The 55750-nt window shown below is 66.3% G+C and carries 59 protein-coding genes and 1 pseudogene (1 of these 60 cut by a window edge); 34 read left to right on the top strand and 26 right to left on the bottom strand.

Annotated elements, in window-relative coordinates:
- The 4 genes from NN4_RS27980 to NN4_RS27965 all read right to left on the bottom strand — a co-directional run.
- Window positions 1-107, bottom strand: the start of a protein-coding gene (locus NN4_RS27980) for a TauD/TfdA dioxygenase family protein (protein ID WP_147137633.1). Its footprint begins 823 nt before the window's first position; only the first 107 of its 930 coding nucleotides appear in the window; the start codon lies at window positions 105-107; its stop codon lies off the left edge, out of view.
- 123 nt (window positions 108-230) lie between these two features.
- Window positions 231-1106: an alpha/beta fold hydrolase gene (locus NN4_RS27975; RefSeq protein ID WP_222595188.1), complete on the bottom strand. Its 876-nt coding sequence runs from the start codon at window positions 1104-1106 to the stop codon at window positions 231-233.
- 113 nt (window positions 1107-1219) lie between these two features.
- Window positions 1220-1462: a hypothetical protein gene (locus NN4_RS27970; protein ID WP_147137630.1), complete on the bottom strand. Its 243-nt coding sequence runs from the start codon at window positions 1460-1462 to the stop codon at window positions 1220-1222.
- A 206-nt stretch (window positions 1463-1668) separates the two neighbouring features.
- Complete coding sequence (locus NN4_RS27965) at window positions 1669-2079, bottom strand: hypothetical protein (protein WP_147137627.1); 411 nt, start codon at window positions 2077-2079, stop codon at window positions 1669-1671.
- 887 nt (window positions 2080-2966) lie between these two features.
- Here NN4_RS27965 and NN4_RS27960 point away from each other — a divergent pair.
- Window positions 2967-4145, top strand: coding sequence for a serine hydrolase domain-containing protein (locus NN4_RS27960; protein ID WP_246181126.1), 1179 nt, complete (start codon window positions 2967-2969; stop codon window positions 4143-4145).
- An 8-nt stretch (window positions 4146-4153) separates the two neighbouring features.
- Here the strand turns inward: NN4_RS27960 and NN4_RS46660 are convergent, their stop codons facing one another.
- Both NN4_RS46660 and NN4_RS27955 read right to left on the bottom strand, forming a co-directional pair.
- Window positions 4154-4285 carry a hypothetical protein gene (locus tag NN4_RS46660; protein WP_281289415.1) on the bottom strand — a complete coding sequence of 44 codons (132 nt, stop codon included), beginning with the start codon at window positions 4283-4285 and terminating at the stop codon, window positions 4154-4156.
- Between the two features lie 616 nt (window positions 4286-4901).
- Window positions 4902-5381 carry an RrF2 family transcriptional regulator gene (locus tag NN4_RS27955; RefSeq protein ID WP_147137624.1) on the bottom strand — a complete coding sequence of 160 codons (480 nt, stop codon included), beginning with the start codon at window positions 5379-5381 and terminating at the stop codon, window positions 4902-4904.
- 88 nt (window positions 5382-5469) lie between these two features.
- Between NN4_RS27955 and NN4_RS27950 the strand changes: the two genes are divergently transcribed.
- Entirely contained in the window at window positions 5470-6696 is a 1227-nt protein-coding gene (locus NN4_RS27950) for an MFS transporter (protein ID WP_246181125.1), read from the top strand.
- 138 nt (window positions 6697-6834) lie between these two features.
- Here the strand turns inward: NN4_RS27950 and NN4_RS27945 are convergent, their stop codons facing one another.
- Complete coding sequence (locus tag NN4_RS27945; RefSeq protein WP_147137621.1) at window positions 6835-7137, bottom strand: hypothetical protein; 303 nt, start codon at window positions 7135-7137, stop codon at window positions 6835-6837.
- A gap of 218 nt (window positions 7138-7355) precedes the next feature.
- Window positions 7356-7580: a hypothetical protein gene (locus NN4_RS27940; protein ID WP_147137618.1), complete on the bottom strand. Its 225-nt coding sequence runs from the start codon at window positions 7578-7580 to the stop codon at window positions 7356-7358.
- A 165-nt stretch (window positions 7581-7745) separates the two neighbouring features.
- On the opposite strand from NN4_RS27940, the gene NN4_RS27935 reads away from it, so the two are divergent.
- The 3 genes from NN4_RS27935 to NN4_RS27925 are packed head-to-tail and all read left to right on the top strand — an operon-like array spanning window position 7746 to window position 9675.
- A complete protein-coding gene (locus NN4_RS27935) occupies window positions 7746-8654 on the top strand; it encodes a helix-turn-helix domain-containing protein (protein ID WP_147137602.1) in 909 nt (302 codons plus the stop codon).
- Entirely contained in the window at window positions 8651-8851 is a 201-nt protein-coding gene (locus NN4_RS27930; protein WP_147137599.1) for a hypothetical protein, read from the top strand. The genes NN4_RS27935 and NN4_RS27930 overlap by 4 nt, the downstream gene beginning before the upstream one ends.
- Before the next feature lie 29 nt (window positions 8852-8880).
- Window positions 8881-9675 (top strand): hypothetical protein, encoded by a 795-nt coding sequence (locus NN4_RS27925; RefSeq protein WP_147137596.1) that lies wholly within the window; start codon window positions 8881-8883, stop codon window positions 9673-9675.
- A 46-nt stretch (window positions 9676-9721) separates the two neighbouring features.
- Here NN4_RS27925 and NN4_RS27920 read toward each other — a convergent pair whose 3' ends face one another.
- Together NN4_RS27920 and NN4_RS27915 are read right to left on the bottom strand one after the other, a co-directional pair.
- Window positions 9722-10759: a heavy-metal-associated domain-containing protein gene (locus tag NN4_RS27920; RefSeq protein WP_147137593.1), complete on the bottom strand. Its 1038-nt coding sequence runs from the start codon at window positions 10757-10759 to the stop codon at window positions 9722-9724.
- Between the two features lie 35 nt (window positions 10760-10794).
- Entirely contained in the window at window positions 10795-11241 is a 447-nt protein-coding gene (locus NN4_RS27915; protein ID WP_147137590.1) for a MarR family winged helix-turn-helix transcriptional regulator, read from the bottom strand.
- Window positions 11242-11331: 90 nt separating this feature from the next.
- Between NN4_RS27915 and NN4_RS27910 the strand changes: the two genes are divergently transcribed.
- Both NN4_RS27910 and NN4_RS27905 read left to right on the top strand, forming a co-directional pair.
- Window positions 11332-11730: a nuclear transport factor 2 family protein gene (locus NN4_RS27910; RefSeq protein ID WP_147137587.1), complete on the top strand. Its 399-nt coding sequence runs from the start codon at window positions 11332-11334 to the stop codon at window positions 11728-11730.
- Between the two features lie 175 nt (window positions 11731-11905).
- A complete protein-coding gene (locus NN4_RS27905) occupies window positions 11906-12616 on the top strand; it encodes a hypothetical protein (RefSeq protein WP_147137585.1) in 711 nt (236 codons plus the stop codon).
- 22 nt (window positions 12617-12638) lie between these two features.
- Here the strand turns inward: NN4_RS27905 and NN4_RS45225 are convergent, their stop codons facing one another.
- Entirely contained in the window at window positions 12639-12788 is a 150-nt protein-coding gene (locus NN4_RS45225) for a hypothetical protein (protein WP_186818669.1), read from the bottom strand.
- Between the two features lie 295 nt (window positions 12789-13083).
- Between NN4_RS45225 and NN4_RS27895 the strand changes: the two genes are divergently transcribed.
- Window positions 13084-13908 carry a DUF1206 domain-containing protein gene (locus NN4_RS27895; RefSeq protein WP_147137582.1) on the top strand — a complete coding sequence of 275 codons (825 nt, stop codon included), beginning with the start codon at window positions 13084-13086 and terminating at the stop codon, window positions 13906-13908.
- A gap of 150 nt (window positions 13909-14058) precedes the next feature.
- On the opposite strand, the gene NN4_RS27890 is transcribed toward NN4_RS27895, so the two are convergent.
- Together NN4_RS27890 and NN4_RS27885 are read right to left on the bottom strand one after the other, a co-directional pair.
- Entirely contained in the window at window positions 14059-14418 is a 360-nt protein-coding gene (locus NN4_RS27890) for a hypothetical protein (protein ID WP_147137580.1), read from the bottom strand.
- Window positions 14419-14697: 279 nt separating this feature from the next.
- A complete protein-coding gene (locus NN4_RS27885; protein WP_147137577.1) occupies window positions 14698-15306 on the bottom strand; it encodes a TetR/AcrR family transcriptional regulator in 609 nt (202 codons plus the stop codon).
- Between the two features lie 90 nt (window positions 15307-15396).
- On the opposite strand from NN4_RS27885, the gene NN4_RS27880 reads away from it, so the two are divergent.
- Window positions 15397-16806, top strand: coding sequence for a KasA/KasB family beta-ketoacyl-ACP synthase (locus NN4_RS27880; RefSeq protein WP_147137574.1), 1410 nt, complete (start codon window positions 15397-15399; stop codon window positions 16804-16806).
- A 583-nt stretch (window positions 16807-17389) separates the two neighbouring features.
- Here NN4_RS27880 and NN4_RS27870 read toward each other — a convergent pair.
- Together NN4_RS27870 and NN4_RS27865 are read right to left on the bottom strand one after the other, a co-directional pair.
- Complete coding sequence (locus NN4_RS27870; RefSeq protein ID WP_246181124.1) at window positions 17390-18133, bottom strand: DUF2071 domain-containing protein; 744 nt, start codon at window positions 18131-18133, stop codon at window positions 17390-17392.
- An 11-nt stretch (window positions 18134-18144) separates the two neighbouring features.
- Window positions 18145-18483, bottom strand: coding sequence for a metalloregulator ArsR/SmtB family transcription factor (locus NN4_RS27865; protein ID WP_147137568.1), 339 nt, complete (start codon window positions 18481-18483; stop codon window positions 18145-18147).
- Between the two features lie 388 nt (window positions 18484-18871).
- On the opposite strand from NN4_RS27865, the gene NN4_RS27860 reads away from it, so the two are divergent.
- Window positions 18872-19432, top strand: a complete 561-nt coding sequence (locus NN4_RS27860) for a GNAT family N-acetyltransferase (protein WP_222595187.1) — start codon at window positions 18872-18874, stop codon at window positions 19430-19432.
- 597 nt (window positions 19433-20029) lie between these two features.
- Here NN4_RS27860 and NN4_RS27855 read toward each other — a convergent pair.
- Window positions 20030-20437 (bottom strand): DUF4189 domain-containing protein, encoded by a 408-nt coding sequence (locus NN4_RS27855; RefSeq protein ID WP_147137563.1) that lies wholly within the window; start codon window positions 20435-20437, stop codon window positions 20030-20032.
- Window positions 20438-20981: 544 nt separating this feature from the next.
- Window positions 20982-21368, bottom strand: coding sequence for a hypothetical protein (locus NN4_RS27850; RefSeq protein WP_147137560.1), 387 nt, complete (start codon window positions 21366-21368; stop codon window positions 20982-20984).
- Window positions 21369-21882: 514 nt separating this feature from the next.
- Between NN4_RS27850 and NN4_RS46980 the strand changes: the two are divergent.
- Window positions 21883-22326 (top strand): annotated as a pseudogene (locus NN4_RS46980) (FAD-dependent oxidoreductase); the annotation flags it as partial.
- A 115-nt stretch (window positions 22327-22441) separates the two neighbouring features.
- Window positions 22442-23203 carry an SDR family NAD(P)-dependent oxidoreductase gene (locus NN4_RS27840; RefSeq protein ID WP_147137557.1) on the top strand — a complete coding sequence of 254 codons (762 nt, stop codon included), beginning with the start codon at window positions 22442-22444 and terminating at the stop codon, window positions 23201-23203.
- A 53-nt stretch (window positions 23204-23256) separates the two neighbouring features.
- Here NN4_RS27840 and NN4_RS27835 read toward each other — a convergent pair whose 3' ends face one another.
- Window positions 23257-25620 carry a hypothetical protein gene (locus tag NN4_RS27835; RefSeq protein ID WP_147137554.1) on the bottom strand — a complete coding sequence of 788 codons (2364 nt, stop codon included), beginning with the start codon at window positions 25618-25620 and terminating at the stop codon, window positions 23257-23259.
- A gap of 173 nt (window positions 25621-25793) precedes the next feature.
- Here NN4_RS27835 and NN4_RS27830 point away from each other — a divergent pair, with 173 nt between their 5' ends.
- The 4 genes from NN4_RS27830 to NN4_RS27815 all read left to right on the top strand — a co-directional run bounded on the left by NN4_RS27830 (window position 25794) and on the right by NN4_RS27815 (window position 29322).
- A complete protein-coding gene (locus NN4_RS27830; protein WP_147137550.1) occupies window positions 25794-26702 on the top strand; it encodes a hypothetical protein in 909 nt (302 codons plus the stop codon).
- Window positions 26703-26914: 212 nt separating this feature from the next.
- On the top strand, window positions 26915-27295 hold the full coding sequence (locus NN4_RS27825; protein WP_147137547.1) for a PLD nuclease N-terminal domain-containing protein: 381 nt from the start codon (window positions 26915-26917) through the stop codon (window positions 27293-27295).
- 195 nt (window positions 27296-27490) lie between these two features.
- Complete coding sequence (locus NN4_RS27820) at window positions 27491-27994, top strand: hypothetical protein (protein ID WP_107655771.1); 504 nt, start codon at window positions 27491-27493, stop codon at window positions 27992-27994.
- Between the two features lie 401 nt (window positions 27995-28395).
- Window positions 28396-29322: a Sco1979 family transcriptional regulator gene (locus tag NN4_RS27815; protein ID WP_147137543.1), complete on the top strand. Its 927-nt coding sequence runs from the start codon at window positions 28396-28398 to the stop codon at window positions 29320-29322.
- 100 nt (window positions 29323-29422) lie between these two features.
- On the opposite strand, the gene NN4_RS27810 is transcribed toward NN4_RS27815, so the two are convergent.
- Both NN4_RS27810 and NN4_RS27805 read right to left on the bottom strand, forming a co-directional pair.
- Entirely contained in the window at window positions 29423-30607 is a 1185-nt protein-coding gene (locus NN4_RS27810; RefSeq protein ID WP_222595186.1) for a serine hydrolase domain-containing protein, read from the bottom strand.
- Window positions 30608-30763: 156 nt separating this feature from the next.
- Window positions 30764-31003, bottom strand: coding sequence for a hypothetical protein (locus NN4_RS27805; protein ID WP_246181123.1), 240 nt, complete (start codon window positions 31001-31003; stop codon window positions 30764-30766).
- A 275-nt stretch (window positions 31004-31278) separates the two neighbouring features.
- Here NN4_RS27805 and NN4_RS27800 point away from each other — a divergent pair, with 275 nt between their 5' ends.
- The 6 genes from NN4_RS27800 to NN4_RS45220 all read left to right on the top strand — a co-directional run bounded on the left by NN4_RS27800 (window position 31279) and on the right by NN4_RS45220 (window position 35861).
- Window positions 31279-32265, top strand: coding sequence for an ABC transporter ATP-binding protein (locus NN4_RS27800; RefSeq protein WP_186818668.1), 987 nt, complete (start codon window positions 31279-31281; stop codon window positions 32263-32265).
- A complete protein-coding gene (locus tag NN4_RS27795) occupies window positions 32262-33071 on the top strand; it encodes an ABC transporter permease (protein ID WP_147137536.1) in 810 nt (269 codons plus the stop codon). Before NN4_RS27800 ends, NN4_RS27795 begins: the two co-directional genes overlap by 4 nt.
- The gene (locus NN4_RS27790) at window positions 33068-34213 is read left to right on the top strand and encodes a sensor histidine kinase (RefSeq protein WP_246181122.1); all 1146 of its coding nucleotides are present in this window, start codon (window positions 33068-33070) and stop codon (window positions 34211-34213) included. Before NN4_RS27795 ends, NN4_RS27790 begins: the two co-directional genes overlap by 4 nt.
- Window positions 34210-34824 (top strand): response regulator transcription factor, encoded by a 615-nt coding sequence (locus tag NN4_RS27785; RefSeq protein WP_147137533.1) that lies wholly within the window; start codon window positions 34210-34212, stop codon window positions 34822-34824. Before NN4_RS27790 ends, NN4_RS27785 begins: the two co-directional genes overlap by 4 nt.
- 285 nt (window positions 34825-35109) lie before the next feature.
- Window positions 35110-35718, top strand: a complete 609-nt coding sequence (locus NN4_RS27780; RefSeq protein ID WP_147137531.1) for a hypothetical protein — start codon at window positions 35110-35112, stop codon at window positions 35716-35718.
- A complete protein-coding gene (locus NN4_RS45220) occupies window positions 35715-35861 on the top strand; it encodes a hypothetical protein (RefSeq protein WP_186818667.1) in 147 nt (48 codons plus the stop codon). The genes NN4_RS27780 and NN4_RS45220 overlap by 4 nt, the downstream gene beginning before the upstream one ends.
- Before the next feature lie 61 nt (window positions 35862-35922).
- Here the strand turns inward: NN4_RS45220 and NN4_RS27775 are convergent, their stop codons facing one another.
- From NN4_RS27775 to NN4_RS27765, 3 genes are read right to left on the bottom strand one after another with little or no spacing between them, the layout of a single operon-like run.
- Window positions 35923-38016, bottom strand: coding sequence for a xanthine dehydrogenase family protein molybdopterin-binding subunit (locus NN4_RS27775; protein ID WP_147137528.1), 2094 nt, complete (start codon window positions 38014-38016; stop codon window positions 35923-35925).
- Complete coding sequence (locus NN4_RS27770; protein ID WP_147137525.1) at window positions 38013-39023, bottom strand: FAD binding domain-containing protein; 1011 nt, start codon at window positions 39021-39023, stop codon at window positions 38013-38015. The genes NN4_RS27775 and NN4_RS27770 overlap by 4 nt, the downstream gene beginning before the upstream one ends.
- Window positions 39020-39541 carry a 2Fe-2S iron-sulfur cluster-binding protein gene (locus NN4_RS27765; protein WP_147137522.1) on the bottom strand — a complete coding sequence of 174 codons (522 nt, stop codon included), beginning with the start codon at window positions 39539-39541 and terminating at the stop codon, window positions 39020-39022. The genes NN4_RS27770 and NN4_RS27765 overlap by 4 nt, the downstream gene beginning before the upstream one ends.
- 216 nt (window positions 39542-39757) lie before the next feature.
- Between NN4_RS27765 and NN4_RS27760 the strand changes: the two genes are divergently transcribed.
- The 3 genes from NN4_RS27760 (at window position 39758) to NN4_RS27750 (ending at window position 42618) form a co-directional block, all read left to right on the top strand.
- A complete protein-coding gene (locus NN4_RS27760; protein WP_147137519.1) occupies window positions 39758-40717 on the top strand; it encodes a helix-turn-helix transcriptional regulator in 960 nt (319 codons plus the stop codon).
- Between the two features lie 109 nt (window positions 40718-40826).
- Window positions 40827-41639, top strand: a complete 813-nt coding sequence (locus tag NN4_RS27755; protein ID WP_147137516.1) for a VOC family protein — start codon at window positions 40827-40829, stop codon at window positions 41637-41639.
- Between the two features lie 16 nt (window positions 41640-41655).
- Window positions 41656-42618 carry a Gfo/Idh/MocA family protein gene (locus NN4_RS27750; protein WP_147137513.1) on the top strand — a complete coding sequence of 321 codons (963 nt, stop codon included), beginning with the start codon at window positions 41656-41658 and terminating at the stop codon, window positions 42616-42618.
- Between the two features lie 27 nt (window positions 42619-42645).
- Here the strand turns inward: NN4_RS27750 and NN4_RS27745 are convergent, their stop codons facing one another.
- From NN4_RS27745 to NN4_RS27735, 3 genes are all read right to left on the bottom strand, one after another.
- Entirely contained in the window at window positions 42646-43545 is a 900-nt protein-coding gene (locus tag NN4_RS27745) for an SAM-dependent methyltransferase (RefSeq protein ID WP_147137510.1), read from the bottom strand.
- Between the two features lie 52 nt (window positions 43546-43597).
- A complete protein-coding gene (locus tag NN4_RS27740; RefSeq protein ID WP_147137672.1) occupies window positions 43598-44977 on the bottom strand; it encodes an MFS transporter in 1380 nt (459 codons plus the stop codon).
- A 146-nt stretch (window positions 44978-45123) separates the two neighbouring features.
- A complete protein-coding gene (locus tag NN4_RS27735; RefSeq protein WP_147137507.1) occupies window positions 45124-45999 on the bottom strand; it encodes a DUF8832 domain-containing protein in 876 nt (291 codons plus the stop codon).
- Between the two features lie 527 nt (window positions 46000-46526).
- Between NN4_RS27735 and NN4_RS27730 the strand changes: the two genes are divergently transcribed.
- From NN4_RS27730 to NN4_RS27690, 9 genes are all read left to right on the top strand, one after another.
- Entirely contained in the window at window positions 46527-48233 is a 1707-nt protein-coding gene (locus tag NN4_RS27730) for a hypothetical protein (RefSeq protein ID WP_246181121.1), read from the top strand.
- A 128-nt stretch (window positions 48234-48361) separates the two neighbouring features.
- Window positions 48362-48814 carry a hypothetical protein gene (locus NN4_RS27725; RefSeq protein ID WP_222595185.1) on the top strand — a complete coding sequence of 151 codons (453 nt, stop codon included), beginning with the start codon at window positions 48362-48364 and terminating at the stop codon, window positions 48812-48814.
- Window positions 48815-48947: 133 nt separating this feature from the next.
- On the top strand, window positions 48948-49808 hold the full coding sequence (locus NN4_RS27720; RefSeq protein WP_246181120.1) for a MerR family transcriptional regulator: 861 nt from the start codon (window positions 48948-48950) through the stop codon (window positions 49806-49808).
- Window positions 49809-50059: 251 nt separating this feature from the next.
- Window positions 50060-51367 carry a glycosyltransferase gene (locus NN4_RS27715; protein ID WP_147137504.1) on the top strand — a complete coding sequence of 436 codons (1308 nt, stop codon included), beginning with the start codon at window positions 50060-50062 and terminating at the stop codon, window positions 51365-51367.
- Complete coding sequence (locus NN4_RS27710; RefSeq protein WP_147137501.1) at window positions 51358-52461, top strand: polyprenyl synthetase family protein; 1104 nt, start codon at window positions 51358-51360, stop codon at window positions 52459-52461. Before NN4_RS27715 ends, NN4_RS27710 begins: the two co-directional genes overlap by 10 nt.
- Window positions 52462-52474: 13 nt before the next feature.
- Window positions 52475-53998 carry a phytoene desaturase family protein gene (crtI, locus tag NN4_RS27705; RefSeq protein WP_147137498.1) on the top strand — a complete coding sequence of 508 codons (1524 nt, stop codon included), beginning with the start codon at window positions 52475-52477 and terminating at the stop codon, window positions 53996-53998.
- The gene (locus tag NN4_RS27700; RefSeq protein WP_147137495.1) at window positions 53995-54984 is read left to right on the top strand and encodes a phytoene/squalene synthase family protein; all 990 of its coding nucleotides are present in this window, start codon (window positions 53995-53997) and stop codon (window positions 54982-54984) included. Before crtI ends, NN4_RS27700 begins: the two co-directional genes overlap by 4 nt.
- Before the next feature lie 9 nt (window positions 54985-54993).
- Window positions 54994-55365, top strand: a complete 372-nt coding sequence (locus NN4_RS27695; protein WP_147137492.1) for a lycopene cyclase domain-containing protein — start codon at window positions 54994-54996, stop codon at window positions 55363-55365.
- A complete protein-coding gene (locus tag NN4_RS27690; RefSeq protein ID WP_147137489.1) occupies window positions 55362-55694 on the top strand; it encodes a lycopene cyclase domain-containing protein in 333 nt (110 codons plus the stop codon). Before NN4_RS27695 ends, NN4_RS27690 begins: the two co-directional genes overlap by 4 nt.
- The last annotated feature ends 56 nt before the right edge of the window (window positions 55695-55750 follow it).

The following is a 55750-nucleotide window of genomic DNA, read 5'->3' as shown; positions in this document are numbered from 1 at the left end:
GTCGCCGCGTCCAGGTCACCGCCCAGCCTGATCCCGGTGATCTGTGCGCCGATGTGGGCACCGAGCTTGACCACGGAGGTTTCGCTCGCGGGGTAATCGACAGACATACCGGGACCTTTCGCTCCAACCTGACGGCTGGTTCAGACGAAACCATTCCGCGGTTGGTGCGACAAGCATTACGGTCACGCCGATTCGAAAGCTGCCGCATGGTGTTTCGGCAAGGCACGGTCCTACGCCCTCGGCATCATCCGCTCGATTTCGGCGACGATCAGCTCCGGTTCGGTGGCCACCACGTAATGACTGGATTGCTCGGCGATGACATGGCGGCCGTGCGGGGATTGCGCGGCCCGAAAGGCATGCGAGGCATTGGCTTCGGCGCGCATCGCGGCGCTCATCCCGTCACCGGCGCGTCCGCCGGAGATGGCGGTCACCGGAATCGACCCGAGCTCCGGCGGATTGCCTCGCCAAGTAGCGAGCTCGTCGAGATAGGTGGCGGCCTGTTGCCGCTGAGTACGCAGCACGCCGGTCGTGAACGCCTCGCGCTCTATATCGCGTCGAACATCGTCCGGAACGACGCGCAATTGCCAGGCATACACCTTCTCCAGCAACCGAAGCCGGGCAAGCACCGTGCCGACGGCGAGCGCGGTCCGCTCGAACCAGCGAAACTTACGGCTGAACAGCACTTCGGCGGCCTCATCGGTGGGATCGACAAGCACCAGACCCGCCACCCGATCCGGTCGCCGAGCGGCGGCGAGCCGCACGATCGGAGCACCGGCACTGTGCCCGACCAGAATGAACGGGCCCGCCTCGAAATGATCGAGCACCTCGTTCAAATCATCGGCCATGCGCTCCAGGGTCCGTCCCGCCGGATCGAAAGCGCTACGCCCGAGCCCTGATCGGTCATAAACGATCGCACGCGCAAACCGCGCGACCCCCGGCTGCACTTTCGCCCAGGAGAACCGCGCTGTGCCCGACCCGGCCTCGAATACGACAGTCGCCGTGCCGATGTCGGCCTTCTCGGCCAACACCATCGCGTACAGCCGCCGCCCATCCCGCGTCTCGACCCACTCCGGCGTTCCCTGAGTGTGCTGCTCGATATCCGTCACTATTCCCCCAATTCCCCGCTACGCCACGAACATCGCGACATCCGTCGACCAGATCATTCCGAACCCGACCCCACCAAGCAAACCGCACGCCCTGGTTGCCTTGCGGGGCGGGCTCAGCAGGGAAAGTGATCTTTCATGCGGGCGGGGACGCCATCGCCTGCGGCCTTGGCCCAGCACACGTCGTGCGGGAATCGGGCGTAGGTGGTCCAGCCGTTGGCGGCGCGGCGGATGAGGCGGGCGTTGTCGCCGGGGGAGTCCCAGGCGACGAACGCCCACTGGCCGTCGCAGTCGCGGACCGTCGGGTTCGCGCCGAGGAGGTGGTCGTCGAGCTTGTCGCGGTCGTGCAGTTCGAGCACGACCGTTTGGGCCGAGCACGGTTTCAGCGCTGGACGATTCGGCTCCGCTTATAGACGTTCACTCCGCCACCGGAGATGAACACCGTAGGTACAGGACAGGGCGATTCACGGCCAGCGTTCGAGGAAAGTGGCCGTCGGCGCCGAGGTTCGAGCGGGCCACCGACATCCGGCGGATGGTACGCACAGACTTTTGACGATGCCTCGATTCATGAACTCGCGCGCCGCATATTCGTGAAATACACCGCCGGTTCCCGCGTGATCAGCCCGTACCCGCCGTCCGGAGTCGCCGCGAACGGAGCGGGCAAATACAGCACCGGCAGCACCTCACCGATCAACGGCCGCTGCTCCCGCGCGATCCGATAACCGATCTCGACCACCTCGGGCACATCATCATCCACAACCGCACCGCCCTCGCGCCGGACGCACCGATGCGGTTCGAGCCGCACCGTCCGAATCGCCGTACGCGCCCATCGAAACAGCACGCACTCACTCGCCCCCGGCCGCGCGTACTCCACCAACCCCACACCATCACCCCAGAAGACGAACTGCTCATCCTCCATCGAGCTGTGATACCCGGCCTCCACACTCCACTGACCGATGATCTCGTCACCACGCATCGAGCGATTCAACCACCACGCCACCCCGCCCAACGAGCACGTCCACAAATGCCGATGAGCGCTAGATCCAGACGGCCTCGAGGAATGGAAGTTTGCTCGGACGGCGGGCGCATGTACCGCGGGCCAGGGACGCAAGGGCACTACACACGTCGGGGCTGGACAGGATCGGCCGCTCGGGCGCTTGATGGGCCTGGATGACTTTCAGAAAGGGGCCTGATGGCTGATGTAGCAGATGTTCTGCTTGAGCAGATGGAGTCGGAGCGAGCTCGAGCGATGCACTCCGGGTAGTGGCCGGGCCTCGGCAGGGCTCCTGATCTCGCTGCCGTAGACGTGCACCCCGCAGGGACCACCCTCAAATGCCACGGTGCGCGCGTTGGGCGTTCGTCCAGATCGCTTGGTCGACAGTACTTCCCGACGCACGTACATGCCGATTTCAGTGCAACCCGGGGTGTCCATGATCCGCGCCGCCAGCATCTTCTGTCGGGCTCGCCAGCGGGCACCGACATCGCCGCTCGCGGGTCCATCGCGCGGTGAAGCACGCCGAAGCCACCGGGCCCGGCTCCCTCCAGCGCTCGTCATCGGCGGAGGCATAACCGCACGTAGGACCTGCAGCGGTCGAGACTCACAACCAGGCTTTCCCGTCGGTGGTGGGAACAGGGACGGCAGGATTCGACCGCGATGTAGCTGGGAGGCGGGCGGGTACCGGTGGTGGACTGTGTCGTCGCAAGCTGGGCGTGGAGCCGTCGGATTGTTCTGCGAGGTCGCTGGATAGCGAGCGCTCAGCCGCTTCGACGCAGTCGCGCAACGATCGCATCGAGTAGCTGAATCGCGCTGTACCGGAACGACGGCGAGGACCGGCGGTAGCGTCTGTGCTACCCGATATTCGGGTGCTGGCGGCATCGATCGCCCCGCTCGCCGGCAATAGCGTTTCCGGCGTGAACCCTCGATTGTTGTTCGGACTCGCCATGGCCGCAGCTCTGCTCACGACCACAGTGGCGTGCGGTCGTTCCGACGAGCCCGCGCCTGTCCTGTCGGTCGAGTTCACGCAGGCAGTGGATCGCCTTCTGCAGCAACATATTCCAGGCGTTCAGGTGGTCGTTACTGCGGACGGCAAGGACGCATTCCACTCCGTTGGGGCCGGGAACGTCGCGACCGGCACACCGATCCCCGATGACGCGCGCATCCGTATCGCGAGCAATACCAAGAGCTTTGTCGCCACGGTGGTGCTGCAACTCGTCGCGGAGGGCAGAGTCGGGCTCGACGTTCCAGTCGAGCGATATCTGCCAGGAGTGGTTGCGGGTAACGGGTACGACGGCAATCGGATCACCGTACGAAACCTGTTGCAGCACACCGGTGGACTGCCGAACTATCTAGACCCGGATAAGATGGCGAACAGTATCGGCAACCGTCATCGCCAGCCGTTCGACACCGAACAGGTCGTCCGGGAGACGCTGCGGGAAAAAGCTCCCCTGCCCGGCGCGCAGCCGGTGTACTCGAACACGGGCTATCTGCTGGCGGGACTGGTCGTCGAGCGGGTCACCGGCCGCTCGATCGGGACCGAGATCAGCAAGCGGATCATCGAACCTTTGGGCCTGTCCTCGACCTATTACCCAGAGCCCGGTGAGTCGACGCTTCGGGCACCGCACATCCACGGCTACGACATGATCGACGGAAAGCTCACGGACGTAACGGAACTGGATGACTACGGCATCGGCGGCGCCGACAGCGCACTGGTCTCCACCGGAGCGGATCTCAATCGATTCTTCATCGCACTGCTGGGCGGACGGTTGCTCGCACCGCAGCTTCTCGCGGAAATGAAAAGCACTGTCCCGGCCGATCTGCCCCTGCCCGGCCTGCGGGGCGTGGGCCTCGGGCTGTTCCGCTACGAATCCTCGTGCGGAACGGAGTTCTGGGGACATGGCGGCGGCGCACCTGGTTTCGGGACACTGGGTGGCGTCACACCGGACGGCCGCGCGGTGACCCTTACCGTGAACTTCATGCCGTCCTCGGAGCAGGCGATGACAGCCATCAGCGCCGCCCGCGACACCGCGCTCTGCGGGAGGTAGCCGCGACGTCAGGCGTCCGAGTAGGCCGGGACCGTCTGCACCCGGCGGTGCCCGCGATCCTCGCCGGTCAGGTCGGGCTTGGCGAAGATGGCGCGCGGGCCGGCTTGGGCTCGTCGCGCGGCGATGCGCTCGAACAGCAACCAGAACCGGAAACTGCCCGTACGGCTCGGCTGCGCGGGGTCCGCCCTGTGCGGCCGCGACCCATCTACCTCAGTCCCGTCCCAGTCGTGCGTGGTGGACGCTGATCTGGAGCTGCACCGGTGCGAGGCTAGACGGACCGGTTCGCTCGGGGCCAGAGGTTTTCCGGTGATGGTGACGGTCGAGCGGTTGTGGACTGCCCTTGCATCAGAGCACGAACGTCACGTCCATGTCCTGTGCGAGCTGCTCGACACTTCCATGCCGGGCCTGTCAGAACCCCGCTATGAACGTCCGCAGAGGCCGCATGGCGCGTGTTGGCCCTTCGTCCGAATTGGTTGGCTGGCAGCACTTCTGAATGCGCGCTGCTGCCGATTGCAGCGCGGCACGTCGGTTGTCGATGGCGGGGCATCGGGTCGCAGGGCTTACTCATCGTCGTCATCATCTTCATCGAGCTCTGCTCGCGTGAGGTAGTGCCAGGGGCGACTGTCGGTTCTCACCGAGTTCGCCACTGACTGCGACCGTCGCCAGCGCTCCGGCCGTGATCAACAACGACCACCTAGGCACCTCCTTGCTGGTGCCACCGGGCAAAGAATGAGTTGTGCCGCCGGGCCGGCGGATTCAGCGCTTGATGGTCAGCCATTCGCGGACATCGGCTATGGCTGTGCCACCGCTGTCGGCATCGATATCAGCGGCGAGGTCGGCGATGGAGACGTGGGCGAGCGCGTGTGCCCATGCGGCTTCAGCGGCAGCCATCGCACGGGCGATCGCGCACGGTCGTGCACATTGCCCGGCGGGGATACCCAACGGTCCGCGCTGCCTGATCTCGGCACATCGGTAGGCGGGTTCGTCGCCATCGATAGCCCGCACCACCTGTAAGGCGCTGATCTCCGAGGCGGGTTTGGTGAGGGTGTAGCCACCGGCTTGGCCCATGGCGGAGCGCACGATGCCGGCCCGCGACAAAGCCTGGAGGTGCTTGGCCGTATACGCCGGCGGGGTGCCGTGCAGTTCCGCCAGCCGCGCCACCGGCACCGGATCATGGCTCTGACCGAGCGTGACACAACTGTGCAGGGCCCATTCCACGCCGCTCGACATCCTCATGCCCCCACCCTAACCCATCTCGGACACCAACTATCCGAGATGTGATATAACTCGGACACTTATTGTCCGAGATAGATTGTGGAGTGCGATGACGCTCAAAGAAATGCCATCCAGCCCGGCGCCCTCCGGCCGTACGTCCCTGGGCGTGGCGGCCCTGGCCCTCTTCGTCGCGGCCGCGAACCTGCGGCCTGCGATCGCGGCGGTGTCGCCGTTGGTCGGCCAGATCCGCGCCGACCTTGATCTGTCGGCGACCGGGGTGTCGTTGCTGACCACCATTCCAACGCTGGCAATGGGAGTATGTGCCCCGCTCGGCGCTTACGTGGGCCGGCGCTACGGGCTGCAGGCTGGCGTGCTCGCCGGACTCGTGATCATCGCTGTGGCCACTGGTGCGCGAGTGTTCGGCGCTTCCGCCTGGCTGCAGTTGAGCAGCGCGGCGATCGTAGGCGCGGGAATTGCCATCGCACAGACGCTGCTGCCCGCCGTGGTCAAGTCACGCTTCGCCGCCCGAGCCGGGTTGGTCACCGGCATCTACACCGCCGGACTCGGCTTGGGAGGCGCGGTGGCGGCCGGGGCGACCGCGCCGTTGGCCGAGGCTCTGCACTCCTGGCCTGGCGCGTTGGCGTCCTGGGCGGTGCTCGCGCTGGGAGGGATCGCACTGTGGTCCGCCGCTGGGAAGGCTCTGCACCTGGACAATGTCGCGGCCCCCGCCGGGCCCGCGACCAAAGGAATGCCCTGGCGCAGCGGTGTGGCCTGGAGTCTCACCATCCTCTCGGCTGTCAACTCCGCGCTCTACTACTGCGAGCTGGCCTGGGTGGCGCCCCTGCTGCACGATGATGCCGGTCTCGACGCAGCCACCGCCGGTGTCATGCTGACGGTGATGATCTCGATCCAGGTGGTCGCGATGCTGGCCGTACCGGCGCTGCTGGGAGAAGGCCGGGCACCCTGGGCGGGACTGGCGCTGATGATGACGCTGACCGCCACCGGTTTCCTGGGGTTGGCATATGCGCCGGGCGTCGGGACGTGGGTCTGGATCGCAGTGCTGGGGATTGGGCACGGCGGACTTTTCACGCTGGTGCTGACCCTTCCTGTCCTGGCCGGTCGGGATCCGGGAGAAGCCGGGCGGATCAGTGCGATGGCATTCTTCGTCGGCTACGCCTGCGCGGCGCTGGCCCCGCTCCTGGTGGGTGCGCTGCGAGATGCCACGGGCGACTTCACCGTCGGCTTCGGAGTGCTGGGCGGCCTCGGCCTGCTGATGCTCTGGCCGATCGCACGCCTGCGCGGCACCATCGGGCCGAATTCGGTTCGCCCCCTGTGACAGTGGCGCGACCGCCCTGGCGGTGCTCGACTTGGCGAAGCCGTGAACCGTGTCGCTGGTCGCCTGGCCGACATTGAGCTGAACCCCCGGTCCTGCGGGGCCGGGCGTTCTGGGTACGCGACGACCTGTGGAGACAACTCATGGAGCATGGCGACAATGACGTCCGCGAAGGTCAGCTCGTTGATAAAGGCCCGTCGCATCGTGCACGGCGTAGAGGAAGAACGTGCCCTCTTCCGCGGGGATGGAGATCTCCGGGGTGAACGAGAAGGCGAGATCGTAGGTGGTGTTCTGGTGGAAAGTGATCGTGTTTCCGCGGTTGTCGGAGATTTCCAGGCCGGTGACGGTGTCGACCTCCCCGCAGCTGCGGTAGGCGACCGCTTCAGCGTGGGCCTGACCGGTGGACGCGCAGGCTGCGGCGGTAGTGCAGGCGACCGCGAACATCGTGCGGAGGGTACGTCGGGGCAACATCGCGCACACGCGGGCTCCTGGGTCAGGGGACAGCAGGATCAGTCGCGCCCGGCGAGTTGCCGGTTCCGAAACCGAAGCATCGCAGCGCTTCCGCAGACCCAAGGCGAATGCCTGGCCTGCGGTGACAATTTACCGTCGGAGGTGTAACCGAACGCCCGGCAATGCCGCGGCCCCTGCGGCTCGGCGCCGCTTCAGAACAACCGATCACCTGACGGCTCCGGCGCATGCGTAGTCCGCATGTCGACGTGCTCCTCGTCGCGGACGACGTCCTGGATCTCATCGATCTGGTCCTGAACCACCTCGGCGCGCGCCACCAACTCGACCCGGTCGGGTTCGGTGAGGCTTTCGGCGCCGAGCTTCTCGAAAACACACGAGAGCACTGACCGTAAGTCCTCCAGTTTGCTGTCTGACTCCACGAGCTCTCACCCTACGTCCGAGCGTCGCCGCACCGAAAACCGCTGAGCCACCCATCGAACGGAGCTGTCCGCGTCGCCGGTCGGGTCCGCAGTCCGCACCCGCGCCACGATTTGCACGCACATTTGCAAGCACATTTTGATACCTCTGGTGTCAGACTCGATGTCGTGAATGCAGAGCAGCGCCTCGAACACATCGAGCCGATCAGTACCCGCGAGAGCACCAACATCGGCGATGTGCCGACGGTGCTCCGTCGGATGTTGGGGTTGCGCCTCCAGCAGTTGCGGAAGGAACTGGGGCTCACTCAGCACGAGGTCGGCAGGCAGCTGTACCGGACCGGCTCCAAGGTCAGTCGGATCGAATCCGGCATGGTCGGCCTCAATCGGCTCGACGTGGTCGAGTTGTTGAACTGCTACGGCGTCACCGACCCGGAGGAGCACGACCGGTATCTGTCGCTCGTGCAACTGGGCAACCGCCCCGGCTGGTGGCACAGCGACAGCGACTCGCTCCCTAAAGGATTCGAACTGCTCAGCCTCGAAGCGGCCGCGCGCACGATCCGCTGCTACGAACCCGCGGTCGTTCCCGACCTACTACAAACACCCGAATACGCAAGAGCGGCACTGTGTTTGCGGAATCCGGCCCGCCCCGTCCACGAGATCGACAAGCAGTTGGAGGTGCGCCTGCAGCGGCAGCAGATCCTGCACCGCGACAATCCGCCCTACCTGTGGATCCTGGTCGAAGAGAGCGCATTACGTAGGCAGATCGGTGGTATCGCGGTCTGGCGGGCCCAACTGGAGTACCTGGCGCGGTGCATCCAGAAGGAGAACATCGTGATCCAGATCGTGGACCAGACCGCCTTCGGGCCCGCGATCATGGACAGCGCATTCGTCTACCTGCGCTTCGCCGAGACCCTGCTGCCGGATGTCGTGTGTATCTCGCAACCGACCAGCACGCTGTACATGGAGGGTCAGGACAACATCGTCCGCTATCTCGATATCGCTGAAACTCTCGCCCGGCACTCCGCACGACAGAGCGAGACCCCTCGACTCCTTCAGGCGCTGCTGGAGACCGCGTGAGCACCCACCCGCCGCAGGAAGAGCGCAACCCACAGCCGAGCCCACCACCGGCCGCGCCGCCGTGGCCGGAACTCGTCGCCGCCGTGGCCACCGCCGCGCCGGTCGGCTTTCTGGTCGACTGGCCGACCGCGGTGCAGGTCTTGCTCACCGTTTTCGCGGGGCTGACCGGCGCACGCCGGAGCGCGGACCGCGAATGATGCCTAGTCCGATCTTGTACGCTCGGCTGGTGTCCGACAGCGGATTGTGGGAAGTCAGAACGCTGTTCGAGTCATTGCTGGACGAGCCTGCGGGCTGGGGTGCCGCGCAGTTCGGACCGTGGTTCGCCGAGCGTCCGCAGCTGATCGCCGAACTCCATGAATACGGTGTGCGAGAAGGGCATCGCCTGGAGTTGCCCGCGGAACAGCGTTGGGGCCTGTACGCGGTGAACCGGTTGGTGGACATGCTTCTTGTGCCACTTCAGCCGCACTATCTGGAGGCCGCGTACTCGGGAGCGTCGCCGTCCGCCTGGACCGAGTTCACCGAATTGGCCGGAGCAACCTCGATCACCGAGGGGAAGTTTCACCCGTTCTTCCACGAAATCGTCGACGTCGTCGAGTCCGACGACCCGCGCGAACCACCCACGATCATCGACCAACACTGGCCCGGCGCATTCGTCGGAAACCTGCTGCTGGTCCGTTCCGGCGTCACCGTGCGCGCCGGCTCGGCAGTTCTGGACCAGCAAGCCGCCGCCCGCTCCTGTATGTACTTCACCTTCTGGCGCTGCTACCGGGACGTGCAGGACTTGTCACACAACTGGGGTTCGAATTCCCAGTGGCGCACGAGCTTTCGCCGTGACTACTACGTCGGCGGCGAACTGCACTACAACAGCGATGCCCAATGGGACGACGACCCCATACCGCACGACGAGGACCTCACCCCGCAAGAACGACTGGACCTCCTGCGTTTTCGCCATGGCGTGCTGCGCGACCTCGGCACCGATTGCTGGCCCTACGACGACTATTTCGTCGAACACTGGCGCTGACTGCGGCGGCTGATCGCTTGCCCGACAGGGCAACTCGATCAGCGGGTCAGCACTTCCCGTATCGCTCGACCAACGGCTGCTCAGCCGGGCTGGGTGGGCGGTCACGATATTGGCAGTCGCCGATCGTGATTCGCAGGCTGCGGTCCGGGTCGCTGCTTGCCAGGCTGTCGCGGCTGGTAGCCAGGTAATCGACGGCGGCCGGGCCCAGTTCTGCGACGATAGGCAGATGCTTCTCGGCCAGGAGTTTCGCGTCATCGAAGTTCGATGACTGGAGTTGCTCGCTGACGTGAGGGCGCGTTGGGTATGAACGTGGCTCGGATCGTGTCACCATATGCACACTGTGGGGCAGGGTTTGGTCCTCGTTGAGTCGTTGCCAGACCGAGAATTCGAGCTCGCTGGGGTACCGGTTGTCCATGCGCAGAAACCCGCTCTTGCGACCCCAGGCGCCGACCTCCCATTCAGCCCCCGCCAGTTCAGGGAACTCCCGTATCAAGCGCCGGTACGTTTCGCTCACCGCGCGGAAGTCGTTCGCGTCCAACGGCTTCAAAGAAATATGGCCGATTCCGTTGTGGCCCTTTGCGATAAGGTCACCCGGCCCGAAGTCATCGCAACAGTACGAGTCCCACTTGTAGGTCCATGCCACCTCGTCCTCGGGAAAAGCATGGCTCAGCGTGTGCCATTGGACAGCGCGGTCCGGCGCCGCAGCCAACCCGTCTCTCCCTGCCTTGAACGAGCTCGGCTGCTCGCCCCAACGGATTTCGATATCAATCCGCCGCCGCTGCAAACCGGATGCAGCCGCTATCCGGTCGCGGAAAACCTCGATCACCGCCTTGGTCTGCTCGGCCGACGCATCCCCGGCCAGCACGACCACCGTCGAGAAGTTTGTGTCGAAATCGGTCGAAACCTGGTGTACCCCTGGCATCCGGTCGAGTGCAGCCTCGATGCCTCTCGACTCCTCGGTCCCCCTGCTGCAGGAGCAGACGACTATCCCGACCAGCGCAATCACGGCCCACCTGAACCGCAATCGACGCCGACCTCCCGCACGGTAGCGTCGCGTCGCGCAGTTGAGCTTCAGGTTGAACATGCGGTGAACATAGCGGGACTGCGACGAACTCGCATTCAGCCGAAGGGTTTCTCGCCGACGAATCGGGTCAGCGCGGCCGCGAAGGCGCGTGCCTGGTCCTCGGGCCAGGCGGCCAGGTGTCGGTCGAGACGGTCGGCAAGGCGCTCGCGCATTACCTCGACCGCCCGCTCACCGCGATCGGTCAGTCCGAGCAGGGTCGCGCGGGCATCGCCGGGATCCGGTGCGCGCCAGACTAATTCAGCCTGTTCCAAGCGTGTCGCATGGCGACTGGTCACCGAGCGATCCAGTCCGATTTCGGTGGCGAGCGCGGCCGCGCTGCGCGGTCCCCAGCGGGCCAGTGCGCTGAGCACCGGATAGGTCGTGGTGTCCACCGCCGGATCCAAGCCCTCGGTGAGTTCGGCGTAGATACCTTCCCGGGTTCGCCTGCGCAGCAATTCCGCGATCGCCGCAGCGACCTGGGCGCCGGTTCCCTGTTCCGCCATGTCACCAACAATAGCGTGCATCGAGCACGCATCTCGGGTATGGTCAGATGCGTGCATACTGCACGCAAATAGTTGAAGGAGACAGTGACCATGACCGCCCCCAGCACCGACATCGCGACCGCGCTCACCGACCTGCTGTTCGATCGGCAGATCGATGTCGACACCGCTTTCGCGCGGCACTTCACCGGCGACTACCGCCAGCGCACCGACGGCGTCTGGAGCGACCACGCCGAATTCGTCGAACACATCACCCATTTGCGCGGTGTGATCACCGAGGGACGCGTCGAGGTGCATGACGAACTGATCTGCGGCGACCGCTACGCCGACCGGCATACGGTCCACATTTGTAAGACCGATGGCAGCGAAGTCGTCTTCGAGGTGCTGGTATTCGCCGAACTCGCCGCCGACGGCCGCTTCCGGCAGATCATCGAGACCACCACCATGCTGTCGGGCGGAGCCGAGGATCGGGGGCTGGGTAGCGCCCGGTGATAGGGACCACTTCGCAGCCAGCGACATCGAATGGCGCTTACGGGTCGTCCACCAGGATGAGACCGCCGGGCGCGGAACATCCGCTACCGCCGATTATCCAGTGGTAGGAACTGATCGGCGTTGGCATTATTGAGCAACTGTTGGTGGTAGGTGTTCATGGGGGAGGGGATTGAGTATGTCCACGGTGCGGCGGTTTTGGATCGAATTCGACGTGGAGCGCGATTCGGATTACTGGATTGCGCTCGTCCAGGGCGTTGGGGTAACCGGCTTCGATGAGAAGGACTGCTTGTCGATGGTGGCGGATCTCCTTCCCGCCGATAAGGAATTGCCCCCGGTGCGCCGCATCACGGTCGACATCTCACTGGCCCAGCCACTTCCGGTGAACCCGCCCAATCTCGGGGTCCCGGTGTGGCGAGGCGTGTGGTACCCACCCTGGAACCTTTCGATCGGACCGATCTGGCGCTCTCGGGGTGTGGACCGGACGGCCGAACGCCCCGGTATTCCAACGCCTGTCACAGGTACCTCTCCCACTTGGTGGGACGAAATCCCGCATATCAAAAGCCTATTGCTGCCGCTGGTATACATGCATCAACCCAAGTTCGATGATCAGAAGTGGGAAAGCCTTACCTGGATGGAGCGCGCCAGGTCGGCCGCGGATCCGACCCATGCGGCCATGGTGCGCGAAGCCCTCGACTACGTGATCGCGCGGCGCCCGACTCCGAGCGAGTGGTACGACCCGACCGGTGCCTGGTTCCTCGAGCAGCAGGAACTGGACGAGTATCTGCGGGCCTTCCGCGATTACTTGTTCGGAGATCGCTCGGAGCCGATCTCCCCTCCCTGCAACGAACGGCCGCTGCCCGATGCTGGGGGACAGGAAGTCCTGTAGTGCAGACCGGCGGGTGGGTCAGCTATTTGTCGAACTCGCGTACGAACGCCAGCAGCTCACCGCGCCCCATCGACGTGGACCCGTTCTTCGAAACCAGCGCGCGCCAAGCCGATTCGGCTTCCTCGAACGCCTCGTCCAGCGGCACGCCGTTGGCCCGCCGCAGCGCGGTCAACCCGAACGTTGTTGTCCCGCAGCGCGAGACATGGGTGGCAGCAGGTGACGAACAGGTGCTGGGCTGTTGGTGCTCAGCGACGACGACCTGGAGCAGCTGTATCTGGAACCGTCCTGGCGGGGATGTGGGCTCGGCGACCAGTTCATGGATCTGGCGAAACGGACGAGCCTCGGAACTTTCCGGGCGGCTGTGCCTCGACGCGCGCATTTCGACTGCCGGCGCACGTGCCGAGGTGTGTGAGTATTACGGGCGCCAGCGAGGCCTCGCGCGGTTACGGTCTTCTCGTGGTGTGGTTATGAGGAAGTCGAATCAAGTCCATCACGAGGTGGCCGGCAGCGCGCCGTTCCAGTTAGCGGTGCGGGTGGGCCTGGTGGCGTACGGCGTAGTTCACCTCCTCGTGGCGTGGGTCTGCGTTCAGGTCGCGCTCGGCGACCTCGACGGCGACGGGGTCGGGAAAGCGGACAAGACCGGCGCGCTGCAGAACCTCGCGGAGAACTCCGGCGGCGAATTCGTGCTGTGGCTCATCGCCGTCGGGCTCGGAGTCGCCGTGCTGTGGCAGTTGCTCGAGACCTTCACCGGCGCGCGGAACAGCCGGAAGCAGAAGCTGCTGCGCGCGATGAACTTCGGTGAGGCGGTTCTGTTCGGCTCCCTGGCCTACAGCGCGGCCAAGCTCGCGAACGGGTCTCCGGCCTCGTCGACCGACCAAGCGCAGCTCGGTCTCATCGGCAGCCTGCTCAGCAAGGAGTGGGGCAAGCCGGTGGTGATCGTCATCGGGCTCGCGATCGTAGTCGCGGGCCTGTTCGTCGCCCGCCACGGCTGGTCGAAGCGGTTCCACGAAGAGCAGGACTTCAGCAACGCGAGCCGGTCTACGGAACGGGTCGTGATCCGGCTCGGGCGGGTCGGGTACGCGGCGCTCGGTGGGGTGTACGCCGGCGCCGGAGTGCTCGTCATCGTGGCCGCCGTGCAGAGCCAGCCGCAGAAGGCGACCGGGCTGGACGTGGCGCTCAAGACCCTGGCGGCCGAGCCGTACGGCACCGTGCTGCTGCTCATCGTTGCGGTCGGCCTGGCCGCGTTCGCGATCTTTACCTTTCTCGACGCCCGGTTCCGCAAGGTCCACTAGCCTGACGGTCTGAGGCGCGTGGAATACCAACAGCCTGAGGGCTTCTGGCGCCGACCGAACGCCCGCTATTGCCGAGAAGCGCGCATCCACGTGGACGCGCGCTTCTGCCGATGTGCGTGCGATTGCGAGACCGCTGGCTGGTCGCCCGGCTCATGTGGAGGAATTGTCGGTCGGTGGCTGGTCGTAGAAGATCCGCTCGAGGGTCTCTCGGAGCGGTCGATCCAACGGCTTCCCGCCGGTGTCGAATCCTGGCGCCGGATTGTCGGAAAAGCCTCCGATCTGCTCGCTCTGGCCGTCCGCTGTCGTGGCCCAGACCTCGGTGTCGGCGGGACGCCAAACGGCCACCGTGTCGGGATAGTGAGTCAGTTCGGCCAGCATGGAATCCGGCCCGCGGAACGTCAGGACGATCTTGCCCGCCGCCGGGAATTCATACGTCATTGCTTCGGGCTCGACGATGATCGAGAACTGATGGCTGTCGGGTTGGGCTGTCACAGCCAATCGGAACTCCATCAGCCGATCATGCCCGACATCCGAGCAAGTCGACTGTTCAGTTCGTATCGTCGCGGTCCCTAGGTAAGAGCAGGACCGAGCCCCGGCCCCGCCAGGCATAACAGTTCGTTGCGAGGGTCCTCGGTTTACGAACGCACGGACATGCCGCAACCGCGCGTCTCGAACCAGCTGACCGGCACGCCCGAAGATCAAACGGCTCAGGCGATCTCGGCGTCACGGCGCACTGAAATAGCCGAATACCGTGCACTAGGGGAGCGTGGCATCGCGCCGACGCTCGGTTCAGGTGGCCCTGTCCGGCGTCGACTGGGCAGACAGCAGCGACGCCAGCATGCCGATGCCGTCAACTATGTCGCCCGAGCGTGGTGCGGTGGATGGGTCAACCAGCCGCTGCCATGCGACACCGGCGATAAGGGCCAGGTAGACCGAGCCGAGTGAGCGAACGGCGTGCTCATCGACTTCGGTAGCGGTCGCATCCTTACCGGTCAGCCAGGAGACACCACCGATTCGTCCAGCGATTTGGTTCTCCGCCAGCACGGTCCGAAGGTCCTCGGACTGCTGGGCGTGCAGGACAGCTTCGAAGTGTGAAAGCCACATCCCGCGTTGGGATTCGAAGGTTTCATCGAACTGTTTCCACATGCTCCGAAACTGGGTGGCGGTGTCGGCAGACGGCGACTGGGCGATCGCGGTGCGGAAGGTGGTGAGTCGTTCTTCGACGGCTTCGATCAGCGCCGCGGTGAGCAGAGCTTCGCGGGAGCCGAAGTGGTAGAAGATGGCGGCGTGGCTGACTCCGCCTGCGGCCGTAGCGATGTCGCGGGCGGTGGTGTTGGCCCAGCCGCGTTCCTCTAGGCAGCGTCGCGCGCCCCGTAGTAAATCTTCTCGATTGCCCACGTAGTGCAGCGTACAGTCCTTGTCATCCACTTGGTTGAACCATATGGTCAAACCGTATGGTCTAAGTCTGAGTCGAAGGGTGTGGTGAAGGTGCGCAATCCGTTCTCCGTTGATGGGCAGTTCCCGAGCGTGGTGGTCACCGCCGTGGCGGCCTCGACCTCGATCGCTGGTGATGCCGAGGGCACGTGGACTGGCCTGCTCGCTGGACAGTCGGGTATCGAGCGGCTCGACGAGCCCTGGGTCACCGAGCATGACCTGCCGGTACGGATCGGTGGACCGCTGAAGGTGAGGCCCGAAAGTCTTTTGACCCGTGTGGAATTGCGTCGTCTGGCCTATGTCGAGCAGCTCGCGACCGTACTCGGGCGGCAGGTGTGGGCCAACGCCGAAAGCCCGGACGTCGATCGAGATCGCCTGGGCGTGTCGATCGGCACCGGCCAGGGCGGTGGCGACGCGGTCATCCAAGCTCGGGAGAACCTCATTTCGGCGGGCTACCGACGCGTCTCCCCTCTGGCGGTGCAGATGATGATGCCCAACGGACCTTCGGCCGTCGTCGGCCTCGAGCTGGGCGCGCGAGCGGGCGTCGTCACCGCGGTATCAGCTTGCGCGTCGGGTTCGGAGGCGATCGCGAACGCTTGGCGGATGATCGCGATGGGCGATGCCGACATTGTGGTCACCGGCGGTGTCGAGGGCTATATCGATCCGGTGCCGATGGCTGCCTTCTCGATGATGCGCGCGATGAGCACTCGCAACGACGACCCGAAAGGCGCGTCGCGGCCATTCGATTCGGCTCGCGACGGATTCGTGTTCGGTGAAGCAGGCGCGCTCATGGTGATCGAAACCGAAGAACATGCCACCGCCCGAGGCGCGACAGTCTTGGCGCGTCTACTCGGCGCCGGCGTCACCTCGGACGGATTCCATCTCGTGGCACCGGATCCGGAGGGTGCGGGTGCTGCTCGCGCCATCACCCGAGCGATACAGACCGCAGGCCTCACGCCCAGCGACATCACCCATGTCAACGCCCATGCCACCGCAACACCTATAGGCGATGAAGCCGAGGCCCGAGCGATCAGCACCGCCATCGGCAACCACCCTGTCGTTTACGCGCCCAAGTCCGCGCTCGGGCACTCCATCGGCGCAGCTGGCGCGCTCGAGTCAGTCCTCACAGTCCTGGCCCTGCGCGATCAGACCATCCCACCGACACTGAACCTCGAAAACCAAGACCCAGCCGTCGAGCTCGACATCACCTCCTGTGACCCGAGGCAGCTACGAATCGACTACGCAATCAACAACTCCTTCGGCTTCGGCGGCCACAACGTCGCACTCACCTTCGGCCGACGCTTATCCACATCGGCTTTCCGAACGCACTCAAATGCCGCGAGCGGCGCGTCGGTCGGCCTCCAGAATGCTTGCCTGGCAGGGCTTTCAAAACGCGGAAATGCCGAGAAGCGCGCGACCCGAGAACGCGCGCTTCAGCTCGAGCCAACTCGTGGTATCACGTGATGCGAAGCCTCGCGGGATCGTCCGATCGCTGTCTAGACGACCTGGAAGATCTGGTTGGCGATCATGTATGCGTCGTCTGCCGAGGATCTGTTCAGCGTGAACGACGTCTCGAACGGGCGAGCATCGAGAACTCCGTCCCGCATGAGATTCCCAGTTACCCGGAGAAGCGCAGAGACGTCGGTGTCCGCCTGAACATCGATCGCGTTGACGTTGTACCCGGCTGGTGGCAGGCGGAGGAGACCGGCTTCGGAGTAGAGCCGATGACCGAAGTGGGTGCGCCCAGCCGGGCATACCAACCCGATGGGTCGTAGTGATGCAACGTCCGCACTGTCAGCCCGGACTTAGTCGCGAGTTCGCCGACCTTCCACACCTGCTCGATACCCGTCTCGTCCATCCGCTTCCGTCTCACTTCCACCGACGCACCTCGCGCGGGTACCGCCGACGCTAAGGCCTGACGTTACGTCAGGAGCAAGCCGAAACTTCTCGTTGGATCGGGCTTCAGTAACGCTACGGAAGACGTCCTGTACTGCCGCGTTGCGGGGGCGCTGGTCGAATGCCCAAACCGAATGGCGGACAGTGCTTCTCAGCGGGCGCTGCGCCCGTCTGCGGCGTTGTCGGCAACGATGTGCTGGGCTGGCAAGGGCTGCCAGGTCACCGGTACCTGGCGCATCAGTAGCGCACAGTCGAGTTTCGCGCTGCCCGGCGGGAACCGGTCCGGGTCGTCGAAGATCGTGGACCGAACCGATTGGATGTCGACGGGCTCGACCTGCCATGCGTCTGTTCGGAGCTCGAGCCCGTCCAGGCGTTGGCCGCCTCGGGTGGCCGAGAATCCGGCCGAGCCCTGCCTGAAGAACTCCGATGCCTGCGCGAGATCGGCGAACAATTCGCTGCCCTGGAATCGCACGGCGGTTCGGACGTCGACACTGACGGAGATGGTTTCGTCGCGGGTGCGGTAGGCGACGTGCAGGTCCCGCGCTGTTTCGCGGACGTCGAACCGCGCGGCGTGGTGCTCGCCGGGAAAGAGTCGCCCACCGGCCAAGACGTTGATCAGCGAGCCGCTGTCGCGGCGCGCGATATACACACCGGTCGAATGTCCCTGCGGGCCATCCCATTCGACAGCGATGCGATGTGCGGCGTTCTCGGTACGCAGTCCGGCCCAGCCGGGGAGTGCACTGGGCCGGAACTGCCCGAGGCGGATCAGGCAGATGCCGGCGACTACCCAGCCGTTGACCAACTGCGGTCGCATTGTCGGCGGCATCAGGGCTGCGGCGATCGCGGGGTCGACTCGGTAGTTCACAAGCAGGCGGCGTTCTATGACGCTCGACATTCGCGGTGGTCTCATCCGGTTTCCCCGTTCTCGGTGTTGCGGGCTCTGCGCTGCCTGACGATGACCTGCTCAGGGCAGATCGTGCTCAGAAATCTGCCGACGCACAACGCCAGTCGCTCCTCGACCAGCGAGTAGAAGATTCGATTGGCGTCTCGGCGTTCCCGGACCAGCCCGGCTGCCTTGAGCACGCTCAAATGCCGGGAGATCGAGGGGCCACTGATCGGGAATCTCGCGGCGATGTCACCCGCGGTCAACTCGCCGGAGCGGAGGTCTTCCAAGATCTGGCGGCGCGTCGAATCGGCCAGCGCGCGGAATACTCCCGCTTCGTCGGCAGGATCGATCTCGGTCATGCGTTGCAATTTAGCACTCTAGCTAAATAGCGAACAAGGGCCGCGACAGGCAGTGTCGACAAGATCACCCGTCATATCACGGCCCGACGCGCGCGCTTCGTCGTCTTACGTGCAGGAGCAGTAGGCACACTGATCTGCCGATGCGTGGGCTCAGTTGGTGGTGCAAGCTTGTTCTCGATGCTGGACGCGGGGAGGGGATTTGATGTCGGTTGCGGCTGTAGTGGCTCATGCTCAGGCGTTGTGGGCGGAACTGGCGGTAGTTCCGGTTTCCTTTACGCCCAGCCGTCTGCACGTGGTGGTATCGCCGAGGTCGCTGATGTGTCCGGCGGGATGGGTCGGTGCGGTGGTGTTGCAGGGTTCGGCGATTGCGACTGCACCCGATACCGTTGTGGCAGAAAAGGTTCGAGCCGCTGGATGTCAGATCCCGGTTGCCGAGGTCGTCGATGTGGAGCGGTTGCGCATGGTGCTGTCTGTTGCCGAGGTGCGTGGTCCTGCGGCGCTGGCCTACTGCAGCGTGGAATTGTTTCGGCCGGTCACTGTGGGGGTGGAGAGATTCGAACGGGTGGCGCTCCAAGATGGGGCACTGGGTGAGTTCTTGGCGTCATCGGGGGAAGTCGACCGGGACGAAAGTGGGTTGGACGAGATCACCTCGTCGGCGTTCGTCGTGCGTTCGGCGGGTGTGATCGCCTCGGCCGCAGGGTATCGAGTTTGGCCGAACCGCACAGCGCATGTCTCGGTGCTGACCGCGCCTGATCGGCGTGGTCACGGCTTCGCTCGGGTGGCTGCCTCGGCAGCGGTAGAGCACGCCCTGGGGCAGGGTTTGGTCCCGCAGTGGCGTGCCCGCTCGGCGGAATCCCGGCGGGTTGCCGCTGCCCTCGGGTTCCGCGAACTCGGGGCGCAGCTGAGCTTTCGGCTGAATCCCTTACTCGGAGAAGATCAGGTCAGGTGAATCCGGGCCGGCGGCGGAGCCATCCTTGCCTTCTGTGAGCGAAGCATCCGATATTGCCGCATGGCGCGCGTTGGGCGGCCGTCCAGATCGGTTGGCTGACAGCGCTTCCCAACGCGCGCAAAGGCCGATGCGCACGCAAGTCTGCACTGCGTCGTCAGGACCGTTTGTAGCGATAGGGTGTTGTTAGTTCGTGGATGATTCGTGCGGCGCCCCACGTGTCGAGGCCGTGGGCGATCACGCTGAACAGATCCGAGATACGCAACAGCTGCGCGTGGTCGCGCCACCCCGCACACGGATGAGTGAGGTCCTCGTACACAGCGAAGAACCGGTCCGAAGCCGGCGATCGGGGCTGGCACCACAGCGCGGCCAGGTCGATCTCAGGCCAGCAATAGGACACCGCGGGGTCGATCAGCGGGAGTCTGCCTGAGCCGTCGGCGAGGATGTTTCCCGGGCCGGGACACGTACCGCCGAGCTGTGCGAGTGCTTAGGGATTTCCTCCTCGTTAGAGCCAATAGTGCACGCCCAGGCCGGATCACACCGCGACAGCACCTCAGCGCACGAGTATCCGCTCTTGCCGAGGACCGTGCTGGAACGAGATCAAGGTTGGGTGCAGGCATGGTCGCGATTGAACGAGCCGACGCTTCCGGTGCCGGTGGGGAGGTTGCGGGTGGCGTCTGCGTATGCCTCCCCCGGGGTCGCCCCCTTACCGAAGCCCACGATCGGGAACCCTGCGACGATCGCGAGCGGACTCGTCACGACTGCACCGCAGCCGTTCGCGAACGTCACCACCATCCGGCAGTCGATGATGCCCTGACCCTTGCACGCTCGGTCGGCGGCTCGAATGGCGTCGGCTTCTGTCGGGTGGTTGACCGAAAACGCGTAGACGTTGCCCCACACACTGAGCGAAGCGGCGCCCCAGTTGACCGGGTCGGCGGCGGCCGGTGCCGCAAGAACGGCAGCGGCGCTCACCGAGAGCGCGGCGGCCGCAAAGGATTTCTTGAACATGTGGCGTGCTTCCTCTGCGCGCCGACCAGGGTGCGGCGATCGCATGGAAGATACCGCAGCGCATGGACTCGAGATCGCCCCAAGTCTTGGGGGCACGGCAAAGGCCATCACGAACTGCGGTGTTAGTGATGGATCTGTCGAAACCGATCTAGTCGCCCTTGGCTGCGGGAGCGCCCTCGTCGGCGGCTATCGCCTCACGCAGCGACGGACGCGGTCAACTATGACGACGTGTGGCCCGGGCGAGAGTCGTGGGTGCGGCGGATTCGGTCCCTTCGATCTCCGGGTACACACCGACGCGACAGTCGATGCGTATTGGACCCAGTCCGGGCGACCACTGCGGATTTCCGTCAGCTCTGCCGCTGCAGAAGAGGTTTCGGAGGCCCTCGACGAGGTCGCCTGCCGAACACACTCCTGCCGCATGGCGCGCTGACCGAGCCGGCCGACTCGGGATTGTTCGACGGTCGACTCCGAGCTGACTCGATCGGCGATGAACCTCGCTACGCAGCGTGCCCTCACGAGACCGGGAGGCGACGGCGGAGCGAGATCAGAGACCGCAGGGCGTGCCGGCCACGTCCAAGGCCGCGGTGAGAGCGGGATCCCCCATCACCCTGTCGAAGTCGTCGAGGTTCGTCGCGGTCTCGAGCCGACTCAGGTGTGCCGCAGCAGTATTCAGCGCGTCTTTCAGCGCGCCCGGGTCTGCGGCGTCCGCCACGACGCGGAGTTCCCCCGCGGTGTCGAGGTAGATCCCCCGCAGTTCGGAGAACGAGCCCGCGCCGCCGAGTGCTCCGAGCCGGTTGTTCAAACCGGTCCAGGCCTCGTTGAAGGCAGCGCATGTCGCCTTGTCGTCGACCGCTCCCGCGGTACCGGCAACCGCCATGAGTCCGCAAGTGACGACCATCAGAGCCGACACGATAAGAGCTGTTCGTCGCATGGGCATATCCCTTCTCCTGAGGCGATCCCCGGCACCGAACATCTTCTCAGCACAGCGAACTGGTGTGCGACGCGGGGGGAAAGAGTCCGGCCCGCACCGTGCAGGCATCGGCGGACGGCCGTTTCGAGGTTGAGCCTTACCGACGCTGTCGTGCCACCAGATCGAAGTCCGGTGCGACGAGCGTCCTGGTCCGAAGACCCAGTCGACCCGTCCCGCCGCTCGCCGCTCGGCTCGAATCGGCGGCGGGTGTCCGTCGGCAAACGTCCCGTAATGCCTGCGGGTTCAGGCGGTCATCGCAACACTTCGTTGAGCGCTTCGCGTCGCGCTCTCACGGCTTCCCGTCAGGCCCTGACCGACTCACCTCGACCCGGCACCCGGTCGGATTTCAGGTGTTTCAACGACGATGTTCGTCCGAAACCGTTGCCGGGAGCGGATGATTGCTGCTCGATCCGGATAAAGCGAGTGCGTGAAGCCTCCTACTGTTCCTGCGAAATCGGTTGTGCAGGAGGCGAATATGGACAGTCATGACGGGTCGCGGTCAGTGGTGATCGTGGGGGCGGGCGTTGCCGGTCTGACGGCGGCCGCCGCGTTGGCCCGCACGGGTTGGCGGGTGGAGGTGGTCGAGGCCGATCCGGACCGGTCGACCGCGGGATGGGGCTTGTGTCTGACCGGTCCGTCGCTGCGCGCGTTCGAGGAACTGGGCGTGGTCGACGCGTGTCTGGCCGAAGGCTATGGGATGAGCGCGATTACCCATGTCGACGTCGAGGGCATGCCTGCCGACCGGGTGGGGCTGCCGCGGCTGATCGGCGGGCAGCGACCGGCGATGGTCGGCATCGCCCGTGCTGCACTGCACCGCATTCTGTATGCGGAGGCCGAACGGTGTGGGGCGGTGATACAGCACGGTATGACCGTGACGGTGGTGGAGCAGGCGGCCGACCTGGTCGAGGTGCGGATGTCGGACGGCACGGACCGTGATTCCAGTGTGAGCCGCGCCACGCCGCTGTGCTGTCACAGACCCGAGCCGGTCGGCATCTTGTGTTTGTTCAGCACACCACACAAGTCAGGACGAGACCATGAATACTCGAGAGCACGCGATCGCATTGGTTACCGGGGCGAACAAGGGGATCGGCCGAGCGGCGGCCCAGCAACTCGCCACGCTGGGAATGACAGTGCTGGTCGGTGCCAGGGATCCGCAGCGCGGTGCGGAGGCCGCGGCGGCGATCCGCGCAGCCGGCGGCACAGCGCATGCGCTCACCGTGGACGTCACCGATGCGGCGACGGTTCACGCGGCGGCGCAGGAAATAGCGGAGCGGTTCGGGCACCTCGACGTACTGATCAACAACGCCGGTATCAGTGGTTCGGGCCAGGTCGATCCTGCCGATGCCGTCGACCAGATTCCCAGCACCGTCGATCTGGGTATGGTGCGAAACGTCTTCGAAACCAATGTCTTCGGCGTAATCGCGGTGACCAATGCCATGCTGCCGCTGCTGCGCCGGTCGTCGGCACCGCGCATAGTCAATGTCGCGAGCCACGCCGCGTCGCTCACCTTGTTCAGCGACCCGGACGGTCCATTCGCAGCGCTGTTGCCCTCGGCTGCGTACTCGCCGTCCAAGTCCGCTCTGCTCTCGCTTACCGTCAACTACGCCAACGAACTGCGCAAGGACGGCATCCTGGTCAATGCTGTGGCCCCCGGTTACGTGGACACCGACAGCAACAACCACACGGGCTTTCTCACGGTGGAGCAAGGTGCCGCGATTCTGGTACGCATGGCCACACTCGGCGCGGACGGAACAACCGGTGGATTCTTCAGCGAAGAGGGCCCGGTTCCGTGGTAGCCGATCCCGCGACGCCGCACCTGCGCGGGAGGCGGACTGATCATGACCGGTGTTCAGACAGTCCGGGTTTCACCCGTGGGGTGGATCAGCTCGCTGACGGTTGTGGCGTAGGAGCAGGCGGCTCGGCTGCGGACGTTGGCGCCAGGGTGGCCTGCGGCATCGAGGGGGAGATGGGTAAGCGGGCCGGTGGGGATCCACCACAGGTGGGGGAGGTGTTGGGGGTCGGGCGGGGGAGCGGCGAGTAGGCCTAGCTCATGCAGGATGGGCTCGGACAGCACGGTCCATAACCAGCTGAGGGTCTCGGTGATCGATTGCTGCGCTGCTGATTGTTCGGCGGATGACAGGCGGGGGTCGGTGGAATTGGTTACGGCGGTGCGGAATTGGCCGGTGCGGGCGGTCAGTTCTGTCTCCGAAAGGTCGGGGAGTGCGATCGTGCGTAAGGCGGCGTGCTCGATGATCAACGCGTCCGAGCCGAGTCCGCTGACGTTCACGACGATGATGGGGCCCGTTTGTGGTGCTGCGGCGAGTAATTCAGCGACATCAGGGGGTTTCAGGAAACCGTGCAGTCCGGGTACCTGGCGGATTTCGGCGATCAACCGATGCCACTCCTGTGCGGCGTGGCGCCGCTGTTCGCCGGTGGGAGCTCCTGGTGAAGCCCTGATGAAGAGCTGTGGCGCGGAAAAGCCCGCTGTTTCAGGTTGATTCAGCACGTGGCTGAGTTCGTCGAAGCGTTGGGCCAGCCGAGGTTCACGTTTCGCGAGTTCGATGCTGTGGCGGTGCAGTATTCCGTGGCCGTGCTCCAGTATTCGCAGCGCGTGCTCCGGAGCGGGTGGACCGATGCGGAGCGCGCACGCGGCCGCGTCACGGGTCAGTCCGGTGAAGTCGGCGAGTAATCGCGCACGGTCGGTCATCGGGAGCGTGCGCGCGGCGAACTGGGGTAACAGGTCCACCGCCATGTCGAATGTTTGGTGCACGAGCCTGCTGGTGGCAGCCGACACGGTAGCGCCGGGAACGGTCAATCGCCGTGCGGCAGCGACTCGTTCGGGTACCGAGACGGTCGAGTCGCCCGCGATCTGCTGCCATCGGCGCGTGGCATCGTCTGCGACGGAACCGGTGAGCCCAGCCCGCAGCGAATACGCCGTCGCGGCCGACGCCCGAGCGCGCGAATGCAACACGTGACCGGCCGGTGCTGCGGCGCAGGCTCGTTCGGCTATTCGCTCGAGCCGCTGCAACTCCCGGTGTCCGCGCCGGGGCAGATCATCGGCCCGGCGGTGTAGCTCCAGATGATCGTCCGGAATACCCCAGCGGTGCAGGAAGCGGGCGCGCTCGACCTCGGCATGAACGAGGCGGCGCTCCGCCGGATGGGCATTCGCCCGCGAAGCGATGCGCGCCCGCCGCATCGCGGTGGCAGCCTCCGCGAGATCGGTCGGATCAGAGCACTCCCGAAACCGTTGCAGGAGTAGTAACGCCAGGTTGATGTGGTATCGCGCCCACAGCGGATGAGACCTGGCTCGGACACCGTGCGGCAGCTCCGCCACCGCCTGCTTCGCCAACAGGGTCGCCTCGTCCAATACATCGGCGTCGGCGTCTCCCCAAATATGCTGTAGCCGTAGCGCATCGGCGAGCGCGGAGGCGGCTCCCGGAACCGGCGCTCCGCGACGTTCGCCGTGCGCGAGGGCTTCTCGAAGCAACTCGACCGATTCCCGGAGTATCGAAGCGTCACCGGTCGCGACGGCTTTACCCAGCAACGCACCGGCCAGCGAGTTGAGCCGAGGTCCGCGGAGCTCATGGTCGGCGGGCGTGCCTCGCAGCGCGGCCCGGCCGGCGTGGATGCCGTCGTCGAGGTCGACCGGTTCGCCGACGCAGCGCCACCGGGACAATAGTGCGCCCGCCAGATTCGCCGAGAGCGCGGGCAGCATCGAATGGCCCGCCGGCGCGTGATCCAAGGCCTGACGGAACAATTCGATCGCGTGATCGATATCGTCGCGGGCGCCGAACCGTTCGAATCGCGCCCACTCGGTGAGCCCTAAACCGTTCTCCGCCGCGCTACGGAGTTCGGGCTGCGCCGTCGCACACAGGGGAGTGGCGAACACATCCGCGGCACGTTCGAGCAGCTTCAGCCGACCGGTCTGTTCGTATTGCGCGAACAGCTTTTCCGCTTCGGTGATCGCCGAATGCCCGCTCGTATCGCGCATGGGCGCGCAGATATGCAGGTGGACCTGTGGGTCGCCGCAGATGAGCGCGTTGAACTCGCTCAGCGCCCGACCGTGCTCGGTGCCGGTGATATTCAGCGGCTGCCCATCCCAGATGGCCAGCAGCGCATCGAGGTCGGGACCGGGCGGTCCGTTCGCGATCGTGCGCAGTTCGTCACCGAGCTCACCGGGCGCAAGTTCCATGGCGGTGCGTAAGTTGTCCATGTCCGGTCTGTTCGCGTTGTCGCGCAAGGTCTTTCACCCACTGTCTAGAGGTGCTGTTCGAACCGCGACGGCGGCCCGCGTTCGGCTGTACCTTCAAACGTGATGTCGTTGAGGCTAATTGGCGACAGCAGGTAGCCGAGGCCGATTGGCTACACGCGATTCTTGGAGGCGCCATGTCGAGCACCGGCGACGGACCGGAACCTCAGGCTTTGCTCACCACGGTGCCCACCGGACTGCTCTTCGTGACCCTGGCCGTAGCGGGCACCGCGCTCGGCCACCGCCACTGGTACGAACTGCCGGTACTCGTTCGCGAACTGGACTCGCTCGCCCGGCATCCCGGCGCGCAGACACTCGGGATCGTGCTGTTGACCGCTATCGCCGTGCTGGTGGCCGCTATGGGATGCGGTCTGGTGGTGCAGATGCTCGCCGGAGTGACCCACCAGCTGTGGTCGCAGCTGTGGCCCGCGCCGCTGCGTGGCTTCGGCAGATTGCTCACCCGCTGGCGGGCGCGGCGCTGGATCGCCGCGGGCCGCGCCCTCGACCTGGCCTGGCGCAACACCGCCCGCGGTCAGGCAGGCCAACGCCCGCCGGGTTTCCTCGGCACCGAGGACACCGCGCGGCTCAACGCCTTACGGAACCGGATCTCGCTGACCGAACCGCGCCACCCCACCTGGATCGGCGACCGCATCCGCTCCACCGACAACCGCGTGCTGCACCACTACGGCCTGGACCTCGACTCTGCCTGGCCGCGGCTCTGGCTCATCGTCCCCAGCGAGACACGAAGCGAGCTCCGGTCCGCGCGGGCGCGCTACGACGCCGCCACTCGCCTTGCGGCATGGTCGATTCCGTACCTGCTGCTCGCCGTGTGGTGGTGGCCGTCGGCCGTGCTCGCGATGATCATCGCACTGGTGGGCGGCCGCCGCGGCCGCGCTGCCATCGATAGATTCTGCGCACTGGCCGAGTCCACCGTGGACCTTTACGGCCGAGACCTCTCGGCCGCCCTCGGCCTCCCGGCCGGGGAGGGAGCCATTCAGCCGGAAACCGGCCAGTTGATCACCGCGCATCTCCGCAAAGGAGCCTGACCAACGGGTGCCCGCCGGTGTGCTGGAAACTCGGGTGGAGAACGGTCCGGTTGTCCGATAGGGTGCGATATCGCGGCCACGGGGGTCGATCGTGCCGTCGATTTCTATTGAGATTTGCCAGTTTCGGGTAGCGCGTGCCCGGGCCGGTTGGGGGAGATTCGCCGCGAATCACCGCACGGACAGGTCGTCGGCTGGCGTACGAGGAGGTACCGATGCCTTACGCGATTCTGGGTCTGCTGACGCTCGCGCTGTGGATCTACTGTCTGATCGACATCATCACCTGCCCCGACGCGGGCATTCGGCACCTGCCCAAGTTGGGCTGGCTGATCGTCGTCATCCTGCTGCCCACCGTCGGCGCGCTGCTCTGGTTGTTCGTGGGGCGCCCGCTGCACGAGTCCCGTCCGCGCTCGACCACCGGCTATACCGAGTACGACCGCCCCGGCCGCTATGTCGCGCAGGATCCGGCGGCTGACGAGGCGTTTCTGCAGAAACTGCGGGAGCGGGCCGAACAGCAGCGGGCGGAAGCCCGTCGCCAGGAAGCCGCTCGGCAGAGCGACGAGGATCGGCGTCGTGAGCAGGGCGAACAGCTCTAGGTTGCCGACAAACAACTTGCTTTACATGGTATTTCGTTGTAATTCGGCACGGACGACGGTGTGCGTATTTGTGATATCCGTCAGCTATTGATGCGCCATTGACAACCGGCGCATGAATGCTGAATTCTTGGCGCCTGACGGGGCATGGGTCGAACCGGGACTCGAAACACCGCCGCCGTACGTCTTAGGAGAATTATGACCCTGCCGCAGTGGCCGGACCATGACATCACCCAGCTACGCGAGGTCGCCGACAAGATCGCGACGCTCATCCAGCGCAACGCCGAGGGTAGTGGGGGATTGCCTCGCTTCGTCGACGCGTTGCAGCAGAGCGGGCCGATCGCGGACCTGCTGATCGAGTACTCGGTCCGCTGGTTCAACGACAGCAGGGGCGAATCGGTCCTGCTCGGGCCGGAGCTGTACTGGGTACTCACCGAGACCGTTTCGCCGGAAGATCGCGGCGGTGAGGGATACGGCCAGCCGGCCACGAACTGCCATCCGGTCACCCGCACCCGGCAGATGCTGTTGATCTGTGTGCTGGAAAAGCTGTCCGCCCGGCCGTGGCACCCCGAGCCGGGCGAGGACTCCGCGGCGGCGATCGTGAAACATCGCTACAGCAACAATGCGGTGCCCTCGCTGCCGACCAGGGTGACGCAGCCCGCGGGTGTCGAAGGCGTGATCACGACCTCGCAATTCACCTAGCGCGCGGCTTACGCGGTCATTGCGCCGATACCGAACGGGCCTCGGTCCGAGGCTTGTTGCGCCGAACACGGTCACGCCCCAAGGGGTTTCGATGGATGCAGTGCGGTACATGCCACTCGTCCAACCAGGTCGGCGACTGCTCTGGCGTTCGGTCCAGCCGGCATCGCTGCCGGATCTGGTTGTCTGCGCCTGAACAAGAGCGCTAAGCCATGGCTGGGCGTCTCGACGCCGCAAAACGCCGATCTGGGCCCGGTTGCCGACCCCGATGTTCGGCGGGTCCGGCAGAAGTTAGATTAATCTGTCGTATCAGCGCGTTACCATCAAAAGCAGACGCGGTGAAGTACACGATGTGAAATTGCGTGGTTCCCGTCGAAGATCTCCCAGTATCGGAGTAGAAGCTTATGGTCGGACAGCCCGGCTGGGTCGGCGTCGAGCCGAGTGTCGCCGACCGCGGTCCGACCGCACTTCGGATCGCGGTCGGCGGCCAGCTGCGCAAGTTACGTGAGGCCAGTGGCATCACGCCGCAAGTCGCGGGCGAGCACATCCGCGGCTCGTACGCCAAGATCAGCCGGCTCGAACTCGGGCGGACCGGCTTCAAGGAACGCGACATCGTCGACCTGCTGACCCTGTACGGGGTCACCGATCCCGAGAAGCGGGCGACCTTCGTGGATCTGGCCCGCAAGGCCAACGAGCCGGGCTGGTGGCACCGATACAACGATCTGCTGCCACAATGGTTCGAGACCTACATCGGTCTGGAGGGCGCCGCGCGCACGATCAGAACATTTGAGGGCCAACTCGTTCCAGGGTTGCTGCAGACCGAGGACTACGCCACCGCCCTGGTCGCGGTGGGTCACGAGAACACCGAGGCCGCCCAGGGCGGTAAGCGCGGGAACATCGACGTCAACTCCGCCCGACGGGTGGAACTGCGTACCAAGCGCCAGCGAATCCTGGATTCGGGGAACGGGCCGATGCTGTGGGCGGTGCTGGACGAGGCCGTGCTGCACCGACCGGTCGGCGGGATGAGGGTGCAGCGCGAGCAGATCGAACATCTCGTGGAGATGTCGACCAGGCCCAGTGTGACAATTCAGGTGCTGTCCTATCGGTCCGGTGCGCACGCGGCGGCGGGCAGCTCGTTCACGATGCTGCGCTTCGCCGAGCGCGAACTGCCCGACATCGTCTACCTGGAGCAACTGACGACGGCGCTCTACCTGGATCGCCGGGAGGACCTCCACTTCTACCGCGAAGTGATGGACCGGTTGGCCGTGCAGGCGGAGACGCCGGAAGACTCGCGGGAGCTGATGAGCGCCGAGGCCGCGCGGTTGGCATGATGATGTCCGCCACTGCAGCGCGGTTGTGATCCGCCCTGCTGAGGCGCGATCACAACCGCTCGTCACCGCCGCGCGGAAGTGATCACGCCCAGCCCGGATCTCACGGCGTCGCGCAGAGCGCGGTGTCGACAACCCGATTGACGTTGCGAGTGGATTCCGCTGCCTCGGGCACCTGATTGACGGTCACCGTGACCGCACGCCCGTCGCTGGTGACACCGCCGCGGGTCTCGAAGCCGTCGATGTCGCCGCCGTGGCCCCAACTGTCCGCGCCGCAGGGCAACTGGCGATACATGAGGCCGAGTCCATAGCCCTGGTTTCCCGAAATGGGCAGGGGGACAGTCTTCTTCATTTCGGCTAGCTGAGCGGACGGCAGCAGTTCGCCGTCGAGCAGCGCGACGAAGAACCGGTTGAGGTCCGCGCCGGTCGCGACCATCGCGCCCGCCGCACCGGCGTACGACACGTTCTGGCGGGTGTAATCGACCAGCTCGCCGCCCGACTGGAGGTAGCCGACGGGATGGGGGCCGCGGATCTCGGTTTCGTCGGGTTCCGGAAAGTAGGTGTCGCGCAGACCGAGTGGTTCGATGATCCGGTGGGTGATCGCCGCGCCGACCGACTCTCCGGTGATCTTCTCGATGATCATTCCCGCCAGTGCGTAGTTGGTGTTGGAGTACGCCCACTGGGCGCCGGGTTCGAAATCGGCGGGCGCGGTCATCACGTTGCGTACGATCTCGGCGATATCCTTTGTCCCCCAACGCACATCCTCGGAGGGCGAGGCGATCTGCCCTGGCTTCGGCGGCGCCCCGAACTCGGCCGCGTATTCCGGCAGGCCGCTGGTGTGCTGCAACAGATTTCGGACCGTGATCCGATTCCCGTCGATGCCCGGACCCTGCACGACGCCCGGGAGATACCGTTCCACCGGTGCGTCCAACTCGACCTTGCCATCGGCCGCCAACTGCAGCACGACCGTCGCCACATAGGTTTTGGTATTGCTGCCGATCCGCACTCGGGCGTCGTCCTGGAACGGGGTGCCGTGTGCGAGGTCGCCGGCTCCGGCCGTCCCCGTCCAGACCCCGCTCCGATCGGTGACCACGATCTGCGCCCCGGGCAGGCGGTCTCCGGTGATCAATTGGTTCAAGGCCTCGGTGACCTGTGCCCGCTGCCCGGCCTCGGCGGCGGGCTCGGCTCGAACGGTCTCCGTGGAATCGCATGACGTCGCCATGAGGGCGACCAGTGCCCCGACTACCGCCACGGTGCCGAACGAACGATGACTTACCTTGGTGCGCAAGGTGCTTCCTCTCTGCTGCGGACTCCAGTCACGCTATGAGAGATAGGCAGGTCATCGTCAGCTGGCAGCCCCCCGTCTTCCTGGTAGTGCTGGCACCACCCCGGTGGGGGCGGTACCAGCGGCGCAGTAGTTGCTCGGGTGTCTCCGGATCGCCGGTCAGACCCCGTCCACGGCTAGCGTCCCGAACCGGCTGACGTTCGCATGGTTGTGTCCGTCGGCGCTGGTGATCACGACCTCGGTGGGGTTGGTCAGGGCGATGGCGCAGTAGTTGTCGCGATCTTGCTGGACGCTGATGGACAACAGGCGGCGGTCGGTGGCCGCCTGCCACTGTTCCATGGCGTCGTACAGTCCACGCATGGACGGATTCTCGAAGTAGACGAGGTTGCGCTTGTTCATGTCCGACATGAGACCGGTCTCCGTTCGGGTCGTGGGGCAGGTCGGCGAGGCCGCCCTTATCCATCGTAGACCGTTACGAATAGTGTTCTGAGGCAATATATTTCGAGCATATCAAGCACATCGAATTGGCCGGATCCAGCATATCGACTACGGACACGGACACGTCGCCGGTTCGCCGGGATGACTTTTGTCATGGCCGATCCATGCGGTACCTCATCGGGATTCGATGACTGCGCTTACTACTGACCGGGACCGGAGTCCGTGATCGTAGAAGCATGAACAGTGCGCATCGCAACCCGCTGAACCGCGGCGGTCAACCGATTCACGATGTCATCACCGCACAGGGCCTACGCCGGACCTATGGGCACGGCAAGGACACCTTCGAGGCGGTCAAAGGGGTAGACCTGCGGGTCGCCGAGGGGGAGGTGTTCGCGTTGCTCGGCACGAACGGTGCCGGTAAGACGTCGACGCTCGACATGCTGGAGGGGCTTGCCGCGCCATCGGCCGGTGTCGTAGAGGTTTTCGGCCTCGACCCGCGCCGGGACCGCGCACAGGTCCGCGCGCAGGTCGGCATCATGTTGCAGTCCGGTGGGCTGCCCGCCGAGCTGACCGTGCGCGAAACACTGGAGATGTGGCGCGGGACGTGTACCGACCCGACGACCGCCGATATCGTTCTCGCACAGGTGGATCTGGCCGATCGGTCCGACGTTCGGGTCGGTTCGCTGTCGGGTGGTGAGCAGCGCCGAGTCGATATGGCGTGTGCCCTGCTCGGTCAGCCTCGGCTGCTTTTCCTCGACGAGCCGACCACCGGCCTCGACCCGGAAAGTCGCCGTGGCACTTGGCGATTGCTCGCCGACCTCAAGGCCTCGGGCGTGACCATGGTGCTCACGACGCACTACCTGGATGAGGCGGAAGCACTGGCCGACCGGATCAGCATCATGCACAAGGGCGAAGTCGCGCGCACCGGCACACTGCGCGAGATCGTCGACGGTCACCCGGCGCGGATCGTGTTCGACCATCCCGGCCTGCCGTTGCCGCAGCTGCGGGACGCGCGGGTCGACGCGCAGGCCCGCGTCACCGTCGACACCTATGACCTGCAAGGGCATTTGTTCGAGCTGCTCGGCTGGGCGCGTGAGCACGGCCTGCAACTGGGCGGGCTCGAAGCCCGCGCCGCCTCCCTGGAATCGGTCTTCCTGGACGTCGCCAACGAGCCGGTCGCCGCGCCGACGACCACCCCTGAATTGATCGGAGCAACTCGATGACCACCATCGCTGCCACCCCCTTTCGCCGCCGCCCGCTCGCCGCGCTCGCCAAGGCCGAGTACTTGCAGTTCCGGCGGAACAAGACGCTGGTCTACATGGCGCTGTTCTTTCCGATCGGCATCTCGCTGGCCATGTACTTCATCGCCACCAAGGACACCGCACCCACGAGCGCGACCGCGGCGATGACGTTCGAGCTGATCGCGTTGGTCGCGCTGCTGTTCGTGCAGTACTACTCGGTGCTGTCCATGGTCACCACGCGTCGCAGCGAGGGTGTGTTGAAACGGTTGCGCACCGGCGAGGCCGCCGACTGGCAGATCCAGACCGCGCCTGCCGTGCCCGGTGCGCTGGTGACAGTGGCCTCCGTGCTCGTGGTCGCGGCGGTGGTTTACGGCACGGGTGCGCCCGCTCCCGTCAACCCGGTGGCGATAGTGGTTGCCCTGGTCGGCGGAATCGTCCTGTTCTCCCTGCTCGCACTCGCGACCAGCGCGGTGACCAAAAACGCTGAGGCCGCCCAGATCACCTCACTACCCGTGATGACGGTCGCGATGCTCGGCCTCGCGTCCATCCGGAAGGTGCTACCCGACCGCTTGGGCGACCTGGCCGACTGGACGCCCTTCGCGGCCATCTCCGACCTCGTCTCCCTCGGCGCGTCCGGTAGGCACGCCACCGCCGCCACCACCGACGTGGCGCTCGACTTCGCGGGCACCTTCACCGAACTCGGCCGCCCGTTTGCCACACTGGCGCTATGGACCGTCCTGGCGTTCGCGCTGACCCGCAAGAGCTTCCGCTGGGACGACCGCGGTTGAGCAACTTGACCGCCTGGTGGCACCGGCTGTCGGGCCCGGCGAAGTTCCGGGTCTACAGCCGGGTCGCGCTGCAACTGGGACTCGCCACGGTGATCGTCGTCATGGCGATCACCGCGGGCTTGTCGTGGTCGACGGTCGGGATCGTGGTCGGCGGTATCGCCGCCATCGTCGCGGTCGAGGTGCAACCCGAGTTCGCCAGGTCGTCGTCCGGAGTGGTGTTGCGTCGATGGGCGCTGCCCGCCGCCGCCGTGACACTGGCGGCGGTGTGGCTCGCCGGTGTCGTGGTCGCCAGGCTGGCCACCGGTGCGTCGACCGTCGAGCAAGCGCGGCTGACCGGCGTTTATGCCGTGGTACTCGCCATGTTCGCCGTCGTGCCGTTCTTCCGGCACAAAGTTTGGATCGTGCTCGGACTCAGCGTCGCCACCGGACTCGCCTTCGGTACGTCGCCGGTGACGGCGCTGGGCACGGCGGCGGGGACCTGCCTTTTCGGCGGCTTCGTCCTCGGCACGACGCTGCTCACGGTGTGGGGTCTGCGGATCGTCGAAGAGCTGGACCGCGCGAAGGGGGTCGAAACCGAATTGCAGGTGGCCGAGGAGCGGCTGCGTTTCGCGCGGGACCTGCACGACATCGTCGGTCGCGGTTTCTCGGCGATCGCGGTGAAAAGTGAACTGGCAGCGGTGTTGTCGCGGTCCGGGCACGCCGAGCGCGCGGCCGCCGAGATGGACGAGGTCAAGACGCTCGCCGTCGAATCGATGGGGCAGATGCGCGAACTGGTTCGCGGTTACCGAGGGATCGACCTGATGACCGAGGTCGCGGGGGCGCGGTCGCTGCTGTCGGCGGTGGGGTGCCGGCTCGTTGTCGAGGGCGATCCGGCCAAGGTGCCTGCGCGGTTCCATGAGGTCGCCGCGTGGGTGGTGCGGGAGGGCACCACGAATATCGTCGAGCATTCGGCGGCGACCTCGGCGGTGCTCACGCTCGGCGACGCGGGGATGTCGTTGCGCAACGACTGCCCGCACGGTCCAGCAGGCGAGCGGTCCGGGCTGCGTGGTCTCGCCGAGCGGCTCGCTCCCCTCGGTGCGTCCCTCGATGTCCGTGCGTCATCCGACCAGTTCATCCTCGAAATTCATTGGGAGAACAAATGATTCCGGTGTTCCTGGCCGATGACGAAACGCTCATCCGAGCCGCCATGGCGACCATGCTCGACCTCGAGGCCGACATCGAGGTGGTCGACCACGTCGGCTCCGGCGAGGAGCTCGTCGCCGCGTGGCGGCGCCGGGTCGACGAGCCGCTCGCGGTGGCCGTCATCGACCTGCAGATGCCCGGCATGGACGGTATCGAGACCGCCGTGGCACTTCAGCAACTCACCCCCGGCGCAGGCACGTTGATCGTCACCAGCCACGGCCGGCCCGGCTATCTCAAACGAGCCCTCGCCGCGGGCGTGCGCGGCTTCCTACCCAAGACCGCCTCGGCCGCCACCCTGGCCGAAGTGATCCGCACCGTCCACAACGGCGGCCGCTACGTCGACCCCGAACTGGCCGCCGAAGCCATCAGCGCAGGCGACACCGTCCTCACCGCCCGCGAGGCCGACGTCCTCGAATACGCGATCGACGGCGCCTCCGTCGACGACATCGCCAGACGCGCCCACCTCTCACCCGGCACCACCCGCAACTACCTGTCCTCGGCAATGGCGAAGCTGGGTGTCGCGAACCGATACGAGGCGGCGCTCAAAGCCCGTGAGAAAGGCTGGATCTAGCCAGCGGTCGAAACTCCCTGCATGGCAACGACTTATAACGCCTCCGCAGCTCCTAGACTGTTGCGGTGACAGTGGCAGTGTGGGTCAAAGTCTTCGATGGCATCGTCCTCTCCACAGACTCGGCGACCACTTTGGCGCACCCCCTCGGTGAGCAGGTCTACAACAACGCCGACAAGATCTTCAATCTGCATCGGGCGCTACCTGTCGCAGCGATGACGTGGGGTCTGGGTCATATCGGCCCAGCGAGTATCTCGACGTTGTCCAAAGACGCTTCGGCTGCGCCTGATGGGTCGAGACCCTGGCTATCTCAGCTGGCAGGTCGACGTCGACAGTTACACGGTCGAACAGATCGCGCTGCAGGCAGCGGAAATGTTCGCCACTGCGGCTCGTGAGGCTGCGTTGTCGCGGATACCGGGAGAGATGGGATACCTGATCGCCGGGTACTCTGCGGGTTCGGATCAGGCCGAAGCATGGCTGCTGAAATTCCACGACACGACGATGCATCCGGTACCGGTACTCGAATTGGATACGAACGAGACCGGGTTCCGCGCCTATGCCAAACCAGCCGCAGTCGAGCGGCTGTTCAACGGCTACGACGCTCGTCTCGAAGCTGCTCTGAAGGGCAAGATCGACGTGGCCTCGCACCCCGAGATCGCCAAGATTCTGTCCGCTCAGGCCATGGATCCGGTGCCGGCGGGGATGCCGTTGCCGGACGCGATCGCGTTGGCGCGTTTCATGGTGCAAATCACGGCAGGCTTCAGTCGTTTCAAGCTTGGGCCCGATACAGTGGGAGGACCGGTCGAGGTAGCCTCCATCAACCTGCACGAAGGTTTTCGGTGGATCGCTCGCAAGCACTACTTCACCGCTGAGCTCAACCAAGGAGAGCCGTCATGATCCGTCTGAAGCGAGGCGAGGACCATACCGCCGCCAATGAGGGACGGCAGTCGGTCTTTCAGTCGGGTGGGCAGACCAAGCAGATGCCGGCCCGCCCCAAGGTCACTCCCAGCCAGCCGAAGACCAGCAAGAAAGACCGCTAGCGCAGCGTTTTCCGCGACGCCGTCGGGTGGTGCCGGTTCGTTTGGGCTGCTACCAGAGCTCCTACAGCAGGTGGTCGGGGGTGATGGGGAGGGTGCGGGGGCGGGTTCCGGTGGCGTGGTGGATGGCGTTGGCTATTGCGGCGGCGGCGCCTACTATGCCGATTTCGCCTGCGCCGCGGGAACCCATGGGGTTGGTGTGGGGGTCGGGGTCGTCCAGCCAGCGGGCTTCGATGTTGCCTATGTCGGCGTGGGAGCTGACGTGGTAGGTGGCCAGATCTTGGGTGACGACGTGGCCGTAGCGGGGGTCGCGGACGCTGTCCTCGTGCAGGGCCATGGAGAGGCCCCAGGTCATGCCGCCGATGAGTTGGGAGCGCAGCATGCGGGGGTTGATGGCGCGGCCGATCGAGAAGACGCCGAGCATTCTGGGCACGCGGATCTCGCCGGTGTCCCGGTTCACCCACGTTTCGGCGAATTGGGCGCCGAAGGAGTGCATGGCGAAGTTGTCGGTGTCGGGGTTCTCGTCGGCCTCGACGGTGACGTCCGCGCCCGGGGCCGGGGCGGTGCCGTGTTTGTCGCGGAAAGCTCGTGCGGCCGTGACGATCGCGGTGCCCCACGAGGTGATGCCGGAGGAGCCGCCAGCGACCGACGCGGCGGGCAGGTCGGTGTCGCCTATCTGTAGCCGGATCGAATCGGTGGCACAGCCGAGGGCGTCGGCGGCGATCTGGGTGAGCGAGGTCCAGGTGCCGGTGCCGATGTCGGCGGCGCCGATCTGGACGAGGTAGCTGTCGTCGGCGGTGAACTCGATGCGGGCCGCGTTTCCCGGGGATGCGGTCGCGGGATAGGTGGACGCGGCGACGCCGGTGCCGATGAGCCACTCGCCGCTGCGCCGCACGCCCGGCGCGGGATCGCGTGCGGCCCAATCGAACTCGGCGGCACCGCGACGCAGGCATTCGATCAGATGGCGGCCGGACCATGGTTTGCCCGACTCCGGATCGGCATCGGGCTCGTTGCGGATGCGCAGTTCGATCGGGTCGAGGGCGCAGGCGACGGCGAGTTCGTCCAGCGCGACCTCGGCGGCGAACATGCCGGGCGCCTCGCCGGGCGCGCGCATCCAAAAGGGCACGGGCACATCGAGGGCGGCGAGGCGGTGGGACGTCCGACGGTTCGAGACCCGGTACATCATCCGCGACGAGACCGCGGTTTGCTCGGCGAATTCCTTGATGCGCGAGGTCTGTTCGATGACGTCGTGGGCGAGCGCGGTCAGTTTTCCGTTCTTGTCCGCGCCCAGCCGGATGCGCTGGATGGTCGGGGTTCGGTAGCCGACCAGCGCGAACATCTGCTGGCGGGTGAGCGCCAGCTTGACCGGTCGGCCGCCGCTGCGTTGCGCGGCGAGCAGTGCGAGAACGTTGTGGGCATGCGGGGCGCCTTTGGACCCGAAGCCGCCGCCGACGTGTGGCGCGATCACCCGCAGTTGGTGAGGCTCCAGTCCGAACAGCGGTGCGAGGGTGGTGCGGACGGTATGCACGCCCTGGGTCGAGTCGTAGAGGGTGACCCGCGGTCCATCGTCGCCCTCCGGATGCCAGATGGCGATGCACGCGTGCGGTTCCAGCGGGTTGTTGTGTTCGATCGGCGTGGTGTAGGTCTGGTCGATGGTCACCTCGGCGGCGGCCAGTGCGGCATCGACGTCGCCGACTTCGGTGTCCGTCGGAAATGACGAGCTGACTTCCTCCGGTGCGTACAGATCAGTGCGGTCGCCGCGGAACTCGACCTCGGCCTGCCGTCGCTGATAAGTCACCTCGACCAAAGACGCGGCGTGCCTGGCGATTTCGGGCGTCTCGGCGATCACCGCACCGATCAATTGGCCGCGGAAGTGAACGTCGCTGTCCTGCAGGATGGTCAGTTCTCCGTCGGAGGTATCCGCCAGTTTCGGCGCGTCGAAGACGGTGAGCACGGCGACGACTCCGTCGAGCCGGGTGGCCGCGGTGATATCCATGGCGCTCACTCGGCCGCGCGCGATGGTTGCCTGCACCGGATGGAGATACGTCGGGTGGTCCACCTGATGTTCGAACGCATACGGTGCGGTGCCGGTGACTTTCGCGGGGCCGTCGAGACGAGTGGGCGAGGTGCCCATCGCCGTCGCTTCGATGAGAGTCATGAGTGTACCTGCTCTCCGGTGGTGGGCTCGGTGAGCGACCGCAGCGTCGCGACCAGTGTGCGGCGGGCCAGCTCGACCTTGAATTCGTTGCCCTCCAACGGTTTTGCCTGAGCTAGTTCGGATTCCGCTGCTGCCTCGAAGGTTTCCTCGGTCACGGGGGAGCCCTGGAGAACCGCCTCGGCTTCGCGGGCTCGCCACGGCTTGTGCGCGACACCGCCGAATGCGACACGCGCAGAGGCGATTTTCCCGTTCTCGGTGCGGGTCAGTTCGGCGGCGACGGAGACGAGGGCGAAGGCGTACGAGGCCCGATCGCGCACCTTTCGATAGGTCGACCGTGCCCCGGTGGGTGGGGCGGGCAACTCCACCGCGGTGATCAGCTGGCCGTGAGTGAGGACTGTGTCGAGTTCGGGGCGGTCACCGGGCAGTCGATGGAACTCGGTGAGCGGTATCCGTGATTCGCCGTTGCCGCCCGTCACCACGACCTTCGCGTCCAGTGCGGACATCGCCACCGCCATGTCCGAAGGATGTACGGCCACACAGTGTTCCGACGCACCCAGGACCGCGTGGTAGCGGACGTAGCCGCCGATCGCGGCGCAACCGGAACCCGGCTCGCGTTTGTTGCAGGGCGTTGTGACGTCTTGGAAATACACACATCTGGTCCGCTGCAACAGATTTCCGCCGGTGGTCGCCAGGTTCCGCAGCTGCCCCGACGCACCCGACAGTAGGGCGCGCGATAGGGCGGGGAACCGAGAGCGAACCAGTGGGTGCACTGCCAGGTCGGTGTTGCGTACACCCGCTCCGATCCGCAGGCCGCCGTCCGGCAGTTCGGTGATCTCGTTCAGCGGCAGGTGCCCGATGTCGACGAGCAGTGACGGCGCGGCCACGCCGAGCTTCATATGGTCGACCAGGTTCGTGCCACCCGCGAGAAACACCGCCTCGGGCCGGTCCGCGACCGCCGCGACCGCGTCCTCGACGGTGCCGGCCCGCCGATATTCGAAGGGGATCATGCCGACGCCGCCTGCCGGATCGCCGCGAGAATATTGGGATATGCGGCGCACCGGCACAGATTCCCGCTCATCCGTTCCCGGATCTCGGTGTCGGTCAGTTCCGGCTCCGCGTCGAGGTCCTCGGTGACGAAACTGGGTTGCCCGGCCGCCACCTCATCGAGCATGCCGACCGCCGAACACACTTGGCCGGGCGTGCAATACCCGCACTGGAAGCCGTCCTGCTCGATGAAGGCCTGCTGGACGGGGTGCAGATCGTCACCGGCCGCGAGTCCCGCCGCGGTGACGACGGTAGCGCCGTTCTGGGCGACCGCGAAGGTCAAGCAGGTGGTGGCGCGGCGCCCGTCCAGCAGCACCGTGCACGACCCGCACTGACCGTGATCGCACCCCTTCTTCGGTGCGGTCACGCCGAGATTTTCGCGCAACGCGTCCAGCAGGGTGGTGCGGTTGTCGACTCGCACTGCGTGCCGCACACCGTCGACCTCGAGGTGGATCTCCGAATGGCTCCTGGCAGGTTCCATGATCGCGGGATATCCCCGCGGGCACCGCTTAATCAGTTCGGTGGGCGTCGGACTCGGTTGCCTACCTCGAACCCGACCTGCATCGGGTCACGCCGGTCGTGCGTCGCTATCCTCCGTCGGCCCGGCGACCCGCTGATCTGCCTTGATCAACGGCGGAGGGGAACGCCGTACCGTAATAGGACAGCCTGTGACCTATTGATCGAGGAGGATGGGCTCATGCGCGATCCCTCTGGCCGGTTGTTGCGACTGCTGTCGTTGCTCCAGTCGCCGCGCGACTGGACCGGTGTCGAGCTGGGAGAGCGCCTCGGGGTGAGTCCGCGCACGATTCGTCGTGATATCGAGCGGCTGCGTGAGCTGGGCTATCCGGTGGACGCTACGCAGGGGAATGTCGGTGGTTACCGGCTCGCGGCGGGGGCGGCGATGCCGCCGTTGGTCCTCGACGACGAGGAAGCCCTGGCCATCGCGATCGGACTGCGCACCGCCGCCACGGCGGGGATCGTCGGTATCGAGGATGCCTCGCTGCGGGCCATCGCCAAACTCGAACAGGTGCTGCCGTCCCGGTTGCGGGCGCGGTTGACCGCACTGTCGCAGACCGCGGTGGTGGCGTCGACGGCGGACGGTCCGTGGGCGGACCCGGAGATTCTCGCGGTGCTCGCGAGTTGCTGTGCCGCACAGGAGAAGATCCGATTCGCGTATCGCCGAGCCGAGGGCGCGACCAGTAAACGTCTGGTCGAACCACATCAGGTCGTCGCGGCCGGTCGCCGCTGGTACCTGATCGCCTTCGACAACGATCGTGCCGACTGGCGCACCTTCCGCGTCGACCGCTTGGCCGACATCCATCGGACCGGCGTGCGAGTTCCGCAGCGGGAACTGCCCGGTGGCGTCGACGCGGCCGACTGGCTCACGCGCTCGCTGAGTGCCGCAGCCGGTTCCACTCGAGCCCGGGTCCGGTTGCCGATGCCGATCGAGCAGGCAGCGGCCCGGATACCGGCGCGCAACGGCTTGCTCGAACCCATCGACGACCACACCTGCCTGCTCACCACGTACCCCGACGCGCCCGAATACCTCGCTCGCGCAATCGTTTTGCTGCCCGTCGACTACGTTGTGCTCGACCCGCCTGCGGTAATAGCGGAATTGCGGGCGCTCGCCGAACGCGCTACCAGCGCGCTCGCGTGAAACCGATGTCGTGATCTGAACCTCACCCCAGTTTTATAGGTCCTTCGATGACCTATTGGTTTCCTACCGTGGCCGAGTAAGGCAAACAACGGAGTAACCAGGAGGAATAATGGGGTTCTTGTCCCCGGGCCAGGTCGTCTGGTTCGAAATCGGCACTCGCGACGCCACCGCCGCCGAAAAGTTCTACGCCGAACTCTTCGGCTGGAGTTTCGAACTCGATCCGGACTCGTCGATCGATGGTCGCCGCTACATTCGTATCCTCGCACCGTCCGCGCCGTGGCCGATGGGCGCTATCCACGAAAACCCTTCCGGTGGTGAACAACTCAATCTTTCCCTGCTGTCCGCCGATGTCGCTGCCGACACCGAACGACTCAGCGGGCTCGGCGCCGAGGTGCTCGTGCCACCGACGCGGGTCGCGGAGGTGACCTGGTTCGCGGTACTGGCCGACCCACTGGGCAACCCGTTCTCACTGTTCTCTCGCACCGAAAGCGCGAACTTGAAAGACCGGGCCGAGGCCGCCGAGCAATATATGACCGAGTCGTCGGACGCTCCGCCGCCGGGCTCGATGGCCTGGTTCGAGGTCGGCACCACCGATGCCGAAACCACCTGCGACTTCTACGCGCGGGCGTTCGGCTGGCGCTTCGAGTTCGACGAATCCGCCAGCGGGAAGCCGTATTACAACGTCTTCACCGGCACGGATTATCCGGCGGGTGGGCTCTACGACCATGGTGCAGACGGCCCGGACTACCTGATGCCCTGCTTCCTCGCCGATGATGTGCAGGCGCAGACCCGCTTCGCCGAAAAACTCGGCGCGACAGTCGAATACGGGCCTGCTTCGAATCCGGATGGTCCCGTGCACGCGCGCATCGCCGATCCCGCCGGCAACCGTTTCGGTCTCTTCTCCACATCCACCCAAGCCTGAGTCAAGGAGCCATTCAATGAAGATCGCCTTGTTGGGCACCGGATTCGGGCAAGCCCACGCCGCGGTATACGCCGCCCGGGACGACGTCGAGGTCGTCGTGTTCGGCCGCACCCCGGCGGCGCTGGACCGCATCCACGACAGTCACGGCTTTTCCACCACTACCGATCTGGACGGTCTCTACGACGACCCCACTGTCGACCTCATCGACATCTGCCTGCCGACCGCGCTGCACGCTGAGCACGCATTGCGTGCGCTGGCAGCGGGCAAACACGTGCTCTGCGAGCTCCCACTGGCCTTGACCATGTCCGATGCCGAGCAGGTGGCCGCAGCGGCCGAGGCCGGCGATCGCCAAGTGTTCGTGGACATGTTCGACCGATTCGGCCCCGCCAACAGACTTCTGTTCGATGCCGTACACGCGGGCACCTACGGCAGGCTGGTAGCGCTGGAACTCGACATGCACACCGCATTGCGGTGGCCCGGTTACGACCTCCGCCTCGACTCCATCGCCCTGGATGTCATGCACGGTGACCTCGACATCGTCACCCAGCTGCTCGGCGTCCCGGAATCGGTATCTACGGCGGGAGTCTCCGGCGGGCAACGAGGTTCGGCCGCACACGCGGTTCTCACCTATCCGGCCGCGACAGCTCGAGTGAGCGCGTCAGCGTTGATGCCGGACGCGTACGGCTCGCGTGGCGGCTGCCGCGCGACCTTCACCGACGGCGTCCTGGAACATTACTTCGGCGAGGTCGGCGAGGATGGCGAGGACGCCACGGTCGTCGAGTACACCGCCGCGGGGCGACGCGTATTGACCGCTCAGGGCTCCGGCAGCTACACCGCGATGATCGAGCACGTCCTGGCGTGCTTGCGTGGTGAGGCCGACAATCGCATCGCGCTGTCGAGCGTGCTCGACGCCCTCGCGCTCACCCTCGATATCCACCACGCGATCCAGTCGGAGCCGAGGTCCGGACCGGTCAGCTGACCGGGATGATCGCGCAGGTGGTCCAGCTCAGGGGCGGACGGCGGTGGTCAGGCGGGCCAGCGTAGGTAACGAGAGAGGGGTGTCGGAGGTCGGTTCGGTCTTGTGGCCCACCGAGTCGAGGTAGTCGGACAGGGTGATCCCGGTGGCGTACCAGTCGTGCGCGGCGAACCATTCCACGGCGTCGCTGCGCTGCTCGTTGTAGATCAACTGTGCCCAGTCGATCCAGCTGTGCGGGGCGGAGTCGGGATCCTCGAGCAGCGCGGTGTGGGCCTGGTCGGGGAGGGGGTCCAGTTCTTCGATGGCGATGCGGCTGCCGGGGGCGCTGGTTCGGTCGACAGCGGCGAACAGTTGATCGACGGCGGCGGCGGGGAGGTAGGGGAGTAGCCCTTCGGCGAGCCAGGCGGTCGGGGCGGCTGAATCGAAGCCCTTCTCGTCCAATGCTTTCGGCCAGTTCTCGCGCAGATCCACCGGCACCTCGCGGCGGTCGGCGCGTGGCTTGTCGCCGTGGGCGGCCAGTGTCTGCCGCTTGAACTCCAGCACCTGCGGGCGGTCGAGTTCGTAGACGACCGTGCCGTCGGGCCAGGGTAGGCGGTAGGCGCGGGCGTCGAGGCCTGCGGCCAGGATGACGATCTGGCGCACGCCCGCGGCGACGGCGGCCGCGAAATAGTCGTCGAAGTATTTGGTGCGTGCGGCCTGGAAGGTTTGGAAGGGCACGCCGAAGTCGGGGTCGAGGAGCGAATGCTCGGCCGTCTTGCCGTCGAGCAGATCGGCCCACTCCGGTCCCGCGGCGCGCACGAAGACCTCGGCGAGCGGATCGACGGCCAGCGGATCGGGGCCGCGCGCGGCCAGGGCGCGAGCTGCGGCGACGAACAGTGCCGTGGACCCGACGCTGGTGTTGATGTCCCAGGTATCTCCCTCGGTACGCACGATCGCCAACCTACCTGCCATCTGGAACTATTGCACCAACTCGTCGGTTTCTTTACGCCGCTGCGGCGGTTTCGCGCTGCCGGATCGCCGGGGTGGGCCAGCGGCGGTGGTCGGCGTCGATGACGTAGGTGTGGGTGTGCCGGTAGAAGCGGTCGTCCACGCGGACGGCGTCGGCGAGGCGGGCCGGGTCGATGGTGCCGATTTCGTGCAGGTGGGTCACCACCTCGGGGTCGTGGCGCGGCCACATCCGCAGTGCCACAGTGATTCCCACACCCGCAAGGGCCGTGAGGGTTACCCACGTGGCGGTGAAACCGGCGGCGGTGGTGAGCCATCCGGCGATCGGGTAGGTGATCAGCCAGGCCAGATGCGACAGCGAGAACTGTGCCGCGAAGAGCGCGGGCCGGTCGGCGGGTTGCGACGAGCGCCGCAGGACCTGGCCGATCGGCGTGAGGATTGCGGCGGTACCCGCACCGATCACTGCCCATACCGCGATCGCGGCGGTCCAGCGCCAGTCGCCGCTGCCCGCGGTCGACAGCGCGGTGCCCGACCCGAGACCGAGGAGCAGCGTTGCCGCACCCGCGAGCATCACCGGCCGTGCGCCGATCCGATCCAGGACGCCGGGCAAGGCCAATGCGATCACCATGGTCCCGAACCCGTTGGCGGCCAATAGCATCGCCACGCCGGATTGCGTCCCGCCGAGGGTGTCGCGGACGTAGTTCACGGTGTTGACCGTGATCACCGATCCGGCGGCCGCGACCACGAGGTTGAGGCCGAGCAGACCGCGCAGCCGGGGCGTCGCGGCGAAGATCCGCATGCCCACCGTGCTGCGTTCTCGGAAGGAGCCCGGTGTGCCTGCGGTCGCGTTCGGGATGCGGGTGGCGAGCACCAGCGCGGCCGAGACGACGAATCCGATTGCCGTGCCGACGAACAGCCAGTGGAAGCTGATCACCGCCAATGCGGCCGCGGCGAGCATGGGGCTCAGGAGTGTTTCCATGGTCGCGGCCGTTTGGGCCGCAGAGAGCGCGCGGGTGTATTCGCGCTCGTCGGGCAGGATATCGGGGATGATCGCCTGATAGGTGGAAGTGAAAGCGGCAGAGGCGGTTTGCAGCAGGGCGATCAGCAGATAGATCTGCCACACCTGGTCGATGAACGGCAATGCCAGCACCACCACGGCTCGAATCCCGTTGAGCGACACTAGAAATAGCCGACGGGGGAAGCGGTCGGCGTAAGCGGCCACCACCGGTGCGACGGTGACGTAGACCAGCATCTTGATGGTCAGGGCGGTGCCGAGCACGGCCGCCGCGTTACCGCCGGCGAGCTCGTAAGCGAGCAAACCCAATGCGACGGTGGTCAATCCGGTACCGAAGAGCGCGGACAGCTGAGCGGTGAACAGTTTCAGATAGTCACGGTGCGCGAACAGGGTGGAGTTCATGGACGTGGAACGCATGGTAAACACTTCCTCGAATCAGGTGGGGTGGGTCACGGCGGCCGGGACAGCAGCACTCGCACATGACGAAGTCCTTTCTGAGCAAGGGATGGGCGGGTCGAATACCCGCCCACGCGAAACGATTTCAGGGGTCAGACGGCGGTCGCGGTGAACGCGGCGGTGCGCACGACATCACCGTGCTTGAAATCCAAGAACAGCCGGTAGGTTCCGGGCCCGGGGACGACGGTGTGGAACGCGACGTCCGGGCCAGGCGCGGTAACCCCGTCGCCGGGTGCACCGTTCGGGTGCACGTGCACGTAGGCCAGATCGCCGGCGCGGATGACGACCAGGTGACCGTAGGCGGCCAAGTAGGGCTGCAAGTCTGTGACCGGTTCGCCGTCTCTGCGCACGGTGAGGGTGAGCAGTCGTCCCTCGTCCGGGACCAGTTCGCCGTCGAGGGTCACTTCGTACCCGTCCCCCAGCGCGGTGCGCACGGGCGCCGGGGTCGGGCGCGGCTCGTATGCGCCCGCGACAGCGAGATCCGCGCCGAGGGTGATGGTCTTACCGAGCGCTCGCGGTGCGATATCGGTGAAGACGCGATACATGCCAGCGGCGGGGAGGTTCAGGCGCACGGCCCACGTCCCGTCGGCGGCGAGTTCGGGATGCACGTGCCAGAAGCCGGTCAGTTCGCGCTGCACCACGATCAGGTGCAGTTCGCGATCGTGGATGGCGGTGTACTCGGTGACCGGCTCGCCGTCCGGGCCGAGGATGCGGAACCGGAAGTCGATAGCGCCGGGTGTGGCGATCGGCTCGAGGAGTTGCAGGGTGTAGCCGTCCTGGGTGATGAGCAGTCCGCCGGGCAGTCCACCGCCGTGTGCGGCGTGGGCGGCCGGAGTCCCGTGTCCGGCGTGGTCGAGCGGAGCCGCATGTGCGGTGTGCTCACCATGCCCGGCGTGGGCAGCCGGAGTTCCGTGCTCCCCGTGTCCGGTGTGTGCGCCGTGGTGATCGGTGTGGGTCGGTGTGGTCATCGTCTCGTCCTCTCGGATCTTGTTCTTGCTACCGAGAAACATATACCCCTGGGGGGTATCGAATCAACCCGAAGGAACATGACACACCTCACACTCCCGCAGCGGCATTGCGGATGTGTGAAACCGTTTGTCCCGGAAGGCGATAACTGCTGGCCCGCCAGTAGTAGCCGATGGCACTGCGGGATCCCGCAGTGGCGCAGATCGCCGCGCCGCCAGGCACACTCGACCGGCGCAACAGCCGATCCGGTGGTAAAACTGCTGCACGCAAAGGAATTCGCTATAAGTCCTGGCTGGTGCTTACTATTGCCAGAGCTGACAGGCCGAAAACCGGCCGACCACGCGGTGTCTCGGACTCGGACGGCGAGGATGGACGCGCCGAGCCGGAGGTGCGCACCGTGCGATCGAACAGTGCTGTAAAGATGAGGATGCCGACGTAGCAGCGAGACGGCGGTAGCGGGTCGGGTCGGTGCTCATGCCGACCGATGCCCCGCACGACAGAAACTGGTGGAGGGCGTTGAGGTGTTGAGGTGTTGACCGCGCGGCTACGTGCTCCGGCCGAGCTGTCGGAGGGGGCGCGTCAGCGAGACCGCCGGTCGTGGTTGGCGCTGTCGGCAGCGTTACTGGGCGGTGCGGTACTGCTCGGCTGGCGGGCCAGCGCCTACGGCAACTGGATAGTCGATGACGCAGGCATCACCTTCGCCTATGCGCGCAGCGGCGCCGAGGGTCTCGGCCCGGTGCTGCAGCCCGGCGCACCGTCGGTGGAAGGGTTCTCCAATCCCACCTGGCTGCTCGTGCTGGTGGTGGGCAAATGGCTCGGCTTGTTCGACCGGGGCTCTCTCTTCGGCGTCCCCGACTACGTCCTCTTTCCCAAGGCGTTCGCCCTGCTCTGCTGCGTGGGGATCCTCGCCGCCTGCTATGTCGCCGCCCGCCGGGTCTCGCGGTGGCCTGCGGTGATCACCTTTTTGACCGCGGCTGTGCTCGCCGCGATCCCGTCCTTCGTCATCTGGTGCTTCTCCGGCCTGGAGAACTCGCTGTTCGCGCTGGCGGTATGCGTGTTGGCGGTGCACCTGTTCCTGGCGGTGCTCGACGATCGATTGTGGACGCCCTCGGTGGCGGTGATAGCCGGTGGGCTGGCCGCGTTCGCCGCGTTGACCAGACCCGACGGCCTCATCTACCTAGCCGCGTACCCGGCGGTCTCGCTGATCCTGGTGCGCCGCGCGACATTGCCCGCCGCCCTCCGATGTGGGTTGTATTCGGCACTCGCATTCGCGGTCCCCTTCGGGGCCTACTTGCTGTGGCGGATTGCCGAATTCGGCAGGCTGGTGCCGAACACTGCGGTGGCGAAACATCAGGCGACGCCGACTGTGCACGACCTGACCAGGGCAGGCGACCTGGTGCAATACGCGGGCGCACCCGCAGTGATCGTGGCCATCGGCGTGGTCGGTCTGACCCTCGCGCCGTCGAGTAAATGGCGCGACGGCGCGGTCGCATTGCTGGCACCGCTGGCGTTGGCAGTAATCGCCTATTGCGTGCTGCAACCGGACTGGATGGCGCAATTCCGGTTCGCCACCCCGGTGTGGGCGCTGGGTGCGTTCGTTGTCGTCCTCTCGGCGGGGGAGCTGCTGGAACGGTTGCGCACACGTGGCCGGGTCCTGGTCGTGCTGACGCTGATCGGTGCCATGATCCCGTCCGGCGTCGCGTTCGCCGATGCCGGCGAGTCGTACCGCGCCGACGCGGATGTGCCGCTGTGCTGGATCGCCATGCGCTTCGGACGCCTCTTCAACGGCTACGCGGACATCGCAGGCGTCCAGCAGGGCAGCTTGTTCGCGCCCGATATGGGTGGCACGTCGCTGACCTCACGCCTGGAACTGATCGACATGGCCGGGCTCGTCGAAGCGCGGATCGCGGACATCTACGCGGGCAACGACTCCACCGACCTCAGCGACTACATCTTCGAGGACCGCAAACCCACCTTCATCCATTCGCACGGGATCTGGCTACCCAACGAGATCACCTTCGACGCGCGAATCAACCGCGACTACTACCAGATTCATCGCTCTCTCGACCCCAACGTGCCGGATGAGGACTGGATCCGCAAAGACGCGGTCCGCGACGAGGCCAAGCTGCAAGAGCTACGCGAGTACGCGGGCAGGGTCCTGCCGACCCTGTTGGCGAAGTCCCAGCAATCGGGCTGTGGACCGACGCTGCGCCGGGGCCAAACTGTCGCGAGCTGACCAGCTCCCTGCTCGATGTCGGTGCGGCGCAATCGTGGCCAGGACTGATTCCGGAGCGGCCGTGACTTGCACAGGCCAAGCATGCATCAATAATGCATCTTTTGGGCGTGGTCGGGTATCTGGCAAGCATGACGTCGATATCGGATCCAAGACTGGACGACGGTAACCCGACTGCGGACGCCTACGACGCGCGCACCGTCGCGGCCGTCGGAAAGCTCACCGAAGCGCTGGAAATCGTCGAAGTGGCGCGCGGTCATCTGTACAACTTCCACCGTCAGACCGGAACCGCGGACTTCGCCATCGAGGAAGCCACTGAGCTGCTCCGCGACGCCGGGCACGACGAATTGGCTGATCAACTCGCGCGAGACCTGGTCGGGCGCAACGTGCTACCGGGTCGCTGGACCTTCCAGGTCGTCGAGGACTACGACGAGACCTACTACCGCTGTGTCCGGGACTGGGAAGAGCGGGCGCGGCAGCTCACCGGCGGCCACCGGCACCTGCACGAGGCCGAACTCAAAAGACAGCGCCGCACCGACGGACGGCGAGCCCACGAGGCCACTCCGGCGGAACGCGCCGAGTAACCGGTCGTGTTGCATCGAGTTTGCATCATTACTGCGCTACGATTTGCGAGCATCCGACGGTAGGAGGCTCGGTGATGAGTAGCTTCGGGCAGGCCACCGAGGGGAGCGGCGGTGACGTGAGCGCGGTGAGTCGGTGAGCAACGATGAGCCGCTGGTCGAGTACACCGTCGGGATGGTGGCCCGCACGCTGGGTGTTCCGGTCGCGACTTTGCGCAGCTGGAACCGGCGATACGGCCTGGGCCCGCCGCAGCATCTGCCGGGTCGGCACCGGCACTACACGCAGACCGATCTGGCGGTGACGGCTCGGATGGTCGACCTGGTGCGTGCGGGCGCGAGCCCGGCGAGCGCTGCCGTGGCCGCCCGCGCGGTGGCGGGTCCGGTGCCGGTGCGCGGTGACATCGTGCCGGTACTGTCGGCGGCTGAGCGGCTCGACCATGCCGAACTGCTCGCCGCGATCACCGCGCACGTCATCCACTACGGCGTCGTCGTGACATGGAACCAGTTGTGCCGCCCCGCTTTCGCGGAGATAGTCCGCAGGCAGCTCGGCGGCGCCGGATTGGTCGATGTGGAGCATCTGCTGTCCTGGGCGGTGACCACCAGCCTGCACCGGGCGGTGCCGTTGTTGCGTAACTCTGCCGATCGGGCGCCGATCGTGCTCGCTTGCACCGGCGGGGAAAGCCATGTGCTCCCGTTGGAAGTGCTGCGTGCCGCGCTGGCCGAGGTCGGGCTGCCCGCGCTGCTGCTCGGCGCGTCCGTGCCCGCAGACGCGTTGGCCGCGGCGCTGGCCAAGCATGAGCGCAGGCCGGTGGTGGTGCTGTGGTCGCAATCGCGCGACACCGCGCATCCGGTTCCGGCGGACCGGTCGCGGGCGGACTGGGTCTTGGCCGGACCTGGGTGGCTGGAGCGAGGGCCATCCAAAGCTGCGGTTCGGGTCAACACCCTCGAGTCGGCCGTGGACGAAGTGCAGCGTGCGGCGGTGTTGGAAGTCCGCTGACCTGTGCTTCCGGCGGGTCGCGCGCAGCACGCCGAATATGTGCATCGTTTTTGAATCATTTGCGGGTAGCATCGTGGGTGACCGGACTGACGATGGCGTCGAAGGGTCTGCGATCGGACGTGAGTCCCGGCGCACGGCGACCGTCGCGGCGGTGCACGAGATCCAATGCGGTCGCCTCGGTGCCGGGGTGCCCGCGCGAGGTGCGGACAAACGGTCCGGATGTGCGGTGATGACAGCGAAGGAAGCTCGGCATGGCTCGATATCTCGTGGCGGTGAGTCCCATACCCGGTCATGTGGCGCCCATGCTCGCCGTCGCGGCGAATCTGCGCCGACGCGGCCATGAGGTGCGGATGCTCACCGGCGCGGCCTTCCGCGACACCATCGCGGCGCAGGGTCTGCCTTGCTCGGTGCTCGCGGCCGACGCGGCAGTGCTGCGGTCTGCCGCACCCGGCGGTACGCCGAACCTGATCCGTCGATGGCGAACCGGGCGCTCGGAGCTGCGCTCGGGTTTCCTCGACCCGATCGTCGCGCAGTTCCGCGCGTTGACAGCCGAGTTGAGCCGGACGGATTACGACGCGGTGCTCGTGGACGGGATGTTCACCGGTGCCGTTCCGCTGCTGCTGGGACCTCGCCCGCGGCCGCCGGTGCTGGCCTGCGGTGTGGTGCCGCTGATGCTGTCGAGCGCGGACACACCACCGTTCGGCATGGGCTGGCAACCGCAACCGGACCGCGACTACACGGCGATGCATCGATTCGTGCGTCAGGTGTTGTTCCGCGACGGCCAACGTCGGTTGACTGCGATCCTGCGCGGGCTCGGTCTCGGGCCCGCGCCGGTTCATCTGTTCGATTGGCCGGTGCTCGCGGACCGGCTGCTCCAGTTCACGGTGCCCGGCTTCGAATATCCGCGGCGCGATCTACCGCCCTCGGTGGTGTTCACCGGCCCGATACCGATCGACAGTCCCAAGGATGCCGCGCTGCCGAGCTGGTGGAGCGAGCTGTCTGGCGCGCGGACCGTCGTCCATGTGACCCAGGGGACCTGGGACAACGCGGATCTCGGCCGGCTGGTCCGGCCCACTCTCACGGCGTTGAGCCGGCGCACGGACGTTCGGGTGGTGGTGTGCACCGGTGGTTCCCGCGACGTGCTCGGTCCGCTGCCGGCGAATGCGTATACCGCCGAGTACGTTCCGTACACCCACCTGCTGCCGCGCGTGGACGTGATGATCACCAACGGTGGCTATGGCGGTGTGCAGCAAGCGCTGCGCCATGGCGTGCCCCTGATCGTCGCGGGCGACACCGCCGACAAACCGGAAGTCGCGGCGCGGGTGGCGTACACGGGTGCGGGCATCGATCTGGGCACCGCGCGGCCGGGCCCCGCCAGGCTGGCTGCAGCAATGGACCGGGTGCTGAGCAACGGCGAATTCCGCGCCGCCGCAACCAGGTTGGGTCAGGACATGGCCAAAGCTTCGCCCTTCGATGTGATCTCGGATGTCCTCGCCGAAGTCGGCGCGGATCGGTCGTTGACCCGGATGTCGGCCTCGCGAAACGGAGAATGCCGGTGAGCACACTGTCTTTCGACCCCGCCCGGACATCGTCGGCGCCGGGGCTCGCCATGGGGTTCGAGCGCTGGCGGGCCGATACCCGCGCGCTGGTCCTCGACGAACTCACCGAATTCTTGCGACGGGTGCGGGTGGCCGAACTCCGCGCCACCGGCGTCCACGACGTGCTGGCCCAATACGCCCTCGGCGGTAAGTGTCTGCGCTCCACCTTCATGTACCTCGGCTGGCTGTGTGCCGCCGAACCCGACCCCGCCGCGTTGCGCGCGTCGGCCAGCTTGGAACTGTTGCACGCCTTCGCATTACTGCAGGACGACGTCATGGACGCCGCCGTCCTGCGGCGCGGATCCGCGGCAGCACACCTGCGCTTGGCCGCACCGCACCGCGGCGGGCCCGCGACACCGCCACGGTTCGGTGAGTCGGCCGCGATCCTGCTCGGTGACATGTGCCTGGTGTGGGCCGAGCAGATGCTGCGCGACAGTGGTGTGGGCGCCGACGAACTGGCCCGGTTATGGCCGCGCTACGACGCGATGCGGGTGGAGCTGGCGATGGGTCAGCTCGCGGATCTGGCCAACGACACGCGGGAACGGCCGACCCTGGACACGGTGCTCGACATCGCCCGCGCGAAATCGGGCAACTACACCGTCCGGCGCCCGCTCGAATTGGGCGCGGCGCTGGCGGGCGCCACCGGGACGACGCTGAAAGCCCTCGGCCACTACGGAACTCGGATCGGCGAGGCCTTCCAGCTGCGCGACGATCTGCTCGGGATCTTCGGGGCAGCTTCGATCACCGGCAAGCCGCAGGACAGCGATCTCGGCCAGCACAAAGCCACCAGCGTGGTCGTCGCGGCGTTGGACATGGCCGAGGCGCACGCGCGACGGGAACTGTCCGAACTGCTCGACCGGCCCGAACTCGACGCCGCGGCGATCGAGCGCTGCCGGATATTGATCGCGGCCTCGGGCGCCGCCGAACGCATCGAAGCCATGATCGCCGACCGGGTCACCGATGCGCTGCTTGCGCTGCGGACCGGCGCGCTCGGCCGCGAGCCGCGGCACGCACTGGAACAGATGGCGCTGCTCTGTACCGCACGGCAGCTGTGACGAGAGGAAGCTGATGCGCACAGTCAAGGGACGTGCCGACCACGTCGTGGTGGTGGGCGCCGGGCTGGCCGGCCTGTCGACCGCGATGCACCTGGCCGGACGCGGGCGGACCGTCACGGTGCTCGAACGCGAATCGGTGCCCGGCGGCCGGATGGGGCGGCTCGATCTGCGTGGCTACCACATCGACACCGGCCCAACGGTATTGACGATGCCCGAGCTGATCGACGAGGTCTTCGCCGCGGTCGGCGAGCGGACCGCGGATCGGCTGGATCTGGTGCCGGTCGATCCGGCCTATCATGCGATCTACGCCGACGGGCGCACTCTCGACGTGCACAGCGACGAAGAGCGAATGGTGCGCGCCATCACCGCATTCGCGGGCGCCGGACAGGCCGCGGGCTACCGCAAGCTACGTGCGTGGCTGAGCCGGCTGTACGCGGTGGAGTTCGACGGCTTCATCGCCTCGAACTTCGAATCACCCCTGTCGATGCTGACCCCCGCGCTGGCCAGGCTGGCCGCGCTGGGCGGATTCCGGCACTGGGACGGCAAGGTCGCCGAGTTCATCACCGACCCGGAGTTGCGGCGGGTGTTCACCTTTCAGTCGCTGTACGCCGGAGTCGCGCCGGACCGGGCGTTGGCTGCCTACGCGGTGATCGCCCACATGGACACCATGGCCGGAGTGTTTTTCCCACGCGGCGGCATACGGGCGGTGCCCGACGCGCTCGCGGCGGCGGCCGAGGCGGCGGGTGTGCGCTTCCGCTACGACACAACGGTGACGGAGTTGGCACGCGAAGGCGGTCGAGTAGTCGCGGTACAAACCGCCCGAGGCGAGCGGATCGACTGTGACGCAGTGGTATTGACGACCGAACGGCATCGTTCCTACGAACTGCTCGGGCATCGCTCGCGGCGTCCGATCGCCGTCCGGCCCGCGCCGTCCGCAGTCGTGCTCCACGTGGGCTGCGCGCGGGAACCGCGAATTCCGCACCACTGCTTGCTGTTCGGCGCGGCATGGCACGAGGCTTTCCGCGACATCATCAAGGAAGGCCGCGTTATGGCGGACCCATCGCTGCTGGTGACGCGGCCGACAGCAGGCGACCCGTCCTTGGCTCCGGAGGGGCGTGATCTGCTCTACATCCTGGCGCCGGTGCCCAACCTCGCGCAGAGCGAGATCGATTGGGCGCAGACCGGACCCGAGTACGCGACCGAAATTCTCGAGCTCGCGCGGCGCAGGCTCGGCGGCACGCTCCTGCGCGACGCCGAGCTGCTGCGGGTGGTCACCCCGGACGACTGGGCGAGCCAGGACATGCTGGCGGGCAGCCCGTTCGCGCTGGCGCACACCTTCGCCCAGACCGGCCCGTTCCGGCCGACCAACATGATTCGCGGTATCGACAACGCGGTGCTCGCGGGTGGATCCACGGTGCCGGGCGTCGGCATCCCACCGGTGTTGATCTCCGGACGGCTTGCCGCCGACCGCATCACCGGGGCCGGGCAACGATCTGTCCGCCCCGCTGGTGCGGCGATGGATCGGACAGCGAAATGACGCGCACCGAGCTGGACGCGGCCGGTATCACCGACCCCGACCTACGACGGTCCTACCACCTTTGCCGCGAGCTCAACGCCGCTCACGGCAAGACCTTCTTCCTCGCGACCAGGCTGCTCGCGCCCGATCAGCGCCCGGCCGTGCACGCGCTCTACGGCTTCGCCCGGCGCGCCGACGACATCCTGGATGAGTTCCAGCCGGAGTTGACCTCTGCTGAGCGGGCGGCCCGATTGCAGGCTCTCGCTGGACAATTCAGCGACGCCGATGCGGCCGGTGATCCGGTGCTGGCCGCGGTGCTGCATACCGCGGACGCCTATCGGATACCTCGCCGCTTGTTCGACGCCTTCCTGGAGTCCATGCGGATGGACTTGTCGGTCACCGACTATCCGAATCGTGCGGCACTGGACCGGTATGTCTACGGGTCGGCGGAGGTGATCGGACTGCAACTGCTGCCGGTGCTCGGCACCACCGAATCGGTGGAGGCCGCCGCACCTTATGCCGCCGCGCTCGGAAAAGCGTTCCAGCTGACCAACTTTCTGCGCGACGTCGATGAGGACCTGGCACGCAACCGCGTCTACTTGCCCGCCGATGAACTGGCGGCGCACGGCGTGGACCGCGAGCTGCTGCTGTGGTGCCGTACGCAGCAACGCGTCGACCCGAAGGTGCGTCGCGCGCTGGCCGAACAGCATGAAATCACCAGGGATATCTATGCTTTCGCGCGCCACGGGATCGACTTGCTCGCGCCGCGCTCGCGTCCCTGCGTGGCCACAGCATTGGTGCTGTACGGGGAGATCCTCGACCGCATCGAAGCCGATGATTTCGAGGTGTTCGGTCGTCGCGCCAGGGTCGGCACCGCGCGCCGCATCAGGGTCGGCGCGACAGGTCTGCTGCGCGCGTGGCAGGCGCGCCGGACGACGGTTCCCAGCCGGTCCGGTTCGGACGCTCCGCACTCGCTCGATGCCGTCGATCATCGTGAGCACGGCTGAGGAGGCCTGATGGATCACTGGCACTACCTGCTCGTTCTGCTCGGCTGCCTCGCTGTGACGGCGCCGCTGGAGTTCCTCGGCCCGGGGGTATACCGGCGGCCCAGGGTACTGCTCGGTGCGCTGTGGCCGGCCGCCGCGCTGTTCGTGGTCTGGGATCTCGTGGCGATCGCCGCGGACGTGTGGGGTTACAACGACCGCTACGTGCTCGGGTTTCGGCTGCCCGGTGAGATGCCGCTCGAGGAGCTGCTGTTCTTTGCCGTCGTGCCGCTGTGCGGCCTGCTCACCTACGTCGCGGTCGGCACGCTGCTCGGTATGGGCCGGCGGTGGTTCGGCAATGCCGAAAAATCGGTCGGCGACGCGAGAAAGGCAGCGGGACGATGAACCTCACCGGAGTGGGATACACGCTGCCCGCCGTCGCGGCGGTGGTCATCGTGTGCCTGGTCGAGCGAATGGTGTTGCGCACCGGCTTGTTCCGGCGCCCGGCCTACTGGCTGACGATGCTGATCGTGCTGGTTTTCCAGATCCTGGTCGATGGATTTCTCACCAAACTCGACGCACCGATCGTGCTGTACAACCCGGAACACATTCTCGGACTGCGCTTTCCATGGGACATCCCGGTGGAGGACTTCCTGTTCGGATTCGCGCTGGTGACCGCCGTCCTGCTGGGCTGGGAGCGCACGCTGCAGCGCCAGGCGAAGGTGCGGCAATGAGCACCGAGTACGGCCGCGATCGGCGGCGCGTGCGCTACCCGGCGACGCCCGGCGTG

The sequence above is a fragment of the Nocardia ninae NBRC 108245 genome (genome assembly GCF_007990755.1).
Lineage (GTDB): Bacteria > Actinomycetota > Actinomycetes > Mycobacteriales > Mycobacteriaceae > Nocardia > Nocardia ninae.
The sequence above is the reverse complement of the archived record's forward strand: the minus strand, read 5'-3'. Positions and strand labels throughout refer to the sequence as shown.

What these genes read in the sequence shown, in the direction of transcription:
- NN4_RS27965 (WP_147137627.1), bottom strand. Translation starts at nt 2,079, where the DNA reads ATGCGTGGTGACGAGATCATCGGTCAGTGGAGTGTGGAGGCCGGGTAT.
- NN4_RS27955 (WP_147137624.1), bottom strand. Translation starts at nt 5,381, where the DNA reads ATGAGGATGTCGAGCGGCGTGGAATGGGCCCTGCACAGTTGTGTCACG.
- NN4_RS27950 (WP_246181125.1), top strand. Translation starts at nt 5,470, where the DNA reads ATGACGCTCAAAGAAATGCCATCCAGCCCGGCGCCCTCCGGCCGTACG.
- NN4_RS27945 (WP_147137621.1), bottom strand. Translation starts at nt 7,137, where the DNA reads ATGTTCGCGGTCGCCTGCACTACCGCCGCAGCCTGCGCGTCCACCGGT.
- NN4_RS27920 (WP_147137593.1), bottom strand. Translation starts at nt 10,759, where the DNA reads ATGTTCAACCTGAAGCTCAACTGCGCGACGCGACGCTACCGTGCGGGA.
- NN4_RS27915 (WP_147137590.1), bottom strand. Translation starts at nt 11,241, where the DNA reads ATGGCGGAACAGGGAACCGGCGCCCAGGTCGCTGCGGCGATCGCGGAA.
- NN4_RS27910 (WP_147137587.1), top strand. Translation starts at nt 11,332, where the DNA reads ATGACCGCCCCCAGCACCGACATCGCGACCGCGCTCACCGACCTGCTG.
- NN4_RS27905 (WP_147137585.1), top strand. Translation starts at nt 11,906, where the DNA reads ATGTCCACGGTGCGGCGGTTTTGGATCGAATTCGACGTGGAGCGCGAT.
- NN4_RS27895 (WP_147137582.1), top strand. Translation starts at nt 13,084, where the DNA reads ATGAGGAAGTCGAATCAAGTCCATCACGAGGTGGCCGGCAGCGCGCCG.
- NN4_RS27890 (WP_147137580.1), bottom strand. Translation starts at nt 14,418, where the DNA reads ATGGAGTTCCGATTGGCTGTGACAGCCCAACCCGACAGCCATCAGTTC.
- NN4_RS27870 (WP_246181124.1), bottom strand. Translation starts at nt 18,133, where the DNA reads ATGTCGAGCGTCATAGAACGCCGCCTGCTTGTGAACTACCGAGTCGAC.
- NN4_RS27865 (WP_147137568.1), bottom strand. Translation starts at nt 18,483, where the DNA reads ATGACCGAGATCGATCCTGCCGACGAAGCGGGAGTATTCCGCGCGCTG.
- NN4_RS27855 (WP_147137563.1), bottom strand. Translation starts at nt 20,437, where the DNA reads ATGTTCAAGAAATCCTTTGCGGCCGCCGCGCTCTCGGTGAGCGCCGCT.
- NN4_RS27850 (WP_147137560.1), bottom strand. Translation starts at nt 21,368, where the DNA reads ATGCGACGAACAGCTCTTATCGTGTCGGCTCTGATGGTCGTCACTTGC.
- NN4_RS27840 (WP_147137557.1), top strand. Translation starts at nt 22,442, where the DNA reads ATGAATACTCGAGAGCACGCGATCGCATTGGTTACCGGGGCGAACAAG.
- NN4_RS27835 (WP_147137554.1), bottom strand. Translation starts at nt 25,620, where the DNA reads ATGGACAACTTACGCACCGCCATGGAACTTGCGCCCGGTGAGCTCGGT.
- NN4_RS27830 (WP_147137550.1), top strand. Translation starts at nt 25,794, where the DNA reads ATGTCGAGCACCGGCGACGGACCGGAACCTCAGGCTTTGCTCACCACG.
- NN4_RS27825 (WP_147137547.1), top strand. Translation starts at nt 26,915, where the DNA reads ATGCCTTACGCGATTCTGGGTCTGCTGACGCTCGCGCTGTGGATCTAC.
- NN4_RS27820 (WP_107655771.1), top strand. Translation starts at nt 27,491, where the DNA reads ATGACCCTGCCGCAGTGGCCGGACCATGACATCACCCAGCTACGCGAG.
- NN4_RS27815 (WP_147137543.1), top strand. Translation starts at nt 28,396, where the DNA reads ATGGTCGGACAGCCCGGCTGGGTCGGCGTCGAGCCGAGTGTCGCCGAC.
- NN4_RS27805 (WP_246181123.1), bottom strand. Translation starts at nt 31,003, where the DNA reads ATGAACAAGCGCAACCTCGTCTACTTCGAGAATCCGTCCATGCGTGGA.
- NN4_RS27800 (WP_186818668.1), top strand. Translation starts at nt 31,279, where the DNA reads ATGAACAGTGCGCATCGCAACCCGCTGAACCGCGGCGGTCAACCGATT.
- NN4_RS27795 (WP_147137536.1), top strand. Translation starts at nt 32,262, where the DNA reads ATGACCACCATCGCTGCCACCCCCTTTCGCCGCCGCCCGCTCGCCGCG.
- NN4_RS27785 (WP_147137533.1), top strand. Translation starts at nt 34,210, where the DNA reads ATGATTCCGGTGTTCCTGGCCGATGACGAAACGCTCATCCGAGCCGCC.
- NN4_RS27780 (WP_147137531.1), top strand. Translation starts at nt 35,110, where the DNA reads ATGGGTCGAGACCCTGGCTATCTCAGCTGGCAGGTCGACGTCGACAGT.
- NN4_RS45220 (WP_186818667.1), top strand. Translation starts at nt 35,715, where the DNA reads ATGATCCGTCTGAAGCGAGGCGAGGACCATACCGCCGCCAATGAGGGA.
- NN4_RS27775 (WP_147137528.1), bottom strand. Translation starts at nt 38,016, where the DNA reads ATGACTCTCATCGAAGCGACGGCGATGGGCACCTCGCCCACTCGTCTC.
- NN4_RS27770 (WP_147137525.1), bottom strand. Translation starts at nt 39,023, where the DNA reads ATGATCCCCTTCGAATATCGGCGGGCCGGCACCGTCGAGGACGCGGTC.
- NN4_RS27765 (WP_147137522.1), bottom strand. Translation starts at nt 39,541, where the DNA reads ATGGAACCTGCCAGGAGCCATTCGGAGATCCACCTCGAGGTCGACGGT.
- NN4_RS27760 (WP_147137519.1), top strand. Translation starts at nt 39,758, where the DNA reads ATGCGCGATCCCTCTGGCCGGTTGTTGCGACTGCTGTCGTTGCTCCAG.
- NN4_RS27755 (WP_147137516.1), top strand. Translation starts at nt 40,827, where the DNA reads ATGGGGTTCTTGTCCCCGGGCCAGGTCGTCTGGTTCGAAATCGGCACT.
- NN4_RS27750 (WP_147137513.1), top strand. Translation starts at nt 41,656, where the DNA reads ATGAAGATCGCCTTGTTGGGCACCGGATTCGGGCAAGCCCACGCCGCG.
- NN4_RS27740 (WP_147137672.1), bottom strand. Translation starts at nt 44,977, where the DNA reads ATGAACTCCACCCTGTTCGCGCACCGTGACTATCTGAAACTGTTCACC.
- NN4_RS27735 (WP_147137507.1), bottom strand. Translation starts at nt 45,999, where the DNA reads ATGACCACACCGACCCACACCGATCACCACGGCGCACACACCGGACAC.
- NN4_RS27725 (WP_222595185.1), top strand. Translation starts at nt 48,362, where the DNA reads ATGACGTCGATATCGGATCCAAGACTGGACGACGGTAACCCGACTGCG.
- NN4_RS27715 (WP_147137504.1), top strand. Translation starts at nt 50,060, where the DNA reads ATGGCTCGATATCTCGTGGCGGTGAGTCCCATACCCGGTCATGTGGCG.
- NN4_RS27710 (WP_147137501.1), top strand. Translation starts at nt 51,358, where the DNA reads ATGCCGGTGAGCACACTGTCTTTCGACCCCGCCCGGACATCGTCGGCG.
- crtI (WP_147137498.1), top strand. Translation starts at nt 52,475, where the DNA reads ATGCGCACAGTCAAGGGACGTGCCGACCACGTCGTGGTGGTGGGCGCC.
- NN4_RS27700 (WP_147137495.1), top strand. Translation starts at nt 53,995, where the DNA reads ATGACGCGCACCGAGCTGGACGCGGCCGGTATCACCGACCCCGACCTA.
- NN4_RS27695 (WP_147137492.1), top strand. Translation starts at nt 54,994, where the DNA reads ATGGATCACTGGCACTACCTGCTCGTTCTGCTCGGCTGCCTCGCTGTG.
- NN4_RS27690 (WP_147137489.1), top strand. Translation starts at nt 55,362, where the DNA reads ATGAACCTCACCGGAGTGGGATACACGCTGCCCGCCGTCGCGGCGGTG.